Annotated in this window: 44 protein-coding genes; 4 read left to right on the forward strand and 40 right to left on the reverse strand. The window is 36.9% G+C overall.

What is annotated here, in order from left to right; translation table 11 throughout:
- From RV15_RS16440 to cysK, 6 genes are all read right to left on the reverse strand, one after another.
- Window positions 1-1,315 (reverse strand): adhesive domain-containing protein (locus RV15_RS16440; RefSeq protein WP_245791414.1); only part of this gene is annotated, 1,315 nt, incomplete at its 3' end.
- A 461-nt stretch (window positions 1,316-1,776) separates the two neighbouring features.
- Window positions 1,777-2,415 carry a YczE/YyaS/YitT family protein gene (locus RV15_RS16445; protein ID WP_071879097.1) on the reverse strand — a complete coding sequence of 213 codons (639 nt, stop codon included), beginning with the start codon at window positions 2,413-2,415 and terminating at the stop codon, window positions 1,777-1,779.
- Window positions 2,416-2,584: 169 nt separating this feature from the next.
- Complete coding sequence (locus RV15_RS16450; RefSeq protein ID WP_071879098.1) at window positions 2,585-3,934, reverse strand: NADH oxidase; 1,350 nt, start codon at window positions 3,932-3,934, stop codon at window positions 2,585-2,587.
- Window positions 3,935-4,188: 254 nt separating this feature from the next.
- Window positions 4,189-4,569, reverse strand: coding sequence for a RidA family protein (locus RV15_RS16455; RefSeq protein WP_071879099.1), 381 nt, complete (start codon window positions 4,567-4,569; stop codon window positions 4,189-4,191).
- Between the two features lie 13 nt (window positions 4,570-4,582).
- Window positions 4,583-5,020 (reverse strand): peroxide-responsive transcriptional repressor PerR, encoded by a 438-nt coding sequence (gene perR, locus RV15_RS16460; RefSeq protein ID WP_025868956.1) that lies wholly within the window; start codon window positions 5,018-5,020, stop codon window positions 4,583-4,585.
- Between the two features lie 264 nt (window positions 5,021-5,284).
- Complete coding sequence (gene cysK, locus RV15_RS16465) at window positions 5,285-6,214, reverse strand: cysteine synthase A (RefSeq protein ID WP_071879100.1); 930 nt, start codon at window positions 6,212-6,214, stop codon at window positions 5,285-5,287.
- 375 nt (window positions 6,215-6,589) lie between these two features.
- On the opposite strand from cysK, the gene RV15_RS16470 reads away from it, so the two are divergent.
- Window positions 6,590-7,585, forward strand: coding sequence for a 4-hydroxy-3-methylbut-2-enyl diphosphate reductase (locus tag RV15_RS16470; protein WP_071879101.1), 996 nt, complete (start codon window positions 6,590-6,592; stop codon window positions 7,583-7,585).
- A 47-nt stretch (window positions 7,586-7,632) separates the two neighbouring features.
- On the opposite strand, the gene RV15_RS16475 is transcribed toward RV15_RS16470, so the two are convergent.
- The 3 genes from RV15_RS16475 to RV15_RS16485 form a co-directional block, all read right to left on the reverse strand.
- Window positions 7,633-8,487, reverse strand: coding sequence for a glucosaminidase domain-containing protein (locus tag RV15_RS16475; RefSeq protein ID WP_071879102.1), 855 nt, complete (start codon window positions 8,485-8,487; stop codon window positions 7,633-7,635).
- A gap of 484 nt (window positions 8,488-8,971) precedes the next feature.
- Window positions 8,972-10,966: a transketolase gene (gene tkt / locus RV15_RS16480; protein ID WP_071879103.1), complete on the reverse strand. Its 1,995-nt coding sequence runs from the start codon at window positions 10,964-10,966 to the stop codon at window positions 8,972-8,974.
- A 98-nt stretch (window positions 10,967-11,064) separates the two neighbouring features.
- Complete coding sequence (locus RV15_RS16485; RefSeq protein ID WP_071879104.1) at window positions 11,065-11,307, reverse strand: DUF896 family protein; 243 nt, start codon at window positions 11,305-11,307, stop codon at window positions 11,065-11,067.
- A gap of 486 nt (window positions 11,308-11,793) precedes the next feature.
- Here RV15_RS16485 and lexA point away from each other — a divergent pair, with 486 nt between their 5' ends.
- Window positions 11,794-12,414, forward strand: a complete 621-nt coding sequence (lexA, locus tag RV15_RS16490; protein WP_025868961.1) for a transcriptional repressor LexA — start codon at window positions 11,794-11,796, stop codon at window positions 12,412-12,414.
- Window positions 12,415-12,585: 171 nt separating this feature from the next.
- Here lexA and RV15_RS16495 read toward each other — a convergent pair whose 3' ends face one another.
- The 25 genes from RV15_RS16495 to RV15_RS16615 form a co-directional block, all read right to left on the reverse strand.
- Window positions 12,586-13,086: a dihydrofolate reductase gene (locus RV15_RS16495; RefSeq protein WP_071879105.1), complete on the reverse strand. Its 501-nt coding sequence runs from the start codon at window positions 13,084-13,086 to the stop codon at window positions 12,586-12,588.
- 18 nt (window positions 13,087-13,104) lie between these two features.
- Window positions 13,105-14,052 (reverse strand): thymidylate synthase, encoded by a 948-nt coding sequence (locus RV15_RS16500; RefSeq protein ID WP_071879106.1) that lies wholly within the window; start codon window positions 14,050-14,052, stop codon window positions 13,105-13,107.
- A 12-nt stretch (window positions 14,053-14,064) separates the two neighbouring features.
- Window positions 14,065-15,951, reverse strand: a complete 1,887-nt coding sequence (locus RV15_RS16505; RefSeq protein ID WP_071879107.1) for an ABC-F family ATP-binding cassette domain-containing protein — start codon at window positions 15,949-15,951, stop codon at window positions 14,065-14,067.
- 56 nt (window positions 15,952-16,007) lie between these two features.
- Complete coding sequence (locus RV15_RS16510; protein ID WP_071879108.1) at window positions 16,008-18,071, reverse strand: cation:proton antiporter; 2,064 nt, start codon at window positions 18,069-18,071, stop codon at window positions 16,008-16,010.
- Between the two features lie 19 nt (window positions 18,072-18,090).
- Window positions 18,091-18,369 (reverse strand): hypothetical protein, encoded by a 279-nt coding sequence (locus RV15_RS16515; protein WP_083429224.1) that lies wholly within the window; start codon window positions 18,367-18,369, stop codon window positions 18,091-18,093.
- A 131-nt stretch (window positions 18,370-18,500) separates the two neighbouring features.
- The gene (locus RV15_RS16520; RefSeq protein WP_083429225.1) at window positions 18,501-18,983 is read right to left on the reverse strand and encodes a hypothetical protein; all 483 of its coding nucleotides are present in this window, start codon (window positions 18,981-18,983) and stop codon (window positions 18,501-18,503) included.
- Window positions 18,984-19,058: 75 nt separating this feature from the next.
- Window positions 19,059-19,250 carry a hypothetical protein gene (locus RV15_RS16525; RefSeq protein WP_025868968.1) on the reverse strand — a complete coding sequence of 64 codons (192 nt, stop codon included), beginning with the start codon at window positions 19,248-19,250 and terminating at the stop codon, window positions 19,059-19,061.
- Window positions 19,251-19,401: 151 nt separating this feature from the next.
- Window positions 19,402-19,476: a DUF5052 family protein gene (locus tag RV15_RS19085; protein WP_281246849.1), complete on the reverse strand. Its 75-nt coding sequence runs from the start codon at window positions 19,474-19,476 to the stop codon at window positions 19,402-19,404.
- Window positions 19,477-19,552: 76 nt separating this feature from the next.
- A complete protein-coding gene (locus tag RV15_RS19090; RefSeq protein WP_071879110.1) occupies window positions 19,553-19,762 on the reverse strand; it encodes a DUF5052 family protein in 210 nt (69 codons plus the stop codon).
- 93 nt (window positions 19,763-19,855) lie between these two features.
- Complete coding sequence (locus RV15_RS16540; RefSeq protein WP_071879111.1) at window positions 19,856-20,704, reverse strand: DegV family protein; 849 nt, start codon at window positions 20,702-20,704, stop codon at window positions 19,856-19,858.
- Window positions 20,705-20,779: 75 nt separating this feature from the next.
- A complete protein-coding gene (locus RV15_RS16545) occupies window positions 20,780-21,925 on the reverse strand; it encodes an LCP family protein (protein ID WP_071879112.1) in 1,146 nt (381 codons plus the stop codon).
- Window positions 21,926-22,036: 111 nt separating this feature from the next.
- Window positions 22,037-22,885, reverse strand: a complete 849-nt coding sequence (pheA, locus tag RV15_RS16550) for a prephenate dehydratase (RefSeq protein ID WP_071879113.1) — start codon at window positions 22,883-22,885, stop codon at window positions 22,037-22,039.
- Between the two features lie 8 nt (window positions 22,886-22,893).
- Window positions 22,894-23,397, reverse strand: coding sequence for a shikimate kinase (locus RV15_RS16555; protein WP_071879114.1), 504 nt, complete (start codon window positions 23,395-23,397; stop codon window positions 22,894-22,896).
- Between the two features lie 14 nt (window positions 23,398-23,411).
- Window positions 23,412-24,695 (reverse strand): 3-phosphoshikimate 1-carboxyvinyltransferase, encoded by a 1,284-nt coding sequence (gene aroA / locus RV15_RS16560; protein WP_071879115.1) that lies wholly within the window; start codon window positions 24,693-24,695, stop codon window positions 23,412-23,414.
- 181 nt (window positions 24,696-24,876) lie between these two features.
- Window positions 24,877-25,974: a prephenate dehydrogenase gene (locus RV15_RS16565; RefSeq protein WP_071879116.1), complete on the reverse strand. Its 1,098-nt coding sequence runs from the start codon at window positions 25,972-25,974 to the stop codon at window positions 24,877-24,879.
- A 29-nt stretch (window positions 25,975-26,003) separates the two neighbouring features.
- Complete coding sequence (gene aroC, locus RV15_RS16570) at window positions 26,004-27,170, reverse strand: chorismate synthase (RefSeq protein WP_071879117.1); 1,167 nt, start codon at window positions 27,168-27,170, stop codon at window positions 26,004-26,006.
- 133 nt (window positions 27,171-27,303) lie between these two features.
- Entirely contained in the window at window positions 27,304-28,365 is a 1,062-nt protein-coding gene (gene aroB / locus RV15_RS16575) for a 3-dehydroquinate synthase (RefSeq protein WP_071879118.1), read from the reverse strand.
- A 59-nt stretch (window positions 28,366-28,424) separates the two neighbouring features.
- Window positions 28,425-29,447: a 3-deoxy-7-phosphoheptulonate synthase gene (gene aroF, locus RV15_RS16580; RefSeq protein WP_071879119.1), complete on the reverse strand. Its 1,023-nt coding sequence runs from the start codon at window positions 29,445-29,447 to the stop codon at window positions 28,425-28,427.
- A 29-nt stretch (window positions 29,448-29,476) separates the two neighbouring features.
- Window positions 29,477-30,346 (reverse strand): shikimate dehydrogenase, encoded by an 870-nt coding sequence (aroE, locus tag RV15_RS16585; RefSeq protein WP_071879120.1) that lies wholly within the window; start codon window positions 30,344-30,346, stop codon window positions 29,477-29,479.
- Window positions 30,347-30,746: 400 nt separating this feature from the next.
- A complete protein-coding gene (locus tag RV15_RS16590) occupies window positions 30,747-31,727 on the reverse strand; it encodes an NAD(P)H-quinone oxidoreductase (protein WP_071879121.1) in 981 nt (326 codons plus the stop codon).
- A gap of 79 nt (window positions 31,728-31,806) precedes the next feature.
- A complete protein-coding gene (locus RV15_RS16595; protein WP_010772458.1) occupies window positions 31,807-32,259 on the reverse strand; it encodes a hypothetical protein in 453 nt (150 codons plus the stop codon).
- A gap of 83 nt (window positions 32,260-32,342) precedes the next feature.
- Complete coding sequence (locus RV15_RS16600) at window positions 32,343-32,714, reverse strand: thioesterase family protein (RefSeq protein ID WP_071879122.1); 372 nt, start codon at window positions 32,712-32,714, stop codon at window positions 32,343-32,345.
- Window positions 32,715-32,719: 5 nt separating this feature from the next.
- On the reverse strand, window positions 32,720-33,931 hold the full coding sequence (locus RV15_RS16605; RefSeq protein WP_071879123.1) for a CCA tRNA nucleotidyltransferase: 1,212 nt from the start codon (window positions 33,929-33,931) through the stop codon (window positions 32,720-32,722).
- On the reverse strand, window positions 33,928-34,716 hold the full coding sequence (gene dapB, locus RV15_RS16610; protein WP_071879124.1) for a 4-hydroxy-tetrahydrodipicolinate reductase: 789 nt from the start codon (window positions 34,714-34,716) through the stop codon (window positions 33,928-33,930). Before dapB ends, RV15_RS16605 begins: the two co-directional genes overlap by 4 nt.
- Window positions 34,709-35,056, reverse strand: coding sequence for a nucleotide pyrophosphohydrolase (locus RV15_RS16615; protein WP_071879125.1), 348 nt, complete (start codon window positions 35,054-35,056; stop codon window positions 34,709-34,711). Before RV15_RS16615 ends, dapB begins: the two co-directional genes overlap by 8 nt.
- Window positions 35,057-35,217: 161 nt before the next feature.
- On the opposite strand from RV15_RS16615, the gene RV15_RS16620 reads away from it, so the two are divergent.
- Window positions 35,218-36,111, forward strand: a complete 894-nt coding sequence (locus RV15_RS16620) for a YitT family protein (protein WP_071879126.1) — start codon at window positions 35,218-35,220, stop codon at window positions 36,109-36,111.
- 50 nt (window positions 36,112-36,161) lie between these two features.
- Here the strand turns inward: RV15_RS16620 and RV15_RS16625 are convergent, their stop codons facing one another.
- From RV15_RS16625 to RV15_RS16650, 6 genes are all read right to left on the reverse strand, one after another.
- Entirely contained in the window at window positions 36,162-36,698 is a 537-nt protein-coding gene (locus tag RV15_RS16625) for a ReoY family proteolytic degradation factor (RefSeq protein WP_071879127.1), read from the reverse strand.
- Window positions 36,699-36,706: 8 nt separating this feature from the next.
- Window positions 36,707-37,966 carry a tetratricopeptide repeat protein gene (locus tag RV15_RS16630; RefSeq protein ID WP_071879128.1) on the reverse strand — a complete coding sequence of 420 codons (1,260 nt, stop codon included), beginning with the start codon at window positions 37,964-37,966 and terminating at the stop codon, window positions 36,707-36,709.
- A 3-nt stretch (window positions 37,967-37,969) separates the two neighbouring features.
- Complete coding sequence (locus RV15_RS16635; RefSeq protein WP_071879129.1) at window positions 37,970-39,016, reverse strand: hypothetical protein; 1,047 nt, start codon at window positions 39,014-39,016, stop codon at window positions 37,970-37,972.
- A 519-nt stretch (window positions 39,017-39,535) separates the two neighbouring features.
- Window positions 39,536-39,811 (reverse strand): HU family DNA-binding protein, encoded by a 276-nt coding sequence (locus RV15_RS16640; RefSeq protein ID WP_010761417.1) that lies wholly within the window; start codon window positions 39,809-39,811, stop codon window positions 39,536-39,538.
- Between the two features lie 247 nt (window positions 39,812-40,058).
- The gene (gene der, locus RV15_RS16645) at window positions 40,059-41,369 is read right to left on the reverse strand and encodes a ribosome biogenesis GTPase Der (protein ID WP_071879130.1); all 1,311 of its coding nucleotides are present in this window, start codon (window positions 41,367-41,369) and stop codon (window positions 40,059-40,061) included.
- Window positions 41,370-41,548: 179 nt separating this feature from the next.
- A complete protein-coding gene (locus RV15_RS16650; RefSeq protein WP_071879131.1) occupies window positions 41,549-42,889 on the reverse strand; it encodes an aldehyde dehydrogenase family protein in 1,341 nt (446 codons plus the stop codon).
- 289 nt (window positions 42,890-43,178) lie between these two features.
- Between RV15_RS16650 and RV15_RS16655 the strand changes: the two genes are divergently transcribed.
- Window positions 43,179-43,955, forward strand: coding sequence for a helix-turn-helix domain-containing protein (locus RV15_RS16655; RefSeq protein ID WP_071879132.1), 777 nt, complete (start codon window positions 43,179-43,181; stop codon window positions 43,953-43,955).
- Window positions 43,956-44,079: the final 124 nt, after the last annotated feature.

A 44,079-nucleotide genomic window follows, 5' to 3' on the forward strand; every position in this document is an offset into this window, starting at 1 on the left:
CTACTATCACTGCATCCGCTGGTGTCGTAAAGGAGGTTGGTGTACTATCATTACCGCCGTTGGATGCTGTCGCTGTCAATGCCTCATTAGCTGTTGCGGAACCTTGTGGAATACTGATTTCAAAATTCCCGCCAGTTGCCGGTCCGGATGCAATTGTTGTTCCACTTGCATTTTTAATCGTAATCGTATCCCCTGCTGTCGCTGTACCAAATACAGTGTATCCGGTTGTAGAGCTACCTGTTGTATTCGTTACGACTGGTGGTGCTACAACTACTGCATTACCAGCGTAATAGATATCAGATATTCCATTAGCTGTATTGATCAAGCTAATATCAATGGCATCTGCTTTTATAACAGTGCCAACAAATCTAGCGTCTAAATTTTGCGTTAAGCTTGTAGGACTTACAACAGTTGTTGGGATATTGATCGTTGTAGCACCCAATACTGAAGCATCAGCTAATTGATTGACCCCAGCCCCTCCAATTCCTACTAGTGGTAAGGCGAGGTTAATCGCTGTATCTACAGTCCCTTTGACAGGAAGTAACGCGGCGTTGATAGCTGCTGCAACTACGTTACTAGTAATTCCACTACCAGACGCTTGTAAAGCATCAACTGCTGCTTTTAAATCTTGTAAAAGTGATGATACATTCTGTGCTAAAACTAAACCTAATCCATCATCAATACCCGCTTGAATATATTTACCATCAGGAGAAAGAACAGCATTCGAACTAAACTGTGCGCTACCAAAATTTTCAAGATTATTTAGAGCGTCTATTTTTTGATTAACTGCTGTTAAATTCAAGGTAACACCCGTTAAACTCCCTAGTGAACCATCAACAATATTAGTTAACAAATTCGATAAATTATTAACGGCATTCAATGTTCCAGTCAAAAACGTTAAGTCGCCGACCGTTAATGTCACATTTGTATTGATTTGTGCTACTCCGTTTGGAGAAACGCGTCCGTTTAATTCAGTTGGAATTGATAAAACAGCTTGCTTTGTTCCGCTCGTGATAACAGATCCCCCAACTAACTCACTTCCAGTTATAGAAAAGTTCACATTTTTTGATGTTCCATCAGCAGACCATCGAGTTCCCGCCGATGTACCGCTATCATTTGAAGTAGTGATATTTGAGAGAATTTCTGCATCTAAAATTGCAGCCGAAGCAGTAATTCCTCCTGGTAAATAAAATGATAATGGAATCGTCAACGGGGCAATAACTAAACTACTTGTCAACACTAATGATAATGCACGATACTTATTCTGTTTTTTTGAATTGGTAGTGCTTTTCTTTTTTTTCTTATCATCTTTCATGATTATCCTCCTCTTACGTTAAACTGATACCACATAACGAACAACTAGAAGCTTGTTAAAACCAATTGACACTCTCCTTTCATAACACGTGAGCAACACAAAAATTTATTTAAGCTTCTACCTTTGGATTTTATAACCTTTATAATATTTTTGGAAATGATACGAATCGAAAAAATTAATTTTATTTTAATTAACAAAGAAATAAAATTAATATAGACAAAAAAAAGAACATGAAACGTTGCATTATAAACATTTCTCGTTCTTGTATATACTAATGTTTTTTTAATCAAAATAATATTACACGCATCAAGAAAATTATACATATAATATACGTTTAGATACCGAAACGAAGGAAGCGTTATCATTTTATTCGGGAAAATATTTTAGAATAAAATAGATTTCAAGAACAAAGAATTTCGCCCGCTTTGTTCCTGAAATCTATTTAATAACCAACCGTTCTTTTATTTTGTGATGCTTTTTTCAATTAGCGGCTCACAAATTTTCTTATTCCAAAAGTCAATGAATGGACCTGTGAAAAAAGCGTTAATTACAGTACCAATACCAACGGGACCTCCAAAACAAAAGGCTATTATCACAAAAATAATATCTTGGATCACTCTCACTAAACGATACTGAGCTCCCGTACGTTCCACTATGATAGGAGCAATTGCATCATAAGGAGCGTTACCTACCTTAGCCGACATATAAAAAGATGCCCCAAAAGTAAAAATCAATACACCAAAGATAAGTAGTAGACTTTGGGAAAATAAATTGATTTTAATAGTGAAAAAACTTGTATAAACCCATGTATAAAAATCAATGAAAAAACCTGTAAGCACCATATTGATCACAGTTCCGATGCCTATATATTGTTTTCCAAAAATAAAAACCAAACCTAAAATAACCAGATTGATAATTAATTGATAAACACCTAGTGAAAGGTTTAACACAGAACCAATACCAATATTTGCGGCAGTATATGGATCCAAACCTACCTGACCTATCCTTAATGTCGCAGCGCCAAAAGCTAAAATTGCAACGCCAATCAAAGCATATAAGGAACGAATAATAAGCTCCCTTATTTTTATATTTCCTTTCATCCTATAACCTCTCATTCATGTTACTGACTAAAGCATCTCAAAAAAATGGCTAAAAGGCAAAGCTTTTCACTTTTCACAACAAAAAAACTATGACATAGCAAAACTAGAAACCAATTTTGCCATGTCATAGTTTAAATCTTAACTAACTTTTTTTGTCTCAGTTAAGTTTTTATTTTCCAGCGATATCTTTTAAAGCAGCTTGAGCTAATAAATTCAAGTAATTCCAAGGACGATCAAAGTGTGGTTGGAAGAAGAAATCTGACAACGCAAGATCTTCAACAGTCATTTCATTTTGAACAGCCAAAGATAACGTATTAGCGGATTGGGTAATATCATATTTAGACATCAATTGTCCGCCGACAATACGGTTTGTCCCTTTTTCATAAACTAATTCCATCATCACATTTTCAGTTGTTGGCATAAATTCTGGACGGTAATTGTCTTCAAATTGTGTCGCTTCAACCTCTAAGTTGTTCATTTTCGCACTTTCTAGCGTAACACCTGTTGAACCGATTTTCCAACCAAATAAATATAATCCAGAAGTTCCTTGTGTCCCACGATATGCTAGTTTTTCTTCTGTTAAATTGTAACCTACCAACAGGCCTTGGCGAACAGCATTTGTTGCTAACGGAATATAATTGGTTGTGTTACTTGGATTATAGTGTACAACTGCACTATCACCTGCGGCAAGAATGTCAGGGGTGCTTGATCTCATGAATTTATCCACGACAATGGCACCATTTGGCAACATGTCTACCTTATCTTTAAGCAATACTGTATTTGGACTGAAACCAACACACATGATAACCATATCCGCTTCAAATTCCTGACTAGGAGTAATTACTTTATTCACATGTCCACTTGCATCAGCTTTGAATTCTTGAACATTCTCACCTAGCGCTAACGTTACACCACGATCAACAAGCTCTTTTTCTAAAACATCTGTAAATGGTTTATCTAAATATTTGTTTAAAATACGATCCAAACCATCAATCAAAGTCACTTCTTTCCCTGACTCTACAAAAGCTTCAACTAATTCGATACCGATATAGCCACCGCCAACAACGACAACTTTTTTCGCATCTTTTGCGCGTTCGATAATCACATTCGCTTGGTTAAAGTTTTTACATAATAAAATATTTTCAGCTTCGATTCCTTTGATTGGAGGAACAATTGGCCAAGAGCCAGTTGTCATTACTAATTTATCATATTCTTTTGTTTCAACTTTACCCGTGTTTAAATCTTTTGCAGTTACTGTTTTATGATTAACATCGATTGTTTCGACTTCATGTTCCATTTTAACTGTAGCACCTAGTGACGCTAGTTCTTCAGGACTTGAGTAGAATAAACTGTCAGCCTCCTTTACTACTCCTCCAACATATAGAGCAATTCCGCATGATAAAAATGATACATTATCATTTCGTTCATAAACGGTTACCTCCGCGTTTGGGTGATTTGTTAAAATACTTTTGACTGCAGCTGTTCCTGCATGCGTACATCCTACGACTACGACTTTCATTTTGTAAATCCCTTCTTTCAAGTTAAATTTTTCACCAATGAAACTATAATAACTCTATTGGTATACTAAAAATATAACAAAGTGAGAAAGCATATTCGAGTTCTTTGCTTGTGAATCACAAACTTATTTTTTCACAAACTTTTCTATTTTTAACGTATTTTTCATTTTAAAATGCATATACCTAATTATAAACACTGTTTTTACAACAAAAAAAGCTGAGAAACTAACATTTCTCAGCTTGTGAAATTAAAAGTCTACTCATTTATTGCAGCAATAATTTCGATCTCAATTAAAACATCCTTAGGTAAGCGGGCTACTTCTACCGCAGAGCGAGCTGGTAATTGACTCGTGAATGCTGTCGCATAAACCTCATTGAAAGACGTAAAATCATTCATATCTTTCAAGAAACAAGTCGTTTTGACAACATGATCAAAATCACTTCCTGCTTCTTTTAGAATCGCTGCAATATTTTCCAAGACTTGTTTTGCTTGTTCTTCTATTGTAGTACCAACAACTTCTCCAGTTTCAGGGCTTAAAGGGACTTGTCCTGAGGCAAATAATAAGCCATTCACAATATTTCCTTGTACATAAGGTCCAATTGCCTTCGGAGCATTATCTGTATGAATTGATCTCATCTTCTCACTCATTTCATTCATTTTCTTTTTTTTGACAGTCTGGACACAGACCGTATAGTTCTAATCGATGTTCATTAATTTCAAAACCTGTCAATTTGCTTGCCGCCATCTCTACATCTTCCAGTCCTGGATAATGGAAATCAACGATTTTACCACAATTTTGACAAATTGCATGATAATGTTTTTTAGAGCTGAAATCAAAACGACTTGATGCATCACCATAATTCATTTCTTGAACAAAACCGATATCAGTAAATAAACGTAAGTTATTATATACAGTTGCGACACTCATATTAGGAAAATGATCTTCTAACGAACGATAAATTTCATCAGCAGTAGGATGGCTATGATTCTCAATTAGATATTCTAGTATCGCATATCTTTGAGGAGTAATACGAATATTGGCTTCTTTTAATTCTTCAAGTGCATTCTTTACCAATATGTTGTCCATTTGGTTCCCCTCCCAGTCTTCTTTCTTAAATGATACTATTTCTAAACTATCTTGACAAGAATAATTGCATAAATAGTATGGGAAATCTCTTGTTTATCTCTAATTTATGAGGATCTCTAATTTATTACATACTTTTTGTGTGATTAGATAAGCTGGTGCTTTTCTCACCGGCAAAAAAGCTAAGCAAGTTACGCTTAGCTTTCAACGGTTCAGACTTATGGATTTATTAAACTCCTAAAAAGCAGGTCAAAAGTTGCGCCTTAGCTATTCAGAAAAATTGTACAATGCTGTTGATAAATAGCGTTCGCCATTATCAGGGATCACGGTCAGTACTTTTTTACCAGCACCTAATTCTTTTGCGACTTCAATAGCGGCAAAAACTGCAGCACCAGCTGATATCCCTACTAACAGACCTTCTTTAGCTGCTAATTGACGAGCTGTTTCCATGGCAATTTCACTAGGGACTGCAATAACTTTTCCATAGATTTCAATATCTAAAACTTTTGGAATAAAACCTGCCCCAATTCCTTGGATTTTGTGAGGACCTGGCTGGCCACCTTCTAAAACAGGAGATTCCGTTGGTTCCACCGCGACAATCGATATTCTAGGGTAGACTCGTTTCAGTTCCTTGCCAACACCAGTTATGGTACCACCAGTACCAACACCAGCAACAAAGGCATCTAACCCGGCTGGCCCAAAAACATCTTGAATTTCTTTACCAGTTGTTTTTTCATGTGTTTCAGGGTTAGCAGGGTTATCAAATTGCATGGGCATAAAATAGCCATCTTTATCAGCAAGTTCTGTTGCTTTTGCAATAGCGCCCTTCATTCCTTCAGCTCCTGGGGTTAACAACAATTCAGCGCCATATGCCTGCATCAATTTTCGACGTTCGATGCTCATTGTATCCGGCATAACAATCACAACTTTATATCCTTTAGCAGCACCAACCATGGCCAGACCGATCCCAGTGTTTCCACTAGTCGGCTCTACAATGGTATCTCCTGTTTTAAGTAGTCCGCTTTTTTCTGCTTTGTCAATCATACTTAAGGCAATTCGATCTTTTACACTGCCACCTGGGTTGAAAAATTCGAGTTTCACAAAAACATCTGCTGCTCCCTCGGGGACAATACGTCCTAATTTTACAATGGGTGTCTTACCTATCAATTCGGTAACTGAATTAAAAATTTGAGTCATTCGTCATTCCTCCATCTTAATATTCGTGCAAGCAAAAACGTTCTTCTGTTTATAATAGCTTATATCAGCTCATCTGGCTATCATTTTGCAATTTAATCAGCTGTTGTTTCCATAAAAAAATGACTCTTGCTTATGATATAATAACGTTTGTAAAGAAGTTAAAGGAAAACTGTTGTTCATTTCATACAAATAAATCGGCTATGTACTAAATGTTAATTTGAGACACTTTTGTGATTGTTTTATAAATGCTCAAAGTATATATAGCTATAATTAACATTGTTATAACAACGTTTAATACCCCTTAACACAAACTTAATAAAAGTATTGTATAGTAAATAGGACTTTAAAATTTAGTAAGTAGGAGTTAATTCAATTATGAAAATTGTAAATATTAGCCCCCGTGGCTATTGTTATGGTGTTGTTGACGCGATGGTTATTGCTAGAAATGCTTCACTCGATGAAAGTTTACCTCGCCCTATCTATATCTTAGGGATGATCGTTCATAATAAACATGTGACAGATGCTTTTGAAAGTATCGGGGTTCATACATTAGATGGAGAAAAACGTGAAGATATTTTAGCACAGATAGATCAGGGAACTGTTATTTTTACCGCCCACGGAACTTCGCCAAAAGTAAAAGCATTAGCTCTCCAGAAAGGTTTGACTGTTATTGATGCAACCTGCCCTGATGTTATGATCACACATGAATTAATTGCAGAAAAAGTGGCTAAAGGATATGAGATTATTTATATCGGTAAGAAAAATCATCCTGAACCTGAAGGAGCAGTTGGCGTATCGCCTGATCATGTTCATTTAGTTTCAAATCAGTCGGATATTTCAGCACTAGCTTTAACTGCAGAGGCTATTTTTGTGACCAATCAAACAACGATGAGTCAATGGGATGTTGGCAACTTGATGGATTTGATCAAAGCTAAATATCCCCATGTACATATCCATAAAGATATTTGTAAAGCTACACAAGTTCGTCAAGAAGCTGTTGTTGAGCAAGCAAAGGGCTGTGACTTGACGATTGTTGTGGGTGATCCGAAAAGTAATAATAGCAATCGCTTAGCTCAGGTTTCCATCGAACAAGCAGGAGTCCCAGCTCATCGGATTTCTGATGTTTCTCAAATCAATCCTCAATGGCTGTTAAATGTAGATCAGGTTGCTGTTACAGCCGGAGCTTCCACCCCTACTCAAATTGTTCGCGAAGTCATCGACTATTTAAAACATTTTGATATTAATGACCCTACAACGCATCAGAAAAAATCAACCACAACCTCTGATGCAATTTTGCCTAGGCCACGAATCAAGGACTTGACGAAGAATCGGCAACGGCGTTTAGAAGAATTACGTTTAGGAAAAAGATAAAAAAACTGCCAACAAACCGTCAGTAAACGACAGTTGTTGGCAGTTTTTTATGCGACTTGTAAGACTTGTCCGACCGTGATCAATTCAGCAGATAGGCCATTTGAAGCCATAAGCTGATCAACTGATAGCCCGAATCTTTCAGCAATGCCCCAAAGAGTATCGCCAGAAGCAACAGTATAAGATTGAGTAGTGAGTGTGGCAATACTTTGCCCAACAGCTGATTGAGCTACTGGCGCTTCACCAGTTACTGAGGTTTCAACGGTTCCCCAATCATATGCTGTTAAACCATAAGTTGCAATCAACCAATTTAATTTACTTGCATAACCTGGATCCGTTGCATAACGTCCAGCCAAGGCTGCTGTAGCATCCATGTAGCTAGATGTGTTACTTTTCCAGACACCAGAGTAATGGTAGTCTCCGCTTGATGCTAAAGTTGTTTTAAGAACATTGGCATGATCTTGAAATGACTCAGCATATGACGAATAACTTCTAAATGGTTCTGTCATCGTAACCCACTGTCCATTCAAATATTCTGAGGTAGGCATATAAACTGTTTGTCCATTATAGCTTCCCTTTACACCAAATAAATTATAGTTTGGCGCTGCTGCTAATCCGGATGTACCATAACTACTTTCTAGCAATGCCTGGGCAATCATTACAGATGCGTATAGGTCATTTGCGTCAGCTACAGACGCAGCTGAATATCCAATAGAATCAATAAATGCTTGTTGTGAAACATCTCCTTGCGCTTCAACTTCGTTTGCATGAACACTTAGAGGGAGTAAACTCCCTGCAATCGGAAGAAAAACTAATGAAGTTCCTATTACAGATGCTAATCGTTTATTACTAGTTTTAGGCTCTTTTTGATGATGTCTGCTACTTCTTGTCTTAATCTCGTCCATTCATTTGTTCCTCCTCAATAGAACATCGTAACACCATTTTACTCGGAGAATTTTTTATAAACAATTATTTGCTCTTGAAACTTGAAGTTTTAAAGTCAGTGTAGTCAGGCTGAAATTTTTGTTTTATTGTTCTGAGTATATTTGTTTTATTCAGTTTACATGATTGTATATTATTCGAACGTTTTTTTTATGTAAATACCTTTATTATACAATTATTAAGTTTTTTTTAATAAACAAAAAAAGATTGCAATATATTTCGTTTGCACTACAACTTTTACAAAAAGATTGCGAAATGTTTTAATCGGAGTGCGTAAAATGAAAAAAATGTCGTTATGGTTATCGTTAAGTGGTCTGCAGAACCAAGTGTTACCGTAATAGCTGATAATAATGGCAACTTTTCTATATCCATGTATTTGTTACTGGACAAAAAGAAGCAGCTATTCACAAATGTGAATAGCTGCTTTTTTATTTAAAATTGTTTACTTTACAAATTATTGTATTTTGATACTACATTTTCAACTGTAAAGCCGAATTCTTTCAAGACTAGATCACCAGGAGCTGAAGCCCCAAAATGATTGATTGTCACAGTTGTACCAGCCGTACCAACGTAACGCTCCCATCCAAATGGTGAAGCTGCTTCGATTGCTACACGCTTAGTCACATCTTTAGGAAGTACAGACTCTTTGTATTCTGCCGTTTGTTTTTCAAACAAATCAAAGCTTGGTAATGAAACAACGGAAACATCTTGACCTTGTTCTGCTAAGGCTTTTTGTGCTTCAATCGCTAAGTTGACTTCTGAACCAGTTGCAATCAAGATTCCTTCAGGTTTTTCACCCTTTTGTTTAGAAATAACATAAGCACCTTTTTGTACAAATTCATTTGCATGCTCCTGAGTTCCATCGATAACAGGTAAATTTTGACGACTTAAAACTAATACAGTTGGAGCGTCTTTCGTTGTCATGGCAATCTTCCATGCAGCAACTGTTTCATTACCATCAGCTGGACGGATTACTTGAACACCTGGCATACAGCGAATACTTGCTAATTGCTCAACAGGTTCGTGAGTTGGACCATCTTCTCCTACTGCCACAGAATCGTGGGTCAAGACATACGTCACAGGCGTATGTTGAAGAGCTGCTAAACGTAATGCAGGACGTAAATAATCGGTAAATACAAAGAATGTTCCGCCATAGACACGGCTTCCTCCATGTAATTGAATTCCGTTCATGGCAGCAGCCATCGCAAATTCGCGAACGCCAAACCAAATGTTGCGACCATCATATTGACCTGGCTCAAAATCTTTTTCTGCTGCAACCATCGTATTATTTGATGCAGACAAATCAGCAGAACCGCCCCAGAAACCTGGTACAGTCTTAGAAATCGCTTGAATTGTTTCTTTGCTTGTAACTCGGCTAGCCGCGCTTGATCCAACTTCATATGTTGGTAGTTCACTATCCCAATTTTCAGGAAGTTCATCAGCAAAAGCTTGTTTAAATTGTTTCGCTAACTCAGGATGCTCTTTCGTATAGTTTGCAAACATATTGTTCCATTTATCTTCGGCTTTTTCGCCTTCATCAATCATTGTTTCCTTGAAACGAGCAGCAACCTCGTCGGGCACTGTGAAATCAGGATATTCCCAACCGTAAACAGCCTTAGCAACAGTAATTCCTTCTGCGCCAATCGGTGCACCATGAACTGACGATGTACCTTCTTTTGGTGCTCCATAACCAATAACTGTTTTAACTTCGATCAATGTTGGTTTATCTGTTTCAGCTTTAGCTGCTTCGATTGCTTTGGAAATTTCTTCTAGATCATTCCCATCTTTTACTAAAATATGTTGCCAACCATAAGCTTCATAACGAGCGCCAACATTTTCAGTGAAAGCTTTTGATGTAGGACCGTCTAATGAGATGTCATTTGAATCGTATAACACAATCAATTTGCCTAACTTCATGTGTCCTGCCATAGAACTTGCTTCTTGTGAGACACCTTCCATCAAGTCACCATCACCACATAGTGCATACGTATAATGATCGATCACAGGGAAACTATCACGATTATATGTCGCAGCTGTGTGGGCTTCAGCCATTGCCATACCAACAGCCATCGCAATTCCTTGACCTAAAGGACCAGTCGTTGCTTCAACACCATCTGTATGATGCACTTCAGGATGTCCAGGTGTTTTACTTCCCCATTGACGGAAGTTCTTCAAATCATCCATTGATACACCGTAGCCTGCTAAGTGAAGTAAACTATAAAGCATTGCAGAGCCATGACCTGCAGAAAGAATAAAACGGTCTCTATCTGCCCAGTTTCTTGATGTTTTAGGATTTACTTTCAAGTGTTTTGTCCAAAGTGCGTATGCCATCGGTGCAGCACCCATCGGTAATCCAGGATGTCCTGAATTTGCCTTTTGTACTGCTTCGATACTTAATGTACGAATTGTATTGACGCCTAACTGATCAGTGTTGTCGAACAAAAAAATCATCTCCTATTTAGGTTTTTTTTACCTTTATTAACTATATTTTAGCCTATTTCCTTTATGAAAGCAATTACTTTTAGTAAAAAAAACCAAAATTATTTTCTATTGTGTAATCCTTTGTCTTTTTGGATTTTTTTTAGTTTATCTGGTGTAACATCATTTCCTTTAGGATCGACAACTTTCATCCCTTCGATATGATGACGCATCCCTCCACGGAAAGCAGCTAAATATTCTTGACGAAGCACTTTTTGTTCTTCTTTTTCACTCTCGGATAACGTGCTTTCCTTTGCCTTTTTCGCAAGCTCATTAATTCGATCCATTTTTTCAGATGATAACATGATTCTGCCTCCTTATTTTTAAAGCTGAGCAGGCTCGTCCAGTCTTGACAGAAAAATAGGAAAATATGGATGTAGTGCTTTTTACTACAATCATATTTTATCTTTTTTCCGAAAGACTAGCCTGTAAAGCTAGACAACATTAAAAGCTGAGCAGGCTCGTTCAGTCTTGACAGAAAAATAGGAAAATATGAATGTAGTGCTTTTTACTACAAACATATTTTATCTTTTTTCCGAAAGACTAGCCTGTAAAGCTAGACAAGTTTACTTTCCATGTCTATCTTATAAGATGAGCCGGAAAAATACAACTATATTCATGATAAAAATGAGGAACGACAGCCTTTATTGACAGAATGTACTATTAGACACGACTATTTTTTATCAATAATTAGCGTTCATAAGTATTTTCCAAAAAAACACGAACGCTTGTTTGATTCCTGTATAAAACTATGGTACACTAACATTATAAATTGAAAGAAGGTGCGGGTTGTGGTGAAACGTACAGACACAAGGCAAATCGAAGTATTAAAATATATATATGAGCAAGTCGAGCTTAAAGGCTATCCACCGACTGTACGGGAGATTGGAAAAGCAGTAGATCTTTCTTCAACCTCTACTGTTCACGGACATTTAGCTCGTTTAGAAAAAAAGGGCTTGATTTTACGCGACCCTACAAAGCCAAGAGCGATTGAGTTGACAGCTGATGGTTTGGAAAGGATCGGTGTCAAACCATCAGTCATTCCAATGCTTGGTGTTGTTACCGCTGGTGAACCTATCTTAGCTGTAGAAGAAGCCTCTGACTTTTTCCCTCTCCCTCCTGATCTAGTAGCAGAAGAAAATGCTTTATTCATGCTAACTATTAGAGGAGAAAGTATGATCAATGCAGGAATATTAGATGGCGATCAAGTCATTGTACGTAAACAAAGTGCTGCTTCTAATGGTGATATCGTTATTGCGATGACCGATGAAGACGAAGCGACTTGCAAGCGATTCTTTAAAGAGACAGATCATATTCGTTTACAACCAGAAAATGATGCATTAGATCCAATTATTTTAAATAACGTGAGTATTTTGGGAAAAGTTGTTGGATTATACCGCAATCATATTTAGATAAACTAAAAAAGCAGACTAAATTGGGTCTGCTTTTTTAGTTTATCTTTGTTTTATTTATAATGATAGGAATAACAGCTTAGCCTAAAAAGAGCTTTATATGAATTATTAACTAACTCAACGCTGTTTTAGTAGATTAACCGTTTCTCTCTTCATAAGCTTAAATTTAGTTTATTCTGTTGCTACTTTACGTTGGTATGTTTCAAATTGATAAGCATAGGTATTTTCTTCGTCCTGGACCCCTTCACTCAAATTGATCAATGTCCAATTCTCCCAAGAAACATCTGGAAATTTTGTATCTCCATCAAAAGTGTGATGGAGAACAGTCCGATACAAAACATCACAATAAGGTAGAAAGTCCTTATATATAGCTGAACCACCTGCAATAAAAGTAATCCCAGAAAAAGTTTTTGCATAATCAAGTACCTCAGCTACAGTATGCGCTACATTGACTCCTTCAGCCTGATACCCTTTGTCTTTAGTCATAACGATTGTTTGTCGGTTAGGTAGCGGACGACTTCCCATGCCCTCAAAGGTTTTTCTCCCCATAACGATTGTGTTATCTTCAGTCATTTGTTTAAAAAATTTCAAGTCATTCGGCAGATGCCAAGGTAGCCGATTTTCTTTGCCTATTGTCCCTTGCTCATCCTGAGCCCATATAGCTGCTAACATTGAAGAACTCCTTTCAAATTAAACGGCGATTGGCGCCTTGATTGCCGGATGCGGCTCATATCCTTCAATAGCAATATCTTCCATTTCAAAATCAAACACTGATTTTTTATTTTGATTTAATTTCAGTGTAGGAAACGAGCGGATTTCTCTAGAAAGTTGTTCGTTCATTTGATCAATATGATTCGTATACAAATGAGCATCCCCTAAAGTATGCACAAAATCCCCCACTTCTAAACCAGTTTCATGGGCAATTAAATGGGTCAATAACGCATAACTGGCAATGTTAAATGGTACACCAAGAAAAACATCACCACTGCGTTGGTACAACTGACAGCTCAACTTTCCATCATTTACATAAAATTGAAACATTGTATGACAAGGTGGTAAAGCCATTGACGGAATGTCTTCTGGATTCCACGCTGACACAATCAGACGTCTTGAATCAGGTGTTTTTTTGATCATTTCAATAACATTTTTCAGCTGGTCAATAAACTGTCCATTTTTCGTTTCCCAATGACGCCACTGGGCGCCATAGATATTGCCCAGTTCTCCATACTTAGCAGCAAAAACATCATCTGTTAAGATTTTATCACAAAATTCTTTGTGCTCTTTTTGATACATCTCTTTAAAAGTATCATCAGTCAACACTCGGTGACCAAAATCCGTCATATCCGGTCCGTGATAATCATCACTTTTAATATAACGCTCAAACGCCCATTCATCCCAAATATGATTATTATGCTCTAGGAGATAACGAATATTTGTGTCACCGTTTAAAAACCACAGCAACTCGCTTTTGATCAAGCCAAACGGCACTCTTTTAGTAGTGAGTAAAGGGAAACCTTTTGATAAATCAAAGCGCATTTGATGACCAAAAATACTCCGTGTCCCTGTCCCAGTCCGGTCTTCTTTTAAGTGACCTTCTTCTAAAATTTTACGACCTAATGCTAAGTATGCCTCTTCCATCAATACTGCCTCCTAATTATCTGCAAATTCACTTAAATATTCCCAACGTTCCATTTTTTCTTCAAGTGTCTGTTCTAGTGATGACAATTCTGCTTGCAGTTCCTGAAGCTTCGTAAAATCATCACCTTGGTGATTCATTTCTTCTGTCAGTTGAGCAGTTCGTTCTTCTAGAGAACCAATATCTATTTCGATTGTAGCCCATTCTTTTTGTTCCATGTAAGTCAATTTCTTTTTTTCTTTCTTTTCAACTTCTTTAGCTGCTTTTGTATCAATTTTAACTATTTTTTTTGACTCTTCTTTACTTGTTGCCAGATATTCACTCATCGATCCAAAGTAAGTAGTGATTTGACCTTCGCCTTGGAAAACTAGTAATTTATCCATCGTTTTATCTAGAAAATAACGATCATGGGAGACTGCTATTACGGCACCTTTAAATGTTTGGATATAGTCCTCTAAAATTGTTAAAGTGTCGATATCCAAATCATTTGTCGGTTCGTCCAATAATAACACATTTGGCTGGCCAATTAATAGTTTTAACAAATACAAGCGACGTTTTTCTCCACCTGAAAGTTTACCGATAATTGTGCCGTGCATAAATCGTGGGAATAAAAAACGTTCTAATAATTCAGCAACACCAATATTAGTTCCGTCGCTTCGCTGTACTTGTTCTGCCGCTTCTTGTAGATAAGAAATCATACGTTGGTTAGGATCCATCGCCTCATTTTGCTGTGTATAATAAGCCAAATGTACGGTTTCACCAATTGAGTAGGCTCCACTATCTAAGGATAAACGCCCAGCAAGAATATTTAATAACGTCGATTTACCAGCACCATTTTTCCCAGTAATCCCCACTCGATCTCTAGCTTGAATAAGCAAGTCAAATTCCTTGAGTATTGTTTTTTGTTCGATCTGGTAATTTCCCTCTTTGATTTCCAAGACTTTTTTACCCAATCTTTGTGTGGCCATATCTATTTCTAACTGGCCCTTTTGATTGACTTGATGAAGGTTTTCTTTCAGATCATGGAAACGATCCTGCCGTGCCTGTTGCTTTGTTCCTCGCGCTTTCACGCCAGCACGCATCCATTCTAGTTCCTGCTTGTATAGTTGTTTTCGTTTTTCTTCTTGCTCGACACCAACACGCTCACGCTCTGCTTTGGCGATGATATATGCTTCATAATTGCCTTTATACTCAAATAATTTTCCAAAAGATAGTTCAAAGATGCGATTCGTTACCCGATCCAAAAAATAACGATCATGAGTAACCATTAAAATAGCGCCACGATAACCATTTAAAAAACTTTCCAGCCAATTGATTGCTTCATAATCTAAATGATTGGTTGGCTCATCCAGTAAAAGTAAATCTGGTGATTCGATCAAAACTTGTGCTAAACTGACCCTTTTCTTTTGCCCACCAGATAATTCACCCATTTTTTTATGCAGCGTTTCAATTCCAAGTTTTTGTAAAATAATTTTAGCATCTGTATCGGCTGTCCAAGCATCTTCTTTGTTCATTCGTTCTTCCGCCTGGGCATATTGTTTTTGAACTGCATCATTAAGACCATCATTTGCCAAAGCCAATAAAGCCAATTCATAATTTTTTACAGCTTGAATAATTGGCGTCTCGCCTTGAAACACCGCTTCTACAACTGTTAAATCAGGATCGAAAACTTGATCTTGTGACAAGTAACCAATTTGATAATCATTTGGTTGCTGAATAGCACTGACATCTCCGTCTCCGCTATCTTTACCCGCTAATATATTTAACAAACTAGTTTTGCCAGTTCCGTTTGTACCAATCAAACCAATTCGGTCTTTATTGTGAATATGGAAAGAAATGTGATCAAATAGTGTCTTCTCTCCGTATGTTTTGGTTAATTCGTTTACTTTTAACTCGTTCATATGTTCACGCCCTTTTCATCTTGCTTATTGTATCAAAAAATAGTAAAAAAAAGAAGCTAGTTTTCTTCCTCTGCTTCTTTTTTTAATTCTCTTGTCAATTTTCTAAGTGGAATAGTACCAGAAATATCATTAATCGAATAAGATTCTAACAAATTAACATTTTTTCGGTATTCATTTGCTTCAAATGAAGAGATTTTTTCGGTTGTTTCATATTCATCGATCACTTTTCTCTCTTCCTGATAGCCGATTAAAAGTTCTTTAACATAATTAGATTGAGAACGAACGATAAATGAATCAATAAAGGTGCCATCTTCTAACCTTTGCGCCAATTGCAAGCGGCCCTCAATAAAGAAGCGAATAATTTCATCGTCATAAACCCCTTTTAAATTATCCAAACTTTTCAAAATAACTTCAGTATTTTGTAAGAAAACCTGACGAACATTTTCTAATTCTTCCTTCTTAAACTCTCGTCGATTTTCCTCATCTTTTCTAGCAAATAACATTTTTGGATGAACAAAGAAGGCAATAATTTGGCGCACAAAAAGTAACCAAAAACCAATGATTGATAATAATTGTCTTGCTATAGAACGTTCCATTCTAGAAATCAAGCGTTCATATAAACGATAGCCCTCGATCCCAATTTCCTTTTGACGAAAACTCTCTTCCAACCCATCTCGCTCAATCGAAACAACTAATGCTCTTAATTCTTGCACTTCTTGCCGTTGGTCAGATGGTAATTGCTCTGTGTAAAGCTCTTTGACGCGATCCTGATAATTTTCTATGACAACGTTCATTTCAACGTGGGGATCATCTTGGTTTATCTGTTTAAGTCTCTCAATCACTTCTTGTAGTAAAATAATTCCTTGAATATTTGAACTTTCTACTTCATCAGATTCTGTTAAAAATGGCAGAACTAAAATCCCCCCCACCAAAGTGACTAAAATCACACAAGCAGTAATAAATAAAAGCAACGAACGCTCTGGAAAATCCTGACCATTTATGGTTAATGGCAAAATAAAAATCGTTGCCAAACTAACAGTTCCTTTGACTCCGCCAAAGGTTAAAATCAGCATCTCATTCATCGACTGCCAAATATTTTTCAGACCATTTTTCACACTATAAATCAGTACGATAGAAAGAAAACGAGCTGCAAACAACGTAATGCTTAAAATTAAAATAACGACCATCAAAAAGCTATTGGAATAGGTTTCACTATTCCAAATAGGTGAAAAAACTTGTGATAATTCAATGCCTAGAAATAGAAAAACCAGTGCGTTCAACGTAAACGTTATGGTTCCCCACGTGCTTTCTGAGACACTTGAAAGTTCTGCTTCAAACAATGAAACCTTCTTAAAGCTTGCGGCTTGCATGACTCCTGCAACAACTGCTGCAATAATTCCAGAAACATGGAAAAGTTCAGCAACCATATAGGCTAAAAATGGCAATAGTAACTCTAATAACAAATACCCCGTTACATCCCTCGCTGAAGCTTTTTCTAAGATCATCACGACTTGGCGTTTGATCATAACTAGAACAGCACCGACGATGGCGCCACCAATACTAGACACAATCAAAGTGATGCCAGCATCTGTTGCTGAAAAACTACCCGTTAATAACGCTGCTAAAGCAAATTGAAAAGCAGTAACGCCCGAAGCATCGTTGATTAGTCCTTCGCCTTCTAAAATATGCATGGCTTTTGGCGGTATCTGAATTTTTCCAGATAAAGAACCTACAGCCACTGCATCTGTAGGTCCAAGTGCTGCACCTAAAGCAAAACAGGCTGCGATCGGCAAAGCAGGAATAATTATATGTAAAGCCCAACCCACACTGACTAACGTAATTAAAACTCCGATAAAGGCTAAAAATAAAATCACACTAAAGTTTTTCATAGTGGCAGATATATCATTTCGTTCCCCTTCCCTAAACAGCAACGGGGCAATGATCATCACTAAAAATATTTCCGGTTCAAATGTAATTTCGCGACCTATATCTGTCAATCCAATTAAAACACCTACAATTATTTGCATGATCGGCAAAGGAATGATTGGAAAGATTCGATTGAAGACATTTGAAAATGTTATAGCAAATACAAATACAATAATTAAATAAACAAACTCCATCTCGTATCCCCCTTATTTATTATTGATTGAGTTGTTTTCCTAAATACCGTAATAATTTTTCTTTTTTACAGGTAATTTTTTTCTCTATTAAACCCAGTTCTTTTTCTCTATCACATAATTCTAACTGCGCCCGGCGTGCTTCTAATCGCAGTAGTTCTGATTTGATCAATTCGATTTTTTTATAATTCAAAAAGTTTCTTTTTTTGATATGATGTTCCCATTCAGCTTTTTTCTCTGGGGGTAATGCTTTGTATTTTTCACGTAACTCAGCTATTCGTTGCTCTATTTCTTTATTCACAACAATACTTCCTTTCAGAATTTCTCTGCACATTATAGCAAACAGTTTAAGAAATACCTACTAAAATTGACTATTCTTTAAAAAAAATCTTATGAATACGATTTATGACGCACTATTCATTTACCTACCACTCATTGGTCCTCTTCAACTAAGATACTGATTTCAGTTTCTTCATTCAGACGTCCAGAAAGAAAGGCCAACAAATCTTCTAGTGGTATAGAGAATTTCATCATGGGCCCACGTCGACCGTCTTTGAAATAATTTAACCGGATTTCTTTTTTCTTTAATAATAATGCCATCTTGTCAATATCCTGATACATCACACCATTCTTGTCAAATGGTCCTAGAATAAGCCGGTCATCTGCAAGACCTTTTGAGTCTAATAAAAAACTCATAACAAGTAAAATCGATAATCCACCACGAATTATTTGGTCAGTGGTTTGATCAGAGCTAGTAATAGTAATCAAAATCAGCAAACTTAAACCGCCGATTATACCGTAAATCGCTCTTCTTTTAACGCTCTTGATCAGGATGCTTTTTCTTACTAAAATTAAATAAATATACAAAATCACAACAAAAGCTGTGAGTAACACTGTAAAAAAATCGATTATCACAACGGGCTCCTTTTATAACTGAAATTTTCTATTTTGGGACGTATGGACACTTAAGTTAACAGACTGCACTCTATACTAGTCCTTTTTATTCAGCTCTGTTAATTGTTGATTGATCTTTTTTATTTTATCTTTACAAGCTAATATATCACGAATCATCTGATCTCTCTTAACACCAAGGGGCAGACGATTCACTACTTGATAATATGCTGCGAGTAGTTGAACTTGTTTCATTTTTTCTTTTTGTAAGCGTTCTTCTGCTAGACTCACCCACTCGCCCTCCTTTTTTCTTTAAGTATACCTTACTTTTAAAGGGAAATGACTATCGAATTGTTATTTTTTATCAAATTTAGATAAAAAGCTATGATTTATTTGTTATTGTAACACACTATTTCTTTTAAGTTGAACTATACGAAGATCTTTAATTTTTCAAAAGCTCTGTACCATAAATCGTATAATCACATCTATAAATAAATAAGTTTTTCCCATCGCTCAACAGTCCAATGCTTTTTGGTACATTTAGACCTTTTCACTTGCATAGGTGGCTAATGGAGTACCATTCTGACTACAAATTAAGATAACTTTTTCTTTCCAGTGATTGAGTTTTCTAAAGCATTGACCATACTATTGACAAACGGAAGACCACAATCGAAATTTTCAATATCCGTAGACTTGGCATACGCTTCAAAGTTATTGTCCAATCCAACTATTGAAGAGCCAACATGATGCATCTCATGTTTTACAATGGTTAGCAGAATGACATCTCCTTGTTTTTGTAGCATATCAGATTCTGATATTCAAAGCTACCTATATAAAGGATGAAATAAAAGATGAAACAAAAACTGAAAAACAGCTTTGTTTCATCTTTATGTCGATCATTGCGCTGAAATACAAAGAGCAATGGCTTTTTCACCTAAATGAGTACCAATAACAGGATTAAAATGACCAATTTCAATAATTGCTTCTGGGTATTTCGCTTGGAGCTTAGCCTTTTCTTCTTCAGCAACCACTAAATTATTTGCATGGATCACATATAATTTAACTGGAAGACCGATTTCTTTATCTCGTTTGCCTATGATTTCTTCTGCACGGGCAAAAGCTTTTTTCGTTGAGCGAATTTTTTCAAATAGAACAATCTTACCATCTTCAAAGGTCAAAATCGGTTTGATCTTCAACAAACCAGCAATTAAAGCTGCGCCATTTGTTAGTCGTCCACCGCGCACTAAATTGTTTAAATCTTCAACAATTAGATAAGCATAGGTATTATCTCTGATGACATCTAACTTAGCAAAAATATCTTCTAGGCTAGCATTTTCGTTCACCAGATCCAAAGCAGCCTCAACCATATGTCCCATTGGAACACTTGTGATTTTAGAATCATAGGGATACAGTGTTACTCCGTCGATCGAATCTGTCAATGAGAATAATGTATTCACAAAACCAGAAATTCCAGACGAAAGATGGATGCTAATAATTGTATCATATCCCTTAGCTTTGATTTCTTTATACAGTTCGATGACTTCACCTAAGGCAGGTTGAGAAGTTGTCGGAAACTCATTACTACTATTCAACAAGCTGTAATATTGGTCAGCTTCAATATCGATTCCTTCGTTATATATCCTACCATCTAAAATAACTGGGATAGGAATAACAAACAGATTAGGCGCGTTCTTGATTCGATCAGGTAAATATGCCGTACTATCTGTTACAATAGCAATTTTCATTTTGTAACCTCGTTTCACTAAATTTACACGATATTATAAATATAGCATAAGTCTGTACAAATTTAAATAAAATACTTATTGATCAAGAAAATTTTGAACTGCTGATCGATTCATATCTAAATCAATTTCAAGGATACTACCAGCATAAGCTGATTCTCCATTACTCCAAGAGCCTTCTACTGGAACGGTCAAGCGTTCAATTCCGCTGCTGCCTTTCAGCATTAAAGAAGGACCGTTACTCAACATAAAGGTTGTCGGAACGTCTGTAGACATATATCCAACTAAACGGCCCAAAGATTCTGGTGTCCGAAGCAATGCTAACGGATTTTTCAATTGACCCATAACGGCCGTCATTACTTGTTGCTGACGACGAACACGACCAAAATCGCCTTCTTCATCCATTCTAAAACGGGAATATTGTAAAAGCGTATGCCCATCCATTTTTTGACTGCCTTTTGCAATATCGACCCCATCAAGATTCAAATCTTTTTCAGCATCGATCTTAACACCACTTGGAAACATAGAGTCAACAATTTTTTCGAACGATTGAAAATCGACTTTAGCGTAATATCTACATTGAATATTAAAATTTTCAGCCAAGGTTTGGCGCACTAAATCTGCTCCACCCAATGCATAAGCTGAGTTGATTTTATTTGCATCATAACCCGGAATATCAACAAAAGTATCCCGCATAAATGAGATTAGTTTAGGTTTCTTCGAAGGACCGTCCAATTGCAGAACCATAATTGTATCTGCCCGACCAGCATCGTCTCCTCTGGTATCGCTACCTAAAATCAAAATATTATTAGCCCCATTGGCACTCTTCACGCCATTAAATGTTTCAAGCGCTTCTTTAGGTAATGAGTTATCATTTTCCGCATAAAATTTCCCTTTAAAAAAGAAGCCAACTGCTAACACCAACAATAAAACAATAAATAAAATAATTCTTTTAGGCCAACTAAATCGTCTCTTTTTTCTGGGCTTCTTGGGTTGCTTTTCTTTTTTCAAAAATTGTTTAGGTTTTTGGTCAGGCTCAGACTGATTAACAGTGGAATTACTCTCTAGTGTTGGTTCTTTTTCGGTTTGCCATTCTTGTTCTTGATAATAGCTATTATCTGGTTCTGTAGAATGATTTTTTTCTTTTCTCGGATTAAAGCCTTTTTTTTCTTCTACTGGTTTTGCTTTGTCATGTATATGTTTATAACGATCCACTCGGCTCATTATTTCCACCTCACTCTAAATTAACAACAGCTATAAGCATACCTTATTTTACGAAAAAATCCTATTATATAGCTGAAATTTAACAAAAAATAAAAAGACCTTTTCAGATCTTTATACTCCGCTGATTGGATGGACCGCATAATTTCCGAATATTTTAACTGCCCCACCCATTAAACGTATTTCTTCTAATGCGTTTTCTATTAGTTGCTGCGGTTTTTGACCATTGATATCGATCAAAAAAAAGTATTCTCCTAAAGTTGTTTTTAACGGCCGTGATTCGATTTTGCTTAAATCAATTTCTCGCCAACTAAATGCAGATAAGGCTTTATGCAAAGCACCCGGCATATTATCAGGCATCGTCAAAGCGATTGTCAGCTTTTGATCATTGGCTATAATCGGTAAATCGACTTTGTCAGCCCCTAACACCCAAAAACGCGTTTGATTGATCGCTACATCTTGAATATCTTTTCCAACAATTTCAAGATTATATGTCTTTGCTGATAACTTTGGTGCAATCGCTGCGATTTTTTGCTCTGGATGATTAGCGACAAAACTTGCTGCATACGCAGTTGAAGGTGTTGCTTCAAGTTCTGCCATTGGAAAATGTTGGCGAATAAATTCTTGAGACTGGGCTAAGGCTTGTGGATGCGATAAAATTTTTGTTGTTGCCAACCAAGTTTCTTTGTTGTTTTGTGCTACCATTAATTGTTGATAGATTGGTAGAACGATTTCTGCCCCTACTGGAATCGATGTTTGATGGAAAAGATAATCGACAGTTGTATTGACGGAACCTTCAATCGTGTTTTCAATCGGAACGACCCCTAAATCAACCTCTCCAAATTCAACAGCTTTGATACAGGCTGGAATTGAATGGTAAGGAATCAATTCTTCATTTGGAAAAGCTGTTCTTGCGGCATTATGCGTGAAAGAAGCTTCTGGTCCTAAAAAACCGACTTTCATTGACTCACCTACTTAATATTCTCTAAGATTTCATTTACGATCTCCTCGGGTGTCCGATCGTCTGTTTCCACAATTAAACTGGCACTTTCCTCGTAAAATGGAATGCGCGGCTCAAAAACCTGCTGGATTTCTTCTGGAGATTTTGAAACAACTAATGGTCTAACTGTTGTATGATCATGTTTCAGTCTTGGGATAAAGACTTCTGGTTTCGTTTGTAAATATACAACAGGTGCCATTTGTTTTAAAAGTGCTCTATTTTCTGCTCGCATTACAATACCACCACCAGTTGAGACAACTTGGTTATGGTTTAGATAGCGTTTCAAGACGTTTGTTTCTCGTTCTCTAAATGCTTCTTCTCCGTGCAAATCAAAGTATTCTTGAATCGTCATGCCGATTTCTTCAACTATTTTATCATCAAAATCAATATGTTCCATGCCAGTTTGCTCTGAAATTAGCTTTCCAACTGTTGTTTTCCCTGCTCCCATAAAACCAATTAAAATAATTCCCTTCATCTTTGTTCCTCCATTTATTGATATAATTTATTTAAATCATTAAAGAAGCTTGGATATGAAACTGAAATGGCCTCTGCTTTGTCTAATTCAACTGCTCCATCTTTCACTAAAAGAGCAGCGATTTGAAGCATCATACCAATACGATGATCTCCATAACTGGTAACTTTTGCATGATGTAGCGGTGTTTTACCATGGATGATCAATCCATCATCAGTAGGCTGGATATCAGCACCCATTTTATTTAATTCTGTAGCAACGGCATCGATTCGATTGGTTTCTTTCACTTTTAATTCTTCAGCATCGCGGATGGTCGTGGCTCCTTCAGCTTGTGTTGCTAATAAAGCGATAATCGGCAGTTCATCGATCAACCTTGGAATAATCTCACCACTGATTTCGATTCCCTTTAATTCACTTGTTTCAACAATCAGCGATCCAGCTTTATTCATTGCATTGCCTGTTTCTTGAATCGCTAAATTTCCACCCATTTGCTGAATAACATCAATAATACCCGTCCGAGTCGGGTTTAAGCCAACATTATTTAATGTGATTCGACTATCCGGAATAATCAGTCCTGCCACAAGGAAAAAAGCCGCTGAAGAGATATCACCAGGTACAACCACATCTTGCCCGACTAGATTCTGTGGTCCATTAATCCGGATTTCTTTACCTGAAACAGTAATGTCACCACCAAATTGACGAATCATATCTTCCGTATGGTCACGTGTTTTTTCTTTTTCTACAATAACTGATTCTCCGTGAGCTTGTAAAGCAGCAAACAAAATAGCTGACTTCACTTGTGCACTTGCAACTGGCATTTGGTACTGTATAGGTCTTAAATTCGTTGTCCCTTTGACTGTTAGTGGTGGAAACTCTGTCCCATCATGCCCAGTACATTCAGCCCCCATTTGATTGATTGGCAACATCACTCGATTCATTGGACGTTTGGCAATCGAATGATCTCCAAATAATTGGGATGTAAAAGAAGTTCCAGCTAAAATCCCCATAATCAAACGAATCGTTGTTCCTGAATTTCCAACATCAATTGCTTGTTTGGCTTGTTTTAATCCTGAAAAACCAGTTCCTTGAACCGTAATCACTTCACCGTCATCCTCAATGTTAACCCCTAAATCCTGGAAAGCTTTTAAAGTACTTAAACAGTCATCGCCTCTTAAAAAGTTTTTAATTGTCGTTTTCCCTTGCGCAATCGCACCAAACATAATACTTCTATGTGAAATTGATTTATCACTTGGAACATCGATTATTCCATTTAAGCCAATTTTATTGGTTACTAAATCCAAAGTATCCCTCCTAATCTTAAAAGCGTAGTACAAATCTGTTAACGACATTTCGCTTTGCTTCAGCTTGTGCTTCTCGTCATCAGTTCGTCTCATTCGCCCAATTTCATTGTAAAAAGGCATCGAATGAAACAACCTCGACTATAATTCATAGCCTTTGATCTAAACAACTAGCTCACAAAATTTATTTTTCATAACACAAATAATCTGTCTCTTTTTCGATTGTTTCTTTTGCCTGTTCTAAGTCTTCCTGACGCTTAAAAGTCAACTGTAAAATACCATAAATATCTTCTCTTGTTTCAAGAATTTTCAAATTAATCAACGAAAGCTTTGCTTTACCTAATAAACCTGTAATCTCTGCAATCACACCAGGAACATCAGGAACATCGACGAATAAATCATGAAACGCTGGTATTGCGCCTTCTTTGTGTACTGGCATTTGGTTTCTTGTTTCCTTTGCTTCATAAAAAAATTGAAAAATTGCTTCTTTATTTTCGTTTTGAAGCCATTTTGAAACTTGATTCATTTCTGCTTGCCACGCATTCATTAATTCTAATAATGCTTCTTTATTACTTAGCAAAATATCGGTCCACATTTGCGGGTCAGACGAAGCGATACGTGTAATATCACGAAAACCTCCAGCGGCTAATTGACGTGAACGAGGATGCTCTTCATTGAACTCTTTACTTTGATTAACTAAACCTGCTGCAATAATATGAGGCAAATGACTGAGCATTCCTGTAATTTGATCATGTTCTTCAGCTGTAAGAACCACAAATTTTGCTCTAGTTCCTTGTAATAATTGCTGCAGCTCATTTACTTGCCGTTGTTTTTCTGGCTCTGATGAAGTTAAAATATAGTAAGCATTCTCAAATAAGTTTTCATCGGCTGCAGTCACACCTGATTTATGCGAGCCTGCCATTGGATGTCCGCCGATAAAGGTTTCTAAGTCAGCTTTTTGAGCTGTTGCCATGATTTCAAGTTTGGTACTGCCCACGTCAGAAATAATGACATCTTTTTTTAAGGGCAATGTCCCTAATAATATCAATTGCTTCAACATACTCTTAACAGGTGTACATAAGAAAATGACATCTGCCTGAACTGCTGCAGCCTCTATGGACGACCCTTTTTGATCAATCATTTGGCGTTTTAGTGCAAAATCTTCAGATGTTTCTTGCTGATCGACCCCAATAATCGTCACGGATGGATGTTGTTTTTTTATGCACAATGCTAACGAGCTGCCGATCAAACCTAGACCGATAATCAAAACCTGCTTATTCATTTCACTTCACTCTCCATTTTTAGTTTGCATTAAAACGTTTGAGTATAGCGACGATACGATTCAACTTCTGCTTTCATTTGTGCAAAAGCATCACTGCCGAATTTTTCCAACATCGCTTTGGCAACTTCTGTTGCTACAACGGCTTCACAAACGACGCTTGCAGCTGGCACAGCTGTGCTATCAGAACGCTCGACACTTGCTTTATACGGTTCTTTTGTATCGATGTTGACGCTTTGTAACGGCTTATATAAGGTCGGAATAGGCTTCATCACTCCTCTAACAATAATTGGCATGCCATTTGTCATACCACCTTCAAAACCACCTAGATTATTTGATGTTCTTGTATAGCCCGTCTTTTTATCCCAAACAATCTCATCCATGACTTGGCTGCCAGGTTTAAAGCCCATTTCAAAACCGATCCCAAATTCAACGCCCTTAAATGCATTGATACTTGTTACAGCTTGAGCGATTTTTGCATCTAACTTGCGATCCCACTGAACATAGCTGCCTAGACCTATTGGCACACCGCCCACAACAACTTCGACTACGCCGCCGATCGTGTCACCATTTTTCTTTGTCTGATCAATTAAATCACGAATGTCTTGTTCAACTGAAGGGTCAAGTACACGAACATCTGAATTTTCCGAACGTTCTTGAATGTCCTTAACGGTTAAATTATCAGGAATTTCCGCTTTGATCCCACCTAGTATTGCAACATGACCTGCGACTTCGATATCTAGTTCCTTTAATAGTTTTTTAGCAACAGCGCCAATAGCCACACGCATCGTTGTTTCTCTCGCTGAGGAACGTTCTAATACATTTCTAAGATCATCATGCTGGTATTTGATCCCACCGACAAGATCCGCATGTCCTGGACGTGGTTTATTGACCCGGCGGATTTTCTTTTCTTTCTCTGTAACTTCTTCAATCGACATAACAGATGTCCAGTTTTTCCAATCTTTATTCTCAACGACAAGTGTGACTGGTGACCCCAATGTTTTTCCGTGACGTATACCAGAAGTGATTCTTACTTGATCTTTTTCAATCAACATTCTACCACCACGCCCATAGCCGCCTTGTCTTCTAGCTAACTCCAAATTAATATCCTCTGGTGACAATGGCAACCCTGCTGGTAATCCTTCTATAATTGCTGTTAATTCTGGCCCGTGTGATTCTCCGGCTGTAATAAAACGCATATGATTTCCTCCTAATTTTAAAAGTTGAAAGAGCTTGGTCAGCCTTGACAGGAAAATAGGAAAATCAAAGGGTGGCGTTTTTTGCCACAATCAGATTTTGTCTTTTTACCGAAAGGCTAGCTCTTGAAGCTAGCTAATCTAAATAACTTTTCATTTCTTCAATTGGAATACGAACGATCTTTGCTGCGCCAATCGATTCTAACAAAATAATATTAATTTTTCCGCCGCGTGCTTTTTTATCATGAGTCAAGGCAGTGTATAACTGCTCTTGATTCCACTGATTTGATCTGATTGGTAAATGAAATTTTTGAATCATTTTATTTAATTGCTCGGTCGTACCAATTGGCGTCAGCTGTTTGCTTTCGGCTACTCTAGTGATTTGACTCATCCCGATTGCGACACCTTCACCGTGAGTTAAATTACCATAGCCTGCAGTATTTTCTAAGGCATGACCGATTGTATGACCAAAGTTGAGGAGTAAACGAACCCCATTGTCTAGTTCATCTTCTTCTACAACTTTCCGCTTTATCTTACAACAAGCAGCAATGATCTCTGTTGCATGCACGATCAAATCCTGTTCATCAACCAGTTCGTCAAGTTCTTGCCATAAGTCTTTATCTGCAATTGCAGCAGATTTGATGATTTCAGCGATTCCTTCTCTGATGCGTCTCACCTCTAATGTGTTCAACGTTTCAGGATCAATCAAAACCCCATCTGGCTGTGCAAATGTACCTACCAAATTTTTAGCTTTAGTAGTATTAACAGCTGTCTTACCGCCGATGCTACTATCAACTTGCGCCAATAAGGTTGTTGGGACTTGTAAAAAATGAAGTCCACGCATATAGGTTGAAGCAACGAAACCTGCTAAATCACCAACCACTCCACCACCTAGAGCGATGATTCCATCACTTCTAGTCATACCTTCATCTGCCAAAAAATCATAGATTTCAGCCGCTACAGTCAAACTTTTACTTTGCTCACCTGCATCGATCACAAAAGTTGACACTTCAAAATTTGCTTCTTTCAAACTTTTGAAAACTTGATCACCATACAAAGGATGAACATTTGTATCTGTTATGATCACGATCTTTTGCGGTGACCATAACTCTTTCGCCCAAGAACCAATACTTTTCAATAAGCCTGCTTCAATGCTCAAATCATAAGAATGGTTTGGTAGATTTACTGTGAGTTTCATTTATTTCAACTCCTTTTTTGTTAAAGAGAACCCACTGACTAACTATTTTAATGATTCTATTAGCCTAATGCGTTGATTTCTTTCATTGCTTTTTCTATAATATGAACTTCTTCCATCATGCGCATGTATGTTTTTTCATTTAGTGATTGTGGTCCATCAGACCAAGCGTTGACTGGATCTGGATGAATTTCAACAATCAAGCCATCCGCGCCAGAGGCAACACCTGCTCGTGCCATTGGAGGAACAAGATCCCAAATTCCGACACCGTGACTCGGATCAACGATGATTGGGAAATGACTTAATTTTTTAATCAATGGAACAGCACTTAAATCCAGCGTGTTACGTGTTGCCGTTTCATACGTACGAATACCACGTTCAATAAAAACCACATTGAAATTACCTTGTGCTGCGATATATTCTGCAGCATTTAGCCACTCATCAATTGTACCAGAAATACCTCGTTTTAAGCCAATTGGTTTACCAGTTTTGCCAACTGCTTGTAGCAATTTAAAATTTTGCATATTTCTAGCACCGATTTGTAAAATATCACTGTACTCAGCAATCATATCGATGTGCCCTTCGTCCATAACCTCTGTAATGACCTTCATATCAAATTCATCTGCTGCTTGACGAATATATTTTAAGCCTTCTTCTTCTAAGCCTTGGAAAGCGTAGGGAGAGGTTCTTGGTTTAAAAGCACCTCCTCGTAAAACCGTTGCCCCGCCTGCTTTCGCGATTCTGGCGCATTCACGGATCTGATCTAAACTTTCGATTGAACAAGGTCCTGCCATCATTGTCATACTGCCATCACCAATTTTCACACCAGCGACATCAACAATTGTGTTTTCTGGATGAAACTCACGACTTGTTAGTTTGTATGTCAAAGATATTCTGACTGCATTTTCAACACCATCGTAACTATTAAATGCCACATCCTGCATTTTTCTTGTGTCACCAACCAAGCCAATGATTGTTTGTTCCTTACCCTCACTTAGATGAACTTCTAGTCCTTCTTTTTTCACTCGTTCGATCACTGATTTGATTTGCGCTTTCGTTGCTTCTGATTTCATAATTACGATCATTATTGTTCTCTCCTTCAGTCAATTCTAATTTAGTTGTTTTCGATAATTGGTTTTACGATTTCTATTGGCATTTCTTGTCCAGTCCACTTTTCAAATGCTGCGGCACCTTGGTAAAGCAGCATGCCTAAACCGTTATTGGTTTTAGCCCCACGTAAACGAGCTTGTTTGAGAAATTCTGTTTCTCTAGGTGTATAGATAACGTCACAAACAGCCAAGTCTGGACGAATGATAGAAAAATCTTGAATCGGTGTTTGCTCTTGCAATGGTTTCATTCCAACACCCGTTGCATTTAATAATAACGCACTTTCAGCTACATCTTTCGCTAAGCTAGTTTCATCAGATAAATCGTTTAAAGTAATCGTACAGTTTGTATTTTCTGAAATATAAGCGAGTTTCTCTTTGATTTTGTCATAGAAATCATCTTTTCGGTTATAAACAGTAATTTCCTTGACACCATCTAAAGCTGCTTGAACAATGATCGCTGTAGCCGCACCACCTGCACCGATGATCGTCATTTTTTTACCGATGATATCAACCTCAATATCTTTCAGACTTCTCATAAATCCAGTTCCGTCTGTGTTATGCCCAGTTAGTTTCCCCTGATCATTGGTAATTGTGTTGACCGCTCCTATCAAGCGAGCAGCCTCGCTTAATTCATCCATGTACTCTACTGCTAAAATTTTATTTGGCATAGATAAGTTTGCGCCCATCATGTCCAAATTCTTAATTGAATCAATCGCTTGCTCTAACCCAGCTGTTCCAACTTCGAAAGCAAGATACACCGCATCGATTCCTAACGCTTGAAACGCTGTATTATGGATCATTGGTGAAACACTGTGACGAATCGGTGTAGCAAATAACGCAACCAATCGAGTGTGGCCTGTAATCTTGTTTTCCATCTTGTTTCCTCCTAAAAGCAATTTTTCTCAAACAAAAAAGGTGTTCACGTAAATTTTCAGAAAAAAATCTACAGCGAACACCTCACAAAAAATAGGTAATATAAAAGCCACTATAGATTTTCTCATCTACGCGGCTGAAAGTCATCTCAAAATCCCCTAGCCATCATAGATACAAACTTGCTAGTCTGCATCCATAATGTTATGAATACAAACTCATCTAAAATAGCTAAAGTAATAATTATTCAGTTGTAATTGGTTATGCTTCATGGTTGTCATATGAATCACTCCGTAACTGATTTATTTAAGAATTGTTCTCAGTATATACCTACTAAAACTCAGTGTCAACATTTTTTCTTGTTAAATTTAAAAATACTGGCTTATTTTCTTGCATTCATACTTATTAGTTACTTACTTTTAAAATAATTTTCCCTTTATTTTTGTTGCTAGCCATGTATTGTTGCGCCTCTTCTGCCTTTTCAAGTTCAAATACAGCGTCGATGATTGGCCTTAGTTTACTTACTGCAAATAACTCGCTCGTCTTTGCAACAAACTCCTTAGTCAACTCAGCTTTATAAGCATCGCTCCGTGGAGTAAGCAATGTCCCGCTAACGGTAATCCGTTTTTGCAATAAAGTCATCAGATTAACATCTTGAACAATTGTTCCACCTAAAATACCAATCAAAATCAAGTGACCATCAGTCCCAATGCTAGCTAGATTTTTTTCCCAATAAGAAGCTCCGATAAAATCTAGAATCACGTTCACACCTTGGCCTAAAGTCTCTTGAATAATCCTTTGGCTAAAATCCTCTTCATGATAATTAATAAGAACATCCACTCCCAATGACTGACATAACTCGAGCTTAGCCGACGAGCTCGCAGTAACGAATATTTTAGCAGACGTTAGTTGTTTAGCTAACTGAATCGCAGCCGTTCCTACGCCACTAGCACCAGCATGAATCAACACTGACTCTGTAGCCTGCAATTTTCCTAGCCAAAATAGCGTTTGATACGCTGTAAGAAAAACCTCTGGAATTGCAGCTCCTTCTTCAAATGTCAATTGTTCAGATAAGGGCATGGCATTTCCAACATTCATCACGGCGTATTCAGCATAGCCACCACCATTTACAAGTCCCATAACACGCGTACCACAAGGAAATCGTGCCGATTCACTCGCAACGACTGTTCCAGAAACTTCAACGCCTAAAATAGGGTTTCCTTTAGGTAAATTCCCCGTTTCTTTAGCGACTAAATCTGTCCGATTGACCGCTGCTGCTTGGACCTGGATCAGTAACTGACCTTTTTTTCTAACTGGTACTGCTGCTGTGTCATTTATCTTTAAGCCCGCTTGATTCCCATCAAATGATAACTCAATGGCTCTCATTCAGAACACCTCCAAGGATGATTAACGGAAAAACCGTAGAATCTTTTAAAAAGAAATCTACGGTTATCGCATTTATTTATTAAAGTTCTTCACCATATACGTCATCAACCGTTTGTGTTGGATCAATCACGATATACAAGCTTTTTGTTTTTTCACTGACTTTAGTAGATTGGTAGACATTATCTAAACCTTCGTCTGTTTTGTCTTTGTATGGGAAGTAAACCAAATCTGGTGTACCAGTTTTGTATAAAATTTCCATACGTTCAATATCTTCATATTTCAACGCACGGGCAAACATCCCAAGTTCTAGTCCGCCAAGGTTAATATCATGTGTTTGAACGTGATCGCCTTCTTGGAAGATTTCGATTTTAAAACCTTCACACGGATGAATTTCCATAAATTCACTTCCGTGGATACGGCCAAAGCTAGTTGTGATTTGTTTGATCCATAGATCACCGATAAAACGGCGGCCAATTGTCCAAGTTTCACCATTTCTAAAATAAAATTTCAATCCTGTCATTTCTCTACTCATAATATAAGTCTCCTTATTCTAAAATAATTACTACAAATTTAAGTTTAGCATAACTTTCATCTCAGGTCACACCATTCGCTTCATTACTTAGTGTTCGCTAATTTATTTAAAAAAACATCTGTTAAGATAACAGCTCTTTGATGTGTTCCTGTAGCCACGGTTTGATCATTATCTAAAACCTCAAAAGAAAAATTAATCTTTGTTTTTTCTTGCGAATCAACCTTCACTTTAACATTGATTGTCGCTCCAACTTTAGAGGGGCGCAAATGTTTCGCTTCGATTACTGTCCCTACACTTGTTTCTTCTGGTGCTAAATGTTTGTGCAAATACTCTTTTGCTGTATTTTCCACCATTGCAATCAGTACAGGTGTAGCTAGGACATCTAAATCCCCAGAACCAATTTCTTTGGCAGTGTCTTTTGCCTCAACAACAAACCCTTTTGAGAATTCTTCCACGGCTTTCACTCCTTATCGATTATATTTTTAGCATATGCAATCAGTAATTCTTTGTTATTTGTGATTTGACCATTCACGACAGCAATTTCCAAGATTTCAATCATATCTCCTAACCATTTTCCAGGTTTCTCATCAAAATAGTCTAACAAATCATTACCAGTAATCGCAAGTTGCTTTCTATTATGGATCGGCAAACGCAAATATCGTTCTTTTACTTCTTCAATTTTACTCTTTTGATCATAATAATACAATAGATTTTCTATTGATAGTACAGCATCTAGGCCTAAATTAAATAAATCCATCACTTGCCAATCACCTGAAAGACGTTTATTTAATCCGAAAATCAGTAATTGTACCTCTTGAATCATTTGATTAGATTGTTTCCAAGTTTTTAAAAAGTTACGAATGTCAGTTTCTTTTAGACCTATCGTATGGATCAATAACGTCCAAGCTTGGTTTTCAGCATCAATCGGTCTATTTGAAAGATCTGAAAAATTAAACAATGCTTCACCATGTTTTTTTAGTCCTGGGCAATACTGATAGCATTCGGTTTCGATAAAGGGTAACAAGGCTGCTCGTCGATTTTTTCCTAATAATAGTTTAATAAACTCTACGGCAATTCGCTCTACAGAAATTTTTCCTAACAATGGATGGAATTCCTCAATAGCAGATAATGTATTCGTTTCAATCGTAAAATCTAACTGGCTAGCAAATCGTAAACCACGCATCATACGAAGCGCATCTTCATGAAAACGTTCTTTAGGATTTCCTACCGCACGAATGATTTTTTGCTCCAGATCGAGTATGCCGTCAAACAAATCAATGATTTTACCATCAACGTCCATCGCTAATGCATTGATCGTGAAATCTCGGCGCTTTAAATCTTCTTTTAAAGAACGGACAAAGGTCACTGTATCTGGGCGTCTAAAATCCTGATAGGTTGATTCAGTTCTAAATGTTGTAATCTCATATTGCTCTTCACCAACTAAAACAAGCACAGTTCCATGATCGATTCCTACATCAATCGTGCGGTGAAAAATTTGTTTGATTTCTTCCGGGTATGCGCTAGTCGCAATATCCACATCGTGAATCGGTTTGTTTAGTAATGCATCACGCACACTTCCACCGACAAAATAGGCTTCAAATCCATGTGCCTGAATTTCTTGCAGTACGCTAGCCGCTTTTGTAAATTCATCTGGTATTATCTCTAGTTTCATAATAGATTTTCCAATCCATAAACTAATTTATCTAAATTGACAACTTTTTCACAGCCTAAAGCCACACCTGTCATAAATGAACTTCGGTCATATGAATCATGTCTAATTGTCAAACCTTCACCAATGCCGCCAAATTGCACTTGCTGATGAGCGATCATCCCTGGCAAACGAACGCTGTGGATTTTCATTCCGTCAAAATCTGCACCACGTGCTCCTTCGATCAATTCTTTTTCTTCCGGATGCCCCTGCATTTTTTTTGTACGAACTTCACTCATCATTTCAGCCGTTTTAATCGCCGTCCCGCTTGGAGCGTCCAATTTGTTGTCATGATGTAGCTCGATAATTTCGACATCCGGGAAATATTCAGCCGCTTTTTGAGCAAACTGCATCATTAAAACCGCACCCACAGCAAAGTTAGGTGCAATCACCCCGCCAACGTTCGATGTCTTAGAACGATCAGTTAATTCAGTTAATTGTTCATCTGTTAAACCAGTCGTTCCTACAACTGGTGAAATTTTGTGCTCTATAGCAAAACGTGTATTTTCATAGGCAACTTTTGGAATGGTAAAATCGATCCAAACATCTGGCTGAACAGAAAGAACGTCATCTTTCGTTTTAAAAATCGGCACATCGACCGCTGGGTATTCTGCTAATTCTTTAAGATTATTTTTTTCTTCAAAGGGATCAAGTACTCCGACTAATTCAAAACCTTCATGATTTAAAACCATCTTTGTTGCAGTTGCACCCATTTTCCCTTTAAAGCCAGCGACTAAAATTTTAATCATTTGTTTGTCCATCCTTTCGTTCAAAACGATATTTATCCCGTTGATTGAATTTATCCATATTGTTTTGAAATGCCTCTGTTAAATCTATATCTAATGAATTAGCCATAATCATCGTGACAAATAACACATCACCTAGCTCTTCAGAAACAGTTTTCGGTTTTTCATCTATTTTTTTAGACTTCTCACCATAATAGTGATTGATTTCCCTTGCTAATTCACCTACTTCTTCTGTTAATCGTGCCATCTGGCTTAATGGAGAAAAATAACCCGTTTTAAATTGTTGGATATACGTATCCACTTCTTCTTGCATAGAATGCAAAGATTGATTTTCGTCTTTCATTTTACCCCAACCTTTCTACTACTCATCTTATCAAAAACTACGCCATCTGAAAAGGTTCTACTTGTTGTTTTATAATGAGAATGATAAAGTGAGTACTGGATAAGGCTTTTGGGGTATGGAGTTTAACAGAATCTGTTCAATAAGTGTTAGGAGTGGTCATTATGATTGAAGAAAAAAAGTTCTATGTTAAAGACGTTTTGCTGATTTTAGCTGGCACATGTCTTTATGCGTTTGGGTTAGTTACATTTAATATTGCAAATGATTTAGCAGAAGGTGGAGTAACTGGGATTACCTTGATTTTACGTGCACTTTTTTATATTGATCCAGCTTATTCGACCTTGATCATCAATATACCGTTGATTTTGATCGGCGGAAAAATTTTAGGGAAACATTCATTTTATTATACAATCCTAGGAACTGTGTCCTTATCAGTTTTCTTATGGTTGTGGCAACGATTTCCAATAGAGGTCAATTTAGATCATGATCTACTGATTGCTTCTTTACTTGCAGGACTTGCTGCAGGCATCGGCAGTGGCTTAGTTTATCGCGTGGGCGGAACAACTGGTGGGACCGATGTTATTGCGCGGATTTTAGAAAAAAATTATGGCATCAGTATGGGACGGTCATTATTGATTTTTGATATTTTAGTTTTAATTCTTTCTTTGAGTTACATTGATGTAAAACGGATGATGTACACGTTGATTGTGTCTTTTGTTTTCAGTAAAGTTGTTGATTCGGTCTTGGACGGTGCTTATGCAGCCAAAGGTATCTTAGTGATTTCAGATCATTCTGAGGATATCGGTGAAGTGATCATGGCGCTATTAGAACGTGGCGTAACTTATTTAGATGGTCAGGGCGGCTATTCTCAAGTTGATAAAAAAGTCCTTTATGTCGTTGTCAGTCCAAGTGAAATCATAGAAATCAAACGAATTGTTCATGAACTAGATGAAAAAGCGTTTATCTCGGTCATCAACGTTCATGAAGCAATCGGTGAAGGCTTCACCTATTCTAGACCAGTAAGAATGCTTTTTAAACGAAAAAAACAATTGAATTAACAGAAAGAGAAAAGGTGAAATAGACGTTCTTTACGCTATCTCACCTTTTCTTATTTTTTCAAACGGTTCAATTCATCTGTTAATTCTAAAAAAGCTTCATAATTATTATCTTCTAAAGCTAAATCAATTTGACCATACAATAAATTTAACTTTGCTTGTTTTTCTTCATGAGCGAAAAATTCATTAATACTTTCAATCACATCTTCACTTACCTGCTCATTCCAGCGAGCATATGGATTATCCTCTAAAATAGACAAATACTGGCTATTTTGCCAAGATCCATCAAAAATACATTCCACATAGAGTGCTTCTTTCCAATTCATTCTGATTTCATGAAAGATTTGATCTGTATCCGTAAATTCTTTTCCTGACAAAAACAAACGGATTGGATCATCCTCGATTTCTTTTGATGTGACTTTTAAGCCACGAATCGCTTTATCTGCCTGCTCAATAAAATGAACATTATTTAAAATAGCTTCATGATTGATCAAGTAATTTAAAATCCATAACACTTCTCTTTGACTAAATGAAATATTATTAACTAGCCAAACTAAAAACTCTTTTTTTTCTGCGACATTGACAAACATTTTATCACCTATCTTTCTTCAATATCATCTAACAGGGATTGTGCTTCATTATCCCCTGGCTCGTGTTGAAGATAGTGTTGCAACAGCTCTTTGGCCTTTTCTAATTGTCCTTCTTCACGAAGAAAAACGGCATATTCCTTCAAAAATTCAGGTTCGTGAGAAAGCTCTTGGTAAGCTTGTTCATAATGGACTTTTGCTAAATCAAACTCTTCCAATTCATTATAGGCATGAGCTAGATTCCATTCTCCGTATGGGTGGCCTTGCTCTTCCATTTTTTGTACAACCTCGATTACTTCATCGAACCTGTTTTCATTCAAATACAGATTACTTAATGTAAGTCGTGTTTCATCAGTCTTTTCGCCAAGCTCTAGTGCTTGCTTCAATAAAGCTTCTGCTTGTTCTATATCGTGCAATCGGTAAGCATTCTCAGATGCTAACTGATATAGATCCACTTGAAATGGGTTTTCTTTGATCCCTTGAGCTAAAACGGTTCGGGCTTCCTCTAATTGTTCTTCTTCTTGTAGCGCTTCGCCCAAAGATAAATAAACGGATTGATAATGTGGGTTCAATGCTCTTAATTGCTGCAACAATGCAATTGCTTTTTGATTTTCATGTAGTTGTAAGTATGTGAATGCTAATTGGAATAAACGATCATCTGTCTGTCCTTCGTCTAGAGCCTTCTCCAAAAATGGGATGGCCTCTTCAAAATCACCTGACATGCTATAACTACTTCCTAAACGTTCGTTAATCGAAGTGCTAGAAATTTCTGTCACTTGCTCTTCAAGCAACTCATGATAAGCAGCAGAAGCTTCTTGGAACTGTCCATTAGAAAAATACAACTCACCTAAAGCAAATAAAATTAATGGTTCATCAGGCATTAATCGTTGTGCTTCTTTTAATTTTGCTTCACTTACTTCTGGGATGCCGATCACTTGATACAAATCAGCCGTTACAAGCAAGCTTTGCACATAACTATCACTGTCTTTCCCCACTTTTTCTAAGTAGACAAACGCATCATCAATCAAATTATTTTCAATTGCTATTTCTGCTAAGGGAATATTCAAGCCATCTGCATCAGGAAAAACCGTCAGTAAGTGGTCAAAAACTAATTTTGCTTCTTCTAAAAAACCAAGCGACAATAATTCTTCGCCTAAATCAGCAAGTGTATCATCATCGTCTTTTCTAATCGCTTCTGCCAACATCAATTGTGCTTGAGCCAAGTCTTCTTCATGTAATGCTTGCAACATTTTTTCACTATAAGTTGTCATCTTTTATCCTCTAATCTCTTTTAAAATAGTTTTGTATTTTTCTATTGTTGCTAGTAAGTCTTCTGTTTTAGGTTGTTGCATAGAATCAAGCTTCCCTACTTCTTTCAAAAGAGCCGCTGTTTCACCACGATCTACACATGTTAACACACCTTCCACATAATCACTGATTAAAATTTGTTCAGGAAAATCCACGGGAAACCCTAACCGAATCAGCCAGATCATAAAATTCTTATAATGAAATGAAAATTGGTTGATCTCTTGAGACCAAAGCAACTGCAATAAACAGCCTAAAAATCGTTTCATATGACCCGAAAGCAAATGACCATTTGTTGTTTCTAAAAAACCATGTTCAAACAATTGACCAAATTGGTCGATCGTTTGACCCTGTTTTTCATAGTAACGAATCATTTCATCCAACATACCATTAAATGATTGTTGATTTAAACGTGTTGTATCGCTATAGTTTTTAAACAGCATTCGTAAAAAATCATGGCTACAAACCAATCCGCAGCGAATAAAAACAAGAAAATCAACTAATTTCCCCTCTCCATAATCTGTGGTTAAGGTATGGTCATAGATGATTTTTTCTGCAAGTACTGAACGTTTTAACACAGGATGATTCTTTAATTCTATTTGAGACTCAGCAATTAAGCTCTTACTTAACGACCGGATCGATAGCGGCAAGAGCCAACAATTAGATGTTAGTACAGATGTTTCATGCAGGAAATTCGTTAGTTGAACAACGCCTTCATTGCCAACACCTAAAAAAAGAAATTGCTGCTGCTGATCAAAATCTGCTAAAAAAGTTACTATATTTTCCAGCTCATTCAGATTGTTACAATGAGCGTCGTTCTTACAAATATACCAATCTAATTCCTGTTTGTCATCAAAAAGCTGGATCAGTTTCTCCGAAAATAAATCATAATAGCGTTGGTTGGTGATCAAAAAAAGATGCTTCGTCCCAAATGAAGCTGATTTGATCTGTGAGGCAAATGTTTCACCATAGATAATTAACGTCTGCATCTGACTTTTCTTATAACCTAGTTCCATTCATAGCACCCCTCTCCTTTATTTTACCATTAGTTATCATAAAACAGAAAGAGGGATGATTTTTATTTTTTTGAAAACACAATGATCTTTGATTAAAGACATCTGTTCTTTTAATTTTCTTAAAGAACAGGCATTATTGATTCATACTTATCTCTATATATTCTACTATTTTTATGTAAAAAAATCTTATTTGTGGTTTATACTAATCTTGTTTCGAAAAATAGTCTACTTCTAAGAAAAATAGCGCAATTCTTACATGGTTACTGTTTTGAAGAAACAGAGTGATTCAGTCGAAATTTGAATAATTAGCACACAACAACGTTCATAGTTACATGCTATTTGTTTTTTTAACATAGCTAATTATTCTTGATCCGTTAAACCAATCCTGAGTGATTGGTTTTTTTATGCCCACTTTTATAAAAAGTGAAATTGACACTTTTCAAGAGTGGTAACAGCTACGACAAAGCATCAGCAAAAAAAGAAAGAACCCTTGAATAATCAAGGGTTCTAAGAACTGTCTTATTTAACAGCATCTTTCAAGGCTTTACCTGGTTTGAACGCAGGTACTTTACTTGCAGCGATTTGAATTTCTTTACCAGTTTGTGGGTTACGTCCTTTACGAGCCGCACGTTCGCGTACTTCAAAGTTACCAAAACCGATTAATTGAACTTTTTCACCTTTAGCAAGAGATTCTTGGATTGTTGAAAATACAGCATCCACTGCTGCAGTTGCGTCTTTTTTAGTTAAACCAGTTGAAGATGCAACGTTTTCGATTAATTCTGCTTTATTTGCCATGGATTATTTCACCTCCTCCACAAGGGATAGGATATCTAAAAGATATCTAATTTACGTTTATTTTTGAGTGGTCCAAAAATGACGTACAAATATTGAATTGGATCAATATTCTGTTATCACGATATCATAGGAAGCTTGTAATAGCAAGGTTTTTGATGCGTTTTAACCAGTTTTTTCTAAAACTATCATTTTTTTTTATAACTCAATGAATTTATTTGTACATTTGAAAAAAGTGTGGTAAAATGCTCTACTTCCGTCTTCTTGGGATGATTTTGATTGGTGTTCCTTCAAAAGTGAAAGCCTTGCGAATTTGGTTTTCCAAGAATCGAGCATATGAAAAGTGCATCAATTCTTCTTCATTAACAAAAATAACAAATGTTGGCGGTTTGATCGCTACTTGCGTTCCGTAGAAAACTTTCAAACGTTTGCCCTTATCTGTTGGTGTTGGATTAATGGCAATCGCATCCATCACTACATCATTCAATAAGGCTGACGGAATGCGTAGGTTTTGATTCATACTAACTAATTCGATCAATTCCGGCAATTTATTCAAGCGTTGTTTTGTTAATGCCGATACAAAGATGATTGGCGCATAATCAAGATAACGGAATTCTTCACGTATCTCTTCTTCGAAGTCACGCATCGTATTGGTTTCTTTTTCAACGGTGTCCCATTTGTTCACAACGATAATAATGCCACGACCTGCTTCGTGAGCATATCCAGCGACTTTCTTATCTTGCTCCCGAATCCCTTCTTCAGCGTTTAGAACCATTAAAACAATGTCTGAGCGTTCAATTGCGCGCATTGCACGCATGACACTGTATTTTTCTGTGGACTCATATACTTTGCCTCGCTTACGCATACCAGCCGTATCAATCATCAAGAATTTTTGGCCATCTTCTGATTCAAAATGGGTGTCAATCGCATCACGGGTCGTTCCTTCAATTTCAGAAACGATTACGCGCTCTTCACCAAGGATCGCATTGATCAATGATGATTTACCCACATTTGGACGTCCAATCAAACTAAATTTGATCGTATCTTCATCTTCATCTTCGATCTCAGTAGAAAAATGTTTGACAGCTTCATCCAAAACGTCTCCGATCCCTAAACCATGGCTTCCAGAAATTGGAAATGGATCGCCTAAGCCTAAAGAATAAAACTCATAAATATCATTTCTCATTTCAGGATTGTCGACTTTATTGACAGCTAAAATGACTGGTTTATTACTACGATATAAAATTTTTGCTACTAATTCATCTGCATCAGTAACACCTTCTCGGCCACTTGCAACAAAAACGATGACATCTGCTTCTTCAATGGCGATCTCTGCTTGATGCTTGATTTGATCCATAAATGGTTCGTCACTTAGATCGATACCACCTGTATCAATAATACTAAATTCACGTCCCAGCCACTCTCCTGTGGCATAAATACGGTCTCTTGTTACACCTGGTGTATCTTCTACAATAGAAATTCTCTCACCAGCTATACGGTTAAAAATCGTCGATTTCCCAACGTTTGGGCGCCCGACAATTGCAATTGTTGGATTTGCCATTCAAATTACCTCCTTGACAAGTTTTCAATCTTTACTAGTTTACCTAAAGCTTGTCTAAGATGCAAGAAAAACTAGTGAAATAAGTAAATTAAAGCAAGTGAATACAAAAATATCCTGTAATTGTCACTTAATAAGCTTGACAATTACAGGACACTTCAATTATTTGAGCCGTTTCCTACTTATTCAACACCATAAGCAATACGTTTTACATTCATCAAATGATGAGCTGTTACATTATCAGTCGTGCTGCTTCCACCCATTGCACCACAGCCCAATGTCATTGAAGGCGCTAATTTTGTTGTTGCGCCAATTGCTCCTAAGGCACCCAATGTATTGACTAAGATACGTGAAGCCCTCATTTCCAAACCAAATATTTCTGCATTAGCATCTTTTGTTGTATGAATCACTGCAGTATGACCCGTTCCTTCATTTGCAAGTAAAGCCTTACAAGTTTCTACACCTGCTTCAAAAGAATCAACTGTAAATAATCCTAAGATCGGTGTTAATTTTTCTCTTGAGTATGGATTATGAGTCCCAATCTCTGACTGCTCTGAAATTAAAATTGAAGTTGCATCTGGCACAGAAATTCCTACTAAATTTGCAACATCCGAAGCACTCTTACCAACGATATCAGGATTCAGTGTTCCTGTCTCTCTTAAAATAAATTGACTGACTTTCGCTGATTCTTCTTCATTCATAAAGTAGGCTTTCTTAGCTTTTAATTGTTCGATCACTGCGTCTTTTACAGATTTATCTACAACAAGTGCTTGCTCTGAAGCACAGATGATTCCATTGTCAAATGTTTTGCTACTAACCACACAATCAATCGCATGTGCAATATCAGCAGTTTTATCGATCAATACAGGAACATTGCCAGGTCCTACCCCAATTGCCGGGTTCCCAGAACTGTATGCAGCTTGCACCATTGCCTTACCACCTGTAGCTAGGATCAATGAAACATTCTCATGTTTCATCAATGCGCTTGTTGCGTCTAGTGTAGGTTCTTTAATCACCTGAACTAATCCAGCTGGCGCTCCAGCTTCAACTGCAGCTTGCTCAATTATCTCTACGGCCATTAGAATCGATTTTAACGCTTTGGGATGTGGAGAAAAAACAATCGCATTTCTAGTTTTTAATGCAATCAGTGATTTGAAGATAACTGTTGCTGTTGGGTTTGTTGAAGGAATCAGACCAGCGACCACACCTAGCGGAATGCCGATTTCAATAATTTTTTCTTCTTTTCTGCGATTAATCACACCAACTGTCGGTAGGTCTTTGATGCTTTCATAAACTTGCTCGCTTGCAAAAGTATTTTTGATTACTTTATCAGAAACTTTTCCAAATCCAGTTTCCTGATTTGCTGAAATAGCTAATTTTTCTGCATTATCCAGTGTTTTTTGATAGACGTTTTTTACAACCGCATCTACCTGTTCTTGTGTAAAGCTCTCATATTCAGCTTGAGCCTTCTTTGCTGTTTCGACTAATGTTTCAATTTCTTGTACTTTGATTTCTTCAGTCATGTCATACACTCCTTTTTTATGATTCAACTTTCACTACTGTTGGTCCGTTTATTTCTAACAATAGTGATGTTTTCTATTTGTTAAACGCTTACAAATTCATTTTAATCTATTTAAGCCAATTTGTTAGGGAATATTTTAAGAAGATTATGGACAAAATTTACCTTTTAACGTATTTTTTTCACAAACAATTGCACTTGAAAGCTGAATTTATTCAGGGTATTATAGAGTAGTAAGGTGAATTTCACAAACTGAAGGACTATTATCTCATCAAAGAAAAGAGGGTTTACTTATGTGCCGATTATTGATTGTCAGTAACGATGTAAACGAACAGCAAACACTTCAACAATCTATCAACGATTCCTTTATGAATATAAAAGTTTTACCTCCTGCTACGACAGAGCAAGAAGCTTTAGCTATTTCTGAAAAGCTCCTTCCAGAAATTCTTTTGATTGCAATCGACCACTTAGATATCGACGGTTTTATCGTCAAACGTAAAATAGTTCAACAATTGCCAAATATTAAAGTTATTATACTGACTGAACGGGATAATTTTCAAAGCATTCACCAAGCTTTACGTTGCGGTGTGATCGATTATTTATTAACACCTGTTGATTTTAATGAGCTTAAATTCGCTATTGATCGTTGCGTTAAGTCTCTCAATCAAGTTTCATTGATGGATGTCTTAAACAATAAACCTACCGTCTTGGCTAAAGAACAAATCAACACAATTCTGGATTATATTCATGACCATTATAATGAGGAAATAAATTTGACTACCTTAGCTGATATCATGCACTTAAATCGTCACTATGTCAGTCGCTTCTTTAAAGAGGCAGTCGGTATGAATTTTATTGATTATTTAACAACCTATCGTATCGAAAAGGCAAAACAATTATTAATGAAAACAGAAGAGTCAATCACTGAAATTGCTGGAACTGTCGGTTATATCGATGCTACATACTTCAGTAAATTGTTTAAGAAAAAAGTAGGTCAATCACCACATCAATTCCGTAAACAGTATCGTGGCGAACATACGCCCGCAGATTTACGAGTAATTTATAATTAATAGGTTACTAAAAATGAGTGTTGGGCAGACATGTTTATCTGGGCAGCAAAAGACTAGTACAATAACGTGAATCTCCACGTTGTTGTACTAGTCTTTTTTACGGTTCTATAATATATTGTGTTGG

The organism is Enterococcus silesiacus, from assembly GCF_001886225.1.
Lineage (GTDB): Bacteria > Bacillota > Bacilli > Lactobacillales > Enterococcaceae > Enterococcus_L > Enterococcus_L silesiacus.

What these genes read in the sequence shown, in the direction of transcription:
- RV15_RS16445 (WP_071879097.1), bottom strand. Translation starts at nt 2,415, where the DNA reads ATGAAAGGAAATATAAAAATAAGGGAGCTTATTATTCGTTCCTTATAT.
- RV15_RS16450 (WP_071879098.1), bottom strand. Translation starts at nt 3,934, where the DNA reads ATGAAAGTCGTAGTCGTAGGATGTACGCATGCAGGAACAGCTGCAGTC.
- RV15_RS16455 (WP_071879099.1), bottom strand. Translation starts at nt 4,569, where the DNA reads ATGAGATCAATTCATACAGATAATGCTCCGAAGGCAATTGGACCTTAT.
- perR (WP_025868956.1), bottom strand. Translation starts at nt 5,020, where the DNA reads ATGGACAACATATTGGTAAAGAATGCACTTGAAGAATTAAAAGAAGCC.
- cysK (WP_071879100.1), bottom strand. Translation starts at nt 6,214, where the DNA reads ATGACTCAAATTTTTAATTCAGTTACCGAATTGATAGGTAAGACACCC.
- RV15_RS16470 (WP_071879101.1), top strand. Translation starts at nt 6,590, where the DNA reads ATGAAAATTGTAAATATTAGCCCCCGTGGCTATTGTTATGGTGTTGTT.
- RV15_RS16475 (WP_071879102.1), bottom strand. Translation starts at nt 8,487, where the DNA reads ATGGACGAGATTAAGACAAGAAGTAGCAGACATCATCAAAAAGAGCCT.
- RV15_RS16485 (WP_071879104.1), bottom strand. Translation starts at nt 11,307, where the DNA reads ATGTTATCATCTGAAAAAATGGATCGAATTAATGAGCTTGCGAAAAAG.
- RV15_RS16495 (WP_071879105.1), bottom strand. Translation starts at nt 13,086, where the DNA reads ATGTTAGCAGCTATATGGGCTCAGGATGAGCAAGGGACAATAGGCAAA.
- RV15_RS16500 (WP_071879106.1), bottom strand. Translation starts at nt 14,052, where the DNA reads ATGGAAGAGGCATACTTAGCATTAGGTCGTAAAATTTTAGAAGAAGGT.
- RV15_RS16505 (WP_071879107.1), bottom strand. Translation starts at nt 15,951, where the DNA reads ATGAACGAGTTAAAAGTAAACGAATTAACCAAAACATACGGAGAGAAG.
- RV15_RS16510 (WP_071879108.1), bottom strand. Translation starts at nt 18,071, where the DNA reads ATGGAGTTTGTTTATTTAATTATTGTATTTGTATTTGCTATAACATTT.
- RV15_RS19090 (WP_071879110.1), bottom strand. Translation starts at nt 19,762, where the DNA reads ATGCTACAAAAACAAGGAGATGTCATTCTGCTAACCATTGTAAAACAT.
- RV15_RS16540 (WP_071879111.1), bottom strand. Translation starts at nt 20,704, where the DNA reads ATGAAAATTGCTATTGTAACAGATAGTACGGCATATTTACCTGATCGA.
- RV15_RS16545 (WP_071879112.1), bottom strand. Translation starts at nt 21,925, where the DNA reads ATGAGCCGAGTGGATCGTTATAAACATATACATGACAAAGCAAAACCA.
- pheA (WP_071879113.1), bottom strand. Translation starts at nt 22,885, where the DNA reads ATGAAAGTCGGTTTTTTAGGACCAGAAGCTTCTTTCACGCATAATGCC.
- RV15_RS16555 (WP_071879114.1), bottom strand. Translation starts at nt 23,397, where the DNA reads ATGAAGGGAATTATTTTAATTGGTTTTATGGGAGCAGGGAAAACAACA.
- RV15_RS16565 (WP_071879116.1), bottom strand. Translation starts at nt 25,974, where the DNA reads ATGAATAAGCAGGTTTTGATTATCGGTCTAGGTTTGATCGGCAGCTCG.
- aroC (WP_071879117.1), bottom strand. Translation starts at nt 27,170, where the DNA reads ATGCGTTTTATTACAGCCGGAGAATCACACGGGCCAGAATTAACAGCA.
- aroB (WP_071879118.1), bottom strand. Translation starts at nt 28,365, where the DNA reads ATGAAACTCACAGTAAATCTACCAAACCATTCTTATGATTTGAGCATT.
- aroF (WP_071879119.1), bottom strand. Translation starts at nt 29,447, where the DNA reads ATGATCGTAATTATGAAATCAGAAGCAACGAAAGCGCAAATCAAATCA.
- aroE (WP_071879120.1), bottom strand. Translation starts at nt 30,346, where the DNA reads ATGGAAAACAAGATTACAGGCCACACTCGATTGGTTGCGTTATTTGCT.
- RV15_RS16590 (WP_071879121.1), bottom strand. Translation starts at nt 31,727, where the DNA reads ATGAGAGCCATTGAGTTATCATTTGATGGGAATCAAGCGGGCTTAAAG.
- RV15_RS16595 (WP_010772458.1), bottom strand. Translation starts at nt 32,259, where the DNA reads ATGAGTAGAGAAATGACAGGATTGAAATTTTATTTTAGAAATGGTGAA.
- RV15_RS16605 (WP_071879123.1), bottom strand. Translation starts at nt 33,931, where the DNA reads ATGAAACTAGAGATAATACCAGATGAATTTACAAAAGCGGCTAGCGTA.
- dapB (WP_071879124.1), bottom strand. Translation starts at nt 34,716, where the DNA reads ATGATTAAAATTTTAGTCGCTGGCTTTAAAGGGAAAATGGGTGCAACT.
- RV15_RS16615 (WP_071879125.1), bottom strand. Translation starts at nt 35,056, where the DNA reads ATGAAAGACGAAAATCAATCTTTGCATTCTATGCAAGAAGAAGTGGAT.
- RV15_RS16620 (WP_071879126.1), top strand. Translation starts at nt 35,218, where the DNA reads ATGATTGAAGAAAAAAAGTTCTATGTTAAAGACGTTTTGCTGATTTTA.
- RV15_RS16625 (WP_071879127.1), bottom strand. Translation starts at nt 36,698, where the DNA reads ATGTTTGTCAATGTCGCAGAAAAAAAAGAGTTTTTAGTTTGGCTAGTT.
- RV15_RS16630 (WP_071879128.1), bottom strand. Translation starts at nt 37,966, where the DNA reads ATGACAACTTATAGTGAAAAAATGTTGCAAGCATTACATGAAGAAGAC.
- RV15_RS16635 (WP_071879129.1), bottom strand. Translation starts at nt 39,016, where the DNA reads ATGGAACTAGGTTATAAGAAAAGTCAGATGCAGACGTTAATTATCTAT.
- RV15_RS16640 (WP_010761417.1), bottom strand. Translation starts at nt 39,811, where the DNA reads ATGGCAAATAAAGCAGAATTAATCGAAAACGTTGCATCTTCAACTGGT.
- der (WP_071879130.1), bottom strand. Translation starts at nt 41,369, where the DNA reads ATGGCAAATCCAACAATTGCAATTGTCGGGCGCCCAAACGTTGGGAAA.
- RV15_RS16650 (WP_071879131.1), bottom strand. Translation starts at nt 42,889, where the DNA reads ATGACTGAAGAAATCAAAGTACAAGAAATTGAAACATTAGTCGAAACA.
- RV15_RS16655 (WP_071879132.1), top strand. Translation starts at nt 43,179, where the DNA reads ATGTGCCGATTATTGATTGTCAGTAACGATGTAAACGAACAGCAAACA.